This is a genomic window from Bacillus sp. MHSD_36 (genome assembly GCF_030757775.1).
Taxonomy (GTDB): Bacteria; Bacillota; Bacilli; order Bacillales; family Bacillaceae_G; genus Bacillus_A.
Map to the genome: position 1 here is coordinate 1324586 of NZ_JAVBIS010000001.1, position 57671 is coordinate 1382256.

Below are 57671 nucleotides of genomic sequence, written 5' to 3' on the forward strand. Positions count from 1 at the left end.
TCATTTCTACTAGCCTCTTCATGTACAACATTCCAACCAATAGGTACGTCAAGAAAGACAGGCCAGAGAGAATACTGGCCCTCCTCATTTTTTAATACTCTATATGTGTAATTATCATTTTCAAATGGATTCGTCATACTGTACTTACCCCTTTCTTATCCTGCAAATATTTCGCTAATACTTGTCCAATTTCTGTAAGTGGTCCTGGTTGACATAAATCTTTATGTCTACAATCAATATCGTATTGCACAATTTGCCCATCTAAATAATTTAGCCACGTATTTGGAGAAATAGGATCAAACCAGTCTGGTATAACAGTAGATCTAAAGAATAAAATATCTCCGTTATAAACTTTCGGTACATATTTCCCTAACAATCCTACCGAATTTACATATGTTTCTTTCAAATTCAAAATAGTCTCTTCTTCAAGACTTGCTAATGCACTTCCATCTTTACGAAGTATTTCTACTGCACTTTCCATCGTAAGTGGTTTACCATCCATGTTATCTGGATCGTATCCCCCTAAAGCAAGTAATGCGATTAATGCTTCTTCTTCAGTAGGTGCTTCCGTATTCGGTAAAAAGTGACCAGGATAAGAATCTAGCATAACGAGTAAGTCTACTTCTTCCCCTTCATTTTGCAGTTGCGCCGCCATTGCATGCACAACATTTCCTCCAAGTGACCAACCGAGTAAACGATATGGTCCGTGAGGCTGTACTTCACGAACGTGTTTTAAATAATCCGCTGCCATCTCCTCTAAACTTTTTGGAAGTTCTTCATTTTTAGCGATACCACGTGCTTGGACACCGTAGATTGGATAATTTGTTCCTAAAGATTTCATAAGTCCTGCATAGCACCAACTTAATCCACCTGCTGGGTGTACACAAAATAGTGGCAATTGGTCTCCGCTTGCTCGTAATGGAAGCAACACATCGAGTGCACTTTGTCCATTTCCCACTTCAAGTCTTTCAGCAAGACCTGCAACAGTAGGTGCTGCAAATAAAGTTCCGATATTTAATTCTACCCCAAGCGCTTCTTTAATACGGCTCATAAGCTGCACTGCAAGAAGTGAATGGCCACCTAGATCAAAGAATCCGTCATCAATTCCAATTTGAGGTACACTTAGTACTTCTGTAAACAAGTCACATAACATTTCTTCTTGCGGTGTTCTTGGTCCACGACTAGAAGATGATGCGATAAATTCTGGGGCTGGCAATGCCTTTCTATCTAATTTACCGTTTGGAGTTAAAGGCAACTCATTTACTACTACAAAAGCGTATGGAACCATGTAATCTGGTAAACTATCTCCAGCATACTTACGCATTTCATTCGTATCAATCATTTCATTATTTGATGCGACGATATAAGAAACCAATCGTTTATCTCCTGGTTGATCTTCCCGTACAATAACCGCTACTTGCTCAACTTTAGGGTGTTTCATTATTACCGCTTCTATTTCTCCTAATTCAATTCGGAATCCGCGAATTTTTATTTGGTGATCTGCGCGTCCTATATAATCTAGCGTCCCATCTTGACGCCAACGTGCTAAGTCTCCAGTACGATACATTCTTGTACCTGGCTTGCCAAATGGATCTGCAATAAAACGTTCTGCAGTTAAACCTGCTCTTCCTAAATATCCACGAGCAAGCCCTGCGCCTGCAACATACATTTCTCCAACTACTCCTGGTGGCACGGGTTGTAAATAGTTGTCTAACACATACACTTTAAGATCAGGTATACTACACCCAATTAAACTGTTTGCTCGTAAAGAGACGATAGTTTCGTCTAATTCAATATAACTAACATGTACTGTCGTCTCCGTAATACCGTACATATTAATAAGCTTTGGTGCATTATGAGAATGTCGACTATACCAATCTTCTAAGCGACTTAGCTCAAGTGCTTCTCCTCCAAAAACAACATATCGTAAAAATAATTTTTGGCCAATCTCTTCATTTTCACGATCTGCTTGCATCAATTGATAGAACGCTGATGGAGTTTGGTTTAAAACAGTTACCTTTTCTTTAACAAGAAGCTGTAAAAATTCTTTCGGTGAGCGACTCACACTATGTGGCACTACGACTAAACGTCCTCCATATAATAAAGGTCCCCAAATTTCCCAAACTGAGAAATCAAAAGCGTATGAATGGAACATCGTCCACACATCGTCTGCGTCAAATTGGAACCAATGATCAGTTGCTCCTAAAAGTCTTACCACGTTTTGATGAGGTATCATAACGCCTTTCGGTCTACCTGTTGAACCTGATGTATAAATAACGTAAGCAATATGTGAAGGAGTTAATGGTTTCAAGCGCTCCATTTCATCAATATTGTCTTCACTATATTTCTCAATTTCTTCTATTACTTTTACATCATCAACTAAAATTTTCAGTTCCTCATCACATTCAACTTCCACATCTAAATTTGTTAAAACACAGGATGGTTTCGCATCGTGGAGCATAAATGAAATACGATCAGACGGGTAATCTGGATCCAATGGAAGATAACCTGCTCCTGCTTTAAGAACCGCAAGTAAACTCACAACCATATTTAAAGATCTTGGCATTGCTAAAGCAACGAGTTGATCGGGACCAATTCCTTTTGCTATTAGCAAACGAGCTATTTTATTCGCTTTTTTATTTAACTCTTCATAAGTTAACTTTTCATCTTTAAAGACGACAGCAATAGAATTTGGATTTATATGAACTTGCTTTTCAAATAATTGCGACAATGTCATTTCTGGTACAATTTGAAAACCACCATTCCACTTTTCTAACACTGTATTTTTCTCTGGTAACGTTAATATTTCTAATCTACCAATTGATTGATCAGGATTCTCCGCTGCATCATCTAATAATAAAATATATCGTTCTATTAATTTTTGTACAGTTTCACGTTTATATAAATCAGTACTAAACTCTAACAATCCATGTAAGCCGTTTGGAGTACCATCAACTCCGTTACTCTCGCTAATTTCAAATGTTAAATCAAATTTCGCAGAGCCAACGCTTTGAATTTCAAGGCTCGCTTCTATATCCGGAGCATCAAAGGTTGCTTCTGGAGTATTTTGGAAAGCAAACATAACTTGAAACAGCGGATGACTATTTCGAGTACGTACTGGATTTAATACTTCAACAAGTCGTTCAAATGGTACATCTTGATTTTCATAAGCTACAAGATTTGTTTGCTTCACTCTATTTAATAATTCTTTAAAGCTTGGATCTCCTGATGTATTTGTACGTAACACTAATGTATTTACAAATAAACCGACTATGTCAGAGAGAGCATCATCATTTCTTCCAGCAATCGGACTACCGATTGGTATATCGGTACCTGCACCTAATCTTGTAAATAGCGCACTTAGTCCTGCTTGCAGTACCATAAACAAACTAACTCCATTTTTCCGTGCAAGCTCTACTAACCTACTATGCATACCTGCATCTATATGAAAATGAATTGTTTCTCCGCGGTAACTCGTTTCAACTGGACGCTGGTAATCTGTAGGTAACTCCATTTTGTCCGGTAAACCTTCTAGCTCCTTCTTCCAAAAATCTAATTGTGTTGAAATGAGACTTTCTGGTGTAGTTTCATCACCAAGTAATTGCTGTTGCCAAAGTGCATAATCTGCGTATTGAACTGGAAGTGTTTCCATCTGTACGCTGTCACCTTGACATCGTGCTTTATATGCCGTTGTAAAGTCTCTCGTTAACGGTTGTAATGACCAGCCATCCCCTACAATATGGTGCAATAAAATTAGCAATACATGTTCGTCTTCATTCACTGTAAATAGTTGCAAACGAACTGCTGGCTCAACATCAAGGTTGAAGCTATATCTTACCGCCTCTGCAAGCACACTTTCTAATTTCTCTTTACATATTTTTGTTTTAATCATTTCTAGATTTAAATCTTCCATATCTAAAATTTTCTGATAGGAACTACCTAATATGTTAGGGAAAATTGTTCTCAGTGTTTCATGTTTCTCGACTACATCATAAAAGGCACCTTGTAATGCGTCCTCATTCAACTTTCCAGACAAACGAATGACTAACGGGATATTATAAGTAGGGCTTGGACCTTCTAAACAATGTAAGAACCATAACCTACGCTGTGCAAATGAAAGCGGAACTTCACTTGGTCTACTTACTTTCTTAATAGCTGGTCTAGCATTTTTGGCTTGCCCCAATTGCTTCGCTAGTTCAGCAACAGTTGGCGATTCAAATAGTTTTCCAATTCCTAATTCAACACTTAACGTTTCACGAATTCTTGTCATTAAACGCGATGCAAGAAGCGAATGGCCACCCATTTCAAAGAAATTATCGTCTATGCTAATACGAGAAACACCAAGTACTTCTGCAAATAAATCACATAATATTTCTTCTTTCGGATTTCTAGCAACTCTCTCATTGTTCATTCCATTAAAATCAGGAGCAGGTAATTTCTTTCTATCAACCTTTCCATTTGGTGTTAATGGTAATTCTTCTAGCGACACAAATGCGGATGGCACCATGTAATTCGCTAAACTTTCTGAAATATAAGAACGAATTTCTGAAAGATGAATCGTTTCCTTCTCTTCGGCAACGATATACGCGATGATTCGTTTATCATTTGGACGGTCTTCTCGTACCATTACTACTGCTTGCTTAATATTTTCATGGCGTTGTAATGCCATTTCAATTTCAGCTAATTCAATTCGGAAACCACGGATTTTTATTTGATGATCTGCTCGGCTCACGTATTCTAGCACACCATCATTGCGCCATTTTACAAGATCGCCAGTACGGTACATGCGCTCTCCTCGCTCTCCATAAGGATTTGCAACAAACCGTTCAACCGTTAACTCTGGTTTTCCTAAATATCCACTTGCAAGTCCTGCACCTGCAATATATAATTCACCAATAACTCCAGGTGGAACTGGTTGTAACCCTTCATCTAGTACATACACGTCTGTACTCCAAATTGGCTTTCCGATAGGAGGTATACCACTTTCCCTTTCATCGATGTTCATAACAGTAGACCAAATAGTCGTTTCAGTTGGTCCATACAAGTTTGTAATAGTGCAACCTAATTCTTTTAATGTATTTGCTAAATTGGCTGGAAGAGCTTCGCCACCAATGAGCACATTCAGTCCTTGTAGCCTCTCTCGATATTCCGTTACTAACGCCTGCCAGAGCGTCGGTGTAGCTTGCATAATTGTCACTCTTTCTTCTTGTAACAATGCCGTTAACGCTGAAGGTTCTTGAATTACCTCTTTTTGAGCAATTGTTATACTTGCCCCACTAATAAGAGGTAAATAAATTTCAAGAGCTGAAATATCAAACGCAAATGTTGTAACTGCTAATAAATGATCGTTTTCATGTAATGAAAACATATCGTCCATAGCCAATAAAAAGTTACTTAAAGCTCTCATAGGAACAATTACACCTTTTGGATTTCCTGTTGATCCTGAAGTATAAATTGTATAAGCTGGGTTTAAAAGTGATTCATCATTTCTAAATGGTAGATTCATATGAGAATATGCTTTTAACGCTAGTTCTGTTTCTTCGCGATCTAATTCAATTTTTTTCATATCATTTTCTCTAACTAAAGCTGATGAAACAGATGAATGTGTGATGATACAAACTGGTTTTGCATCATTTACTATATAATCAATTCGCTCGGCTGGGTATTCCGGATCTATTGGTAAATATGCTGCACCAGCCTTTAAAACTGCTAGCATGCTAACTACCATTTCTATTGATCTTGGAAATACTAAAGCTACAAACTGATTTGGCCCTATTCCTTCTTCTACTAAATAGTGTGCTAGTTCATTCGCCCGTTCATTTAGCTCTTTATACGTAAGATTTATTCCGTTACAAGTAACTGCTATTTTATTTGGATTTTTTTGTACTTGTTTTTCAAATAATATAGGTAGAGAGATTATCTCTTCTGCTTCTTTAGTTTCATTCCATTCGAATAAAACTTTATGATTTTCTTCAGGAAGAGTAATGTTTATGCTTCCAATCGACGCATCTTTTTCATAATCATTTATCAGTAATTCTAATACATTCATAAATCTTTCTTTATGCAATGCTAGTTCCGCACCATTATATACTTCCGGATTCGCATCAAAATGAATCATTAGCTCAGTTTCATCGAAACGTTTATAAACATTTATCGATAAATCATCGACTGGTCCTGCTGATAAATTATGTATAATACCACGATTCCCAGCAAAGTTAAGCCCATAATCAAAAGGCATTACATTCACTAACGGCCCAAATAACCTTTGATTTTCACCTAGTAACTTTAAATCTCTCCTTAATTCTTCATGACGATACTTATGATGACGACGTACGTCTCGGATTTCTTTAGAAACTTGCTGCAATAATTTCGAAAGAGTTATATTTGGAGTTACAGTGAGACGAAGTGGCACTAAATTCATTACCATACCCGGTGTATAAATAGATGCTGAACCGAGACGCCCCATCATCGGTAAACCTAAAACAATATCATTTGTACCTGTTACTTTATGCATATAAATACTTGTTACAGCGACAATAAATTCCGGCCAATTTGTTAATGAAATATTCATATCTTCTAGTAAAGTTTTCGTGCTAGAACTGGATAAATAAGCTGTTTCTCGTAAAAATCCATTTGATGTTCTCGGCGCGCGTTCTGCTAAACTTACAACTTCTGGTTCATCTGCAAACTTCTCTAACCAAAAAGTACGATCTTCCTGAAATTGTTTAGACTCACGATACTCCATATCTTCTTGTACAATTTCCGCAAAAGAACCAAATGGCTTCTCTTTCTTATTTGTTTCTTCTATAAGTGTTGTATACTCTTTCGCTACCTTTTGGCTAAGAAGTGAAAATCCATAGCCATCCATCACAATGTGATGGATGCGCTGATACCAAAAGAACCGATTATTTTCAACTTGAATAAGTGCCTCAGTAAATAATGTATCTGTTTGCAAATCGACTGGCATAGATAAATCATTTTTCATCCATACTTTAGCAGCTTCTTCAGGATTTTTTTCTTTACGAACGTCAATGAAATGCATATGAAACTGTAATTCTTCAATAACTTGCCATGGACCAATTTCATCCTCTTCGAAACGAACATGAAGTGCTTCCGCTTCCATTACAACTTTACGTACAGCTAATTCAAAAATGTCTTGATGAATATTTCCGTTTATTTCTACATATTCCCCAGTATTATAAATTGGATTAAGCGGATCTAATTGTTGCGCAAACCACATACCAGACTGCGCAGATGATAATGAATGACGAATCTTTTGACTGTTAGGCATTCTTTACTACCCCTTTATTATGTAGTCTATTTGTTACAGCACCTGTGCTGTTTGTGAAGATAGTAAACTGTACCAACCCGCAACAGTTGGACGTTCTGCTAAATCTGCAAAAGTGATTTCTTTCCCTTCACGACGCCACTTTTCTACTAAACTCATAATTCTGACCGAATCAAGCCCTCTATTTAATAAGTCCTCATCAATATCAATACTCTCTACTGGCTCACGAAGTAGTTGTGCAACTAGTTCATGCACTTCCTGTATAGTGACCCCTTCACTCTCTTCACCTTTTACACTTTTTAAATTGTTTAACAGTAGGTTTGTTGATGTCGTTACTGCACATCTATTAGATGCATACTCCAATGCTTGTTTATGATGCTCTAGTGAAAAATCAGCAACTGCGTCTGCTACAAAGAACGGCTCTATACCATCCATAAATGCTTCACAAGCTGTTAAAAGGCAGCCAATATGCGCATAAATACCGCAAATAATGAGTTGATCTCTTCCTTGTTCATTTAAAATTTCTAATAGATTTGTCTTTTTAAATGCACTATATCTCCATTTTGTTAGGAATATATCATCCTCATCAGGAGTAAGTTCATCAACAATTTTCTTTTTATCTGGTCCAGCAGGAATACCGTCACCCCAAAAGTCTTGTAATAAACCTCGTTGTTCTAACGTTTGCCCACCAGGTTGCGCTGTATAAACAACTGGTATACCACGTTCCTTACATTTTTCTCTTATCATTTTAATATTTGAAATAAGTTCTACTTTTGGTGATTCTTTATCGCTATATGCATCAAGAAAATATTCTTGCATGTCATGAATTAAAAGTACTGCACGTTTCGGATCTGGTATCCAATTCACTTTATTTTTTGGTAGTTCTGATTCAATTGGCATTTTATATACTGAAATAGATGGGATAGCCATCTAATCACTTCCTTCCGGTTTTTATTATTGTTTTACTGTAATAAGTTTTTCAGCAATGACTTTACGTAGTTCTTTTTTACTGACTTTTCCGACTCCTGTTTGCGGGAATGATTCAATAAATTCAATTCGATCTGGAATTTTATAAGCAGCTATACCACGTTCTCTTAAAAACATTTTTAATTCACTTACTGCCGGAACTTGTCCGCGAGCTATAACAAAAGCACAGGTGCGTTCACCTAAATAATCGTCAGGCATAGATACAATTGCTACGTCATGGACCGCATCGTGTGCTAATAGATGATTTTCAACTTCTTCCGCAGCAACTTTCTCACCACCACGGTTAATTTGATCTTTATCTCTTCCTTCTACAAGGATGTATCCTTGTTCATTTACTTTTACAAGATCACCTGTGCGATAAAATCCATCCTTTGTAAATGATCGTGCATTATGCTCTTCGGCTTTATAGTAACCACGAATTGTATATGGACCTCGCGTTAATAAACTACCTACTTCGCCCGGTTTTACATCGTTGTCATTTTCATCAACAACTCGTACTTCATCGAGTGCAGACATTGGTCTACCTTGTGTATGAATAATAACTTCTTCAGGATCATCTAATCTTGTATAGTTCACTAATCCTTCCGCCATACCGAATACTTGCTGTAATGTACATCCAAATGTAGGGCGTATACGTTTTGCAACTTCGGCACTAAATTTCGCACCACCTACTTGAATTACTTCTAGACTCGATAAATCGTTATTACGTGAAGAGGCAGCATCAAGCCATATCATTGCTAATGGTGGAACGAGAGCAGTAATCGTAACTTTTTCTTTTTCAATAAGTGCAAATGCCTCATCTGGACTACCTCCAGTTGCCAGCACAACTTTTCCACCCGCATAAAAAGTTCCAAATGTTCCAGGAGAACTCATCGGGTAATTATGTGCTACCGGAAGAACTGCCATATAGACGCTCTCTGTATTCAAATTACAAATTTCAGCACTAACACGTAAACTATATATATAATCATCATGTGTTCGAGGAATTAATTTAGAAAGTCCCGTTGTCCCCCCTGATAATTGGAGAAACGCAACATCACTTGGCTGAACTTCTGGTAATGGAACGGGATCTATATATAAATCACTTATGTTCACAAATTCTTCTTCTTCTCCCACAACAATTACATGTTGTAAAGTTGGTACTTTCTCTTTCACTTCTCTTGCTAGTTTTCGATAATCAAAACCGAGAGCCTTATCTGAAATAACGTAAGCACTCGCCTCACCAAACTCACAAAAATAACTAATTTCACTGCTTCGATGTGAAGGTAATGCAAAAACAGGAAGTGCCCCAATTCGAAATAACGCAAAACATACTTCGAAAAACTCAATAACGTTAGGTAGCTGGATTACAACTCGATCCTCTTGCTTTATTCCTAAATTCAATAAACCTGAAGCTAAGCGATCTACTTTTTTATCAAGCTGATTATACGTAATATGCGTATTACCACTTACAACTGCAATTTGATCGCCATATTTTTCAGCCCGCTCTCTTAACATCCCACCAAATGTTTCACCAAGCCAACACCCTTCTTCTCGATAACGATCCGCAAATTCTTTTGGCCACTTTGTATAACCTGTTAACATTCTTTCTTCCCCCTATTTTTCATTCAGTTAATTTTCACTTAACCCTAGAGCCTTCAGCATTGTTTGGAACTTAGCTGATGTTTCTGCTAACTCATCTTCTGATTTTGATTCAGCAACAACTCCCGCTCCTGCAAATAATCGGAGTGTATTTTCTTGCACTTCAGCACAGCGTATTGTAACAATCCATTCACCATCTCCATTTAAGTCGCTCCATCCTAGCATGCCTGTAAAGAATTCACGGTCAAATGGCTCAATTTTTTGAATCGCCTCTCTCGCTTCTTCCATCGGCGTTCCGCAAACTGCTGGCGTAGGGTGAAGAGCAATTGCTAATTCCAAAGAAGTAGTATTTGGATTCTTTAGTTCACCTTTCACTTCAGTAGACAAATGCCACATCGCTTCACTATGAATAACAGATGGCTTTTCCGGAACATGTAATGTATGACAGTACGGACGAAGCGCTGCAGCAACTGCTTCTACTACTACCGCATGTTCATGTAAATCTTTTGGAGAAGAAAGCAATTCCTCTGCTCTTCTTTTATCTTCAACTTGATCCTCACTACGTGGTCTTGAACCAGCTAACGGATTAGAAATAACTTGCATACCATTACGTGAAACAAGTAATTCAGGGCTTGCTCCAATTAACGTCTTACTATTCTCGTTTTCATCTTTCGATAAGTTCACAGCAAATGTATAACCGTGCTTATTATGCTCTGCTAATTCTCGAAGAAGTTTTTTCTTATCAATCTTTTCAGAAGATTTAACATCTAACGATCTGGATAGAACGATTTTCTTTAAATCCCCGTCCTGTATTTTTTTGATCCCTTGCTTCACACCATTCATATACACTTCAGGTTCTGGTACAGGCGTCATTTCAATAGTTAAGTTCGCGTTTGTTTCAAGCTGATTTGTTGTATCCAATTGTAAACGATCAGAAATTCTGCTATATTCTGGGATGATAAGTTGAACTTCTTTTCTACAATCAAATGGCAAAGCACCTACAACGATAGGATTCGGATTTCCTGCTTGTTTTGCATTACGTAATTCTGCTTGCACAAACTCTGGAAAACTTTCAATTTCACGATGCTTTACTACAGTAGACTCTCCTTCTGTCAATATTGTTCGCGTTGGTGAAGCAAAAAAGAATGAAGATTCAGTCTTATAATTTTCTAGTAATTTTTCTGACAGTTCCTTTACAGCCGTAAATTCATTCATAGTATAGTAACCCCCTAAATTTTTTATTAAACTCCTAATGTAGCTCCGCCATCGACACATAAATTGTGCATTGTAATATGACTCGCTTTATCTGAAGCTAAAAACAATACCGCTTCAGCAATTTCTGAAGGCTTTGCAATTTTTTGTAACGGTATACCGAGTCTATATGTACTTTGAGTACCTGCTATTATATTTTTTGCTCCATTCTCATCAGTCCATAGTAACCTTTGCATTTCAGTTTCAGTTGAACCTGGAGAAACTAAGTTACAACGAATGCTGTACTCTGCAAGTTCTAATCCTAAACACTTCATAAACATCGTCGTTGCAGCTTTTGATGCAGCATACGCAGCCATCTCCATTCTCGGAGTATTTGCTGCATTTGAACCAACTGTAACAATTGCCCCTGACTTTCTTTGCATCATACGTTTACTTACTGCTCGGGACATATAGAAAACGCCTGTAGAATTTACAGAGAATGTTTTATCCCAATCTTCATCACTTAAAGAGTGAATCGCTCCCATACGTAAAACCCCTGCAACATTTACTAATATATCTATCGGTGCTATTTCATTTTCAATATCATTTACCATCTGTTCAACTGCTGTACTATCACTTACATCTAAGCAAAACGTTTTCATATGTGTTTCATTTAAGAGTTTGTTTAATCCCTCTTCATTTTGATCAACCGCAATAACTGTAGCTCCTCTTTCTAAAAACATTTTGGCAACAACACTACCTATACCTTGGGCTGCACCTGTTACTAAAACCGTTTTCCCATCAAATTCCCCTAAGTTCATTTCCTCTATCCTTTCATTTGAAATATAATCTAATCAAACAAATAATGATAATGATTATCATTATCGATGTAAAAAATAATACACTTACTAAACTAATTGGTCAAGTGTACTTTTCAACAAAATACTATTCATTGATAATGTTTTTCATTTAATATCATTACATCGAAATGATAATCTTTCTCAATAAACTTGTCAACCTATTTTTATTTTTCAGATAAAATATTTTAGTAATTTTCAATACAATTACATCTAAAAGTATTAATAAGTACTTACATTAATACTTTAATTCATACTCCTCTTTGTAAAAATTGAAGAAGATAAACTATAGATACGTTTATTTATAATGCTTTATGAAAAACTCAAGTATATACTTTCTCAATATTTTTCTGAAAATATATCTTGCAATTATCAATGTATGTCTTGTTAATAATTTAAGATTTAATATGTATTTCGAATATAATCCAAATAACAATTCCACTCCCTTTTTTGTCTCAAAAAAACCGAAAAAATTATATAACCCCCTTAAAATAATTCAAAAAAGCACCCTATTTAACAGGATGCTTTTTCGTAATCATAGTGTTATAGAAGATTTATATACTTATGCTACGCTGCGATATTCTTCTTGTTCTTTTTTCTGTTTAGGTGCTTGAATTAAAATTGCGATAATGAATGACACGACACATAATACCCCAATCACCATGAAGGTTGGTTTGAATCCACCTAGAAGTGCACCGATAAAGGAACCTGCAAGCGCTCCGAATCCAAATCCTTGATACACAATTCCGTAATTTTTACTATGGTTTTTCATACCGAAGAAATCACCGACAATAGCTGGGAAAATAGTAATATTTCCACCAAAGCAAAATGCTACACTTGCTACACATACGAAGTAAATACCGTAATTTAAATCTACAAAACTTAGAACTAATACTGAACTCGCCATAACAACAAAAGTACCGGTAACGATTTTCAAACGACCAATTTTATCTGATAAAGGCCCTAGAATAATACGACCTAAAGTGTTGAATATTGCAACCATAGCCACCGCATTAGCTGCTGTCGCTGCGCTAAGCCCTACAAGTTGAACACCAATGTCTTTTACCATACCAATTAAGTATAAGCCACTCATACATGATGTAAATAACATAATAAATAATAAGTATACTTGTTTTGTACGTAACATTTCTTTCGTTGTGTACTCATGAGTTTTTGTTTCATGAACTGCAACTTGATCAGCAGCTTGATGGATTAAACAAGCTCCAATGACAATCATAGCTGTAACAATTAAACCCCAGTATATAAATGCTTGGGATACACCAACTGATTCGATTAACTGTGCGTTAACGTATTTAAAGATTAAACTACCTGAACCATATGCAGAGACAGAAATTCCAGCAATTAAACCTTTACGCTCTGGAAACCACTTTATTAAATTGGATAATGAAGTGATATATGCTGTACCATCTGCATAACCTACAACAACTCCCGCTAGTACATAAAGCAAAATTAATGAGGAAGCTTGTGAACTAAGTACTAATCCTAGTCCTAATGCTAGTCCAGCTATTATAATAAGCTTACGAAGTCCCCATTTTTCTTGCAATTTACTTGCAAATAAAGTTGAAAATGCTAAGGAAAGACTAGTAATTGAGAAAGTTATAGCAACTGCGTTAAGGCTCCAACCGTATTTACTAACTAAAGGCTGATTGAATAAACTCCACGTATATATTGTTCCAAGCCCCATTTGTACGATGACTGTGCCAAGGACAACAAGCCATGGATTAACAGTTGATTTTTTCATACCTTTCCGCCTCCTCTTTCTATTTCAATGCTTTTCGCTAAATTTTGTTTTTTTATATTCATTTTGGTCACCTCTTTTGATTTAACACCTTCATTGTATAAGATGTTTCTATTTATGTAAGCACTTACAAGACAGAGCGTCAAAAACATGGAATCAGTTACAGAAAACGAAGAACGAAATACAAAAAATAGCTTTTTAAATACGTAATAATTATTTAAATTGTTTTGTATAAGTTCGATTTACATATGTTTTTGAATCCTTTTTTAAATAGTAAAACAATAAAACCGTCTCTTTAATATTAATTAAAGAGACGGTTTTATTAGATTAATTCATAGACCTGACTTTCTTTATACGTTTATAATTGTTTCTTCAAATGTAATAATTGGCTCTACAAATTCCATCATAATAAAAGCAGTTTAATACGTCTTGCTAAAACTTCTTTTCATTCTGCACACATAGACAACAAATATTTCTTTGATAAATAAAACTAAATATTCACTAATATCCCTTTACGTGGTTTAATATATATAATAAAAAATATTTCTGTCTTTAATGAGGAGGTACTATGAAAGCAAACGTAGGGGATACTATACTTTTTCAACGAAACAATTTAAAGATTACAGGATCTGTACTAAAGCTTTATACTGAATCGGTCTTAGTTGAAATTACAAATGTAAGCGGTGGTACTTTTGAATTTGAACGAACAATTGTAAATCATAAAAACTATAAAATATTAAATACGAATACATAAAGTGAAACTTTAATCAGTGGGGGTTTTGTTCATCCCCCACTGATTATTAGTTGAACCAATCGGACGTTTACGGACAGTTGATCTCCCACCTAACTTCTTTGCTCCAACTGAATTTTGAGGTGGGAGATCAACTGTCCGTTAACGCGGGATAAAGCAACACAAAATAGCCCCTGCTCACCAGCAGCGGCTATTTTATATGAAAATACTTCATTAATTTATATATCCTAAAACACTTACAATCTTACTCGCTTTTAAATTATTAATGTGATAATAAATTTCTAAACCTCTTCGCTCAGCTCGTAACACTTTGCCCTTCATTTTTGATAAATGTTGCGAAACAGTCGATTGTGGAATATTTAGTAATTCTGTTAATTGAGTTACATTACAAGTTTTTCTCGTACTTAATTCATTTACAATTTGTAAACGGATTGGGTGCGCCATAATTTTTAAAATATCTACATCTTCTTCTGAAACTAAACTTTTTCTCATTTCACTCGTATATGTTGTCATAAGACATTCCCCTTTTATATGAATTCCTTTTATTTTGATCTATTTCCAAAATTTTTAAAACTCTGACAGAAAACCTTTATATGAAAATAATAGAATTTTAAATTTTTGAAAACAGAACGTAATACAATTCACTTTATTTATTTGGTACATATACATAATACAATGTTAATATGTGCTCTATGTGAAGTTAGCATAAATTTATAATGAAGATTTTTCAAATCATTCACATGTAACTATACACCTCCTCATAACACTATCCAGTGATTTTAACATATTTTAGGCGTTTGTATATACTATCTACAAAATAAATATTGTTTAGGGGGGATTTCAAATGCCAACAGTGCTACAAGAAGAAGTTGAAGAAGCACGTGAAACGTATGTCAGTCGTATCATTTTGGTCAGTGGATCAGCTTTATTTTTAGTCGGTGGTGTTATATCCGCAATTTCGGCTTTTAAAGCTTATAATCGCCTGGAAAATACTCCACCTGCTACAGATAACTCGTAAATAAACTATCTAATTCTGAATAACAAACAAATGCCGTCTCTAAAAAGAGACGGCATTTGTTTTATCATAAGTTCTTTACTATGAAATCGCAAACAATACTTTGAATTACAACTGAACTTACTTCACCACAAACCTAGTCTGACTACACCCATCCTTCCGCTTCGTTACTTCTAATACAGCTGGCATTGCGTTTTTCAGTTCTTGGACGTGTGAAATGACACCGATAAATCGGCCTGATTTTTGTAAGTCAATTAAGGCGTCCACTGCTTTTGTTAATGACTCCTCATCTAACGAACCAAACCCTTCGTCGATAAACATCGTTTCGATCGAAATACCGCCTTCATACGCTTGAATGACGTCTGCCATTCCAAGCGCTAAACAAAGTGATGCATTAAATTTCTCACCGCCAGATAATGTTTTTACATCACGTGTTTGGCCGGTATATGCGTCGTATACATCTAAGCCTAATCCACTTTGGCGATTTCTCTTTTCAACTCGTTCACTTCGTTTTAAATAAAATTGTCCGTTTGATAATTTACGTAATCGTTCGTTTGCAATTTGAACAATTTGTTCTAAATACTCTATTAAGATGTAACGTTCAAATGATATACGGCTTTCGTTGTCACCTTTCATTACTTCATATAAATCAACAAGTTCTTGGAAAGCTTTTTCTTCCTCATGAATTTGCTCATCAATACGTTTAATATTTTCATGTAAATCAGAAATATATGTTACCGCATTTTGTGCACGTTGACGTTTTTCTTTAATGATATCAAGATTAATTTCTAGTTCTTGTATGTGTTCACCTAACGCTGTAATATCCATATACTCTTTATCTTTTAATTCAGCACGTAACTCTTCAATTTGTTTTGCAAGTACTTCAAGAGATGAATAATAGCTTTGAATTTCTTTTTGTAACATATCCAACTCGGCATCACTTAATTTGGCCTCTTTATACGTGGATTGATCTGTAAATCCGCTCTGCTCAAGCTCTTTCATAAAGCGCGCGAAGGTCTCTTCTTTCTTCAATTTTGCACTTTCAAATTGATTTGAAGCACCTTCTTGTTCTGCTTGAATACGTATATTTTCATTTTGCCAATGTTGATACGCTTCCTGCACTTTCTTCCATTCGTCCTCCATTAATTTGAGTTCATGCACAGCTTGGTCAAACTGGATTTTCCAGGCTTGTACTGTTTGTAAGCTTTCAGGAATATTTTTCTTATCATGTTCATATGACGTACGAAGCTGCATACATTCCATTTCTGTACGGTGCTGCTCTATTTCTATCTCACGCTTTTGCTTCTGAACTGCATCTACTTTTTCCTCTACACTTTTTAAATTCATAGCTGTTTGCTTACGCGTTTCTTCGCTTGCTTTTAACGTATTCACTTCAGTTGCTAATTGTTTTCCTTTTTGAACAAGCGCACTATATGTTTCAGCTAATTCTTCTGAGCGATAGCCTCGCTTCTTAACCTCTTCAATTACTTGCTCATATTGAAGATGATAGAAATTCCATTTCTCCTCTACTTGCACATGTAATTTTTCAGCGGTATTCTTCTTGTCTCTTAAATCATTTAACTCTTTTTCGTCAATCGCATCGCTTTGCTCTGTAGCTTTTTTCGGATGGTTCGTGCTGCCACATACTGGACAAGATTCACCATCATGTAAATGAAGAGCTAATATACCAGCTTGTTCACTTAACCAGCGACGTTCCATATTTTCATATGCGTTCACTGCCGATTGCATGTTATTATATGCTGCTTCTTTTTCTTTCTCGAATTTTTGTTTTTCTTGCCAAACATCATATGCTTGCTTTAAAACTTTTGCATCTTCTCGCATATTCGTTAGTTCTTCTACTTTAGCTACGTATTGTTCAAGTGCTCGTTCTAATTGCTGTAATTCATCAGACATTAGCTGTTTATGATTTGTATGCACTTCTAATTGTTGCTCTAAATTTTGCATACTTGCTTTTAATTTACCTACTTGAACTTCTGCATTTTGTAAATTCAATTGTTTCTCAGCTAATGATGCAATAATCGGTTGTAACTCTTCTAATCTTTGAACGAGTTTTTTTGCATTTTCTCTCTCAGGCTCTTTATTCTTTACCTCTTCATATTTCTCCTGAGCAAGTTCAAAGTTATTCGTTATATTTTCTTTTTTAGCGATTATTTGTTTTAACAAACTTTCAGCCTTCTGCTCATTTTGCATTGCTTCTTCGTACCACTGTTCAAATGGTAATAAGCGCTTCGCTTGTTCCGCACGTTTAAAAGATGTTTCTTTCATTTCAATCACTGTACGGTTTTCTTGTAAAGTATTATATTTCTCATTCTTTTGTTGTAAATCTATAAATTTCTCATTTACAGATTTCGCTGCATGAAAACGTATTTCAGCATCCTTTAATTGCTTCGTTTGAACATCTTGTTCTACTTGTAATTGATCCACCTCTGCCTTGTACGCAGCTGTCTCTTGTTCTAATGCCTCTACTACTTGATGCGTATTTACATGGTCTTGTTCCACTAATGTCTCTAATAAAAATCCATCACGAATTGGTAATTTAAAAACATTACGGAAATATAACTCTCTCTCTTTCTGTTTTTCTTGTAAGACATCTTTCCATTGTTTTCGTTTTTGATCAAGTAACTCACGCATTAACTTATAACGATCTGTTTTAAAAATACGACGCAAAATTTCTTCTTTGTTTTCTGTTTCAGATGTTAATAATTTTCGGAATTCCCCTTGTGGTAACATTACAATTTGGCTAAACTGATGTTTACTTAAACCAATTAAATCTTCCACTTTTTTATTTACATCCGTTACATGGAAACGATCAACAGCTGGAACCTGCTCATCATCAATCACTTCATATAATTCTACTGCATGTCCCGTAATCGTCTTGTTCCCTTGTTTTTTATGTCCAAGTTGGCGTTTTATTTCATAACGCTTCCCTTTTAGCTGAAAGGTTAGTTCTACACTTGTATACACGTTATCATCAGCAAATTGACTACGAAGCATGCTCGTATCACTACGTTCTTCTCCGCTTGCCTCACCATATAACACATAACAAATCGCATCAAAAATCGTTGTCTTTCCAGCTCCTGTATTCCCAGAAATGGCGAAAATACGATGATCTCCAAGATCGTTAAAATCGATTACTTCTTTCTGTTTATATGGGCCAAATGCCGTCATAATAAGCTGAATCGGTCTCATCCTCGTTCACCTTCCCGTTCTTGCACTGTTTGTAATACTTCTACAAATAGACGTTCTTTCTCTTCTGATAAATCTAAGCCTTTCATTTCTTTATAAAAAGCCTTTAATAGTGATAAATCATCCATTTTATGTCTTGAAACAGTTACTTCATTTGACTCTGTGAATTCTTGTCTTTGAATAAATCTTTCAACATGCATTGCATTTGGATATACAGAGCGTATTTTTTCCATTGGCTGCAAGACAGGATTTTCATCTAATAATTTTACAAACACGTAATCTTCACTTACTGGATGTTGTAATAATTCATCTATTTTCGCTTCTACTGTTCGCATTTTACGGCGTGGTGTAAGTAACCTTTTTTCAATTGTTACTTCACCTTGCTCGTCCAATTCCACAATATAATATCCTTTTTTATGTTTTTCTTCAGAAATAGAATATGCAAGTGGAGAACCTGAATATCGAATTGTCTCATTACGTACGAAATGCGCTTGATGTAAATGTCCAAGCGCTGTGTAATGAAACTTATCAAAATAATGACTATTTACGTATTCAGCACCACCAATTGAAAGTGGTCGTTCTGCATCACTTGTATTCTCCTCCGCTTCGCCCGCAGAAGTTACAAATGCATGACCAACAAAGACATGTCTAGCTTCTTTATCCATCGTTTCAGAAAGCTCATTCATAAAAATACGCATCGCATCATCATGATAACGTACGTCTTCATTTTTCAATACATGTCTCACTATACTTGGATCCGCATATGGAATGAGATGGAAGTGAACCTCGCCATATTCATCATTTAATATAATTGGCTCATATGGGAATTGAAATTGTCCCACAATAAATAATCCTTGTTTCTTCATTAAACTACTACCAAAATGAATACGATCTGGACTATCATGATTTCCTGCAACTGCAATAACTGGCGTTTGTAAATCAATCACTATTTTTTGTAAAACATCATTTAATAAGTCTACTGCTTCTGTAGGTGGAATTGCTCGGTCGTATAAATCACCTGCAATAATTACAGCATCTGGTTTTTCTTCCTCAACAGCTTGCACAAACTGATCTAAAACAATCTTTTGATCTTCAGTCATATACACGCCATGAACAAGCTTTCCTAAATGCCAATCCGCTGTATGAAATAACTTCATATTTTCCTGCTCCTTTTAATTTACTGAATTTAGTGATACGAGTTGATAGTTTAGTGTAGTTTTTCCGTTCTCCCACTCTAACTTTTGTATCATTGCACTACCAATTCTTTCTTCATTTGATTTATATAAAGGTAATATTTCTTGAACTGTAAATAAGTGATAACCATCCAATTTTAATTGAAATATGTTTTCTTCTATATGTAATCTTACTTCTTTTTCATTTGAAATAATTTTTGTGTGCATCTCAAATTTCATGATAGATACAACCCCTTTTTCTAATCTCTACATTATTAATAGTATATTGGCTATGCCAGATTGACAAGTAAATACACCGTAAAGTACATACTTTTCTATCGCTATATGTTTTCTATTTTTACATATATTACGGTATGTGAAATTTTATCATTTCCCAAAATAAAGATGTCTCATGTGACATCTTTATTTTTGTATAAAGTCTTTCATTACATAATATAAAACTGTAATGAAAACAATCGCTACAAAAAATGAAAATACTGCGACTATGTACCCATCTTTATTTAATAGAATACAAAAAGAAATAGATATGATAAAAATCGGAAATACAAGTCGTACTTTATCCTTCACTTCCTCTGTCGTATCTGTATGATGAAAATACTGAGTTATTCCTATCATTAAAGAAGACAAAATTATCACCGACAATAGTAAAGGTACTGGCATTCCGATTTCTCCTTTCTCTATTTCTAATGAAAAGCAACTTTTCTTTCATTATAATTACTTCAAATACTCTTTTTAAAGTAATTACGTACAATTTACACATATATAATAGCGTGTTTATCATGATAAATTCAAATAATTACAATTACAGTAATGTTGTAATATTCATTTTCAACCTCCAAAATCCTGCAAATATAACTCGTCAAAATATGCATTGTCGAAATTAACATGTACCGCCAACTTTAGACAAAATTTATAAAGGACATTTCAGTACATATAAAGAATTAAGAATAAGAAGATATGTAAGGGAGGATGAATTATGACTGAACACGTTTTATTTTCTGTTAGCGAAAACGGCGTTGCATCAATTACTTTAAACCGCCCAAAAGCACTTAATTCTTTATCTTATGACATGTTGCAACCAATTGGGCAAAAACTGAAAGAATGGGAACATGATGAGCGAATTGCGCTTATTGTATTAAAGGGAGCTGGCACAAAAGGTTTTTGTGCAGGCGGCGACATTAAAACCCTTTATGAAGCACGTTCAAATGAAGCTGCATTACAGCATGCGGAACGTTTCTTTGAAGAAGAGTATGAAATTGATACATATATTTATCAATATAAAAAACCGATCATCGCTTGTTTAGATGGAATTGTAATGGGTGGTGGTGTCGGTCTGACAAATGGTGCGAAATATCGAATTGTAACGGAGCGTACGAAATGGGCAATGCCAGAAATGAACATCGGATTCTTCCCAGACGTCGGTGCTGCTTATTTCTTAAATAAAGCTCCAGGGTTCGCTGGCCGATATGTTGCTTTAACAGCATCTATTTTAAAAGCTTCTGACGTATTATTTATAAACGCTGCTGATTACTTTATGACATCTGATTCATTACCAAATTTCCTTACTGAACTTGAAAGTGTAAATTGGCATAAAGAAGATGATGTACATACTAATTTAAAAGAAGTTATTCGTACATTTGCAACTGCTCCAAAATTAGAAAGCGAGCTTGCTCCTTCATTAGAAGAAATTAATTCCCATTTTGCATTCGATACAATTGAAGAAATTATCCATTCATTAGAAAAAGATCAAAGTTCCTTTGCTTTAAAAACGAAAGAAACGTTATTATCAAAATCGCCTGTTTCATTAAAAGTAACATTAAAGCAGTTTATTGATGGACAAGATAAATCCGTTGAAGAATGTTTCGCTACCGACCTTGTACTTGCTAAAAACTTCATGAGACATACAGATTTCTTCGAAGGAGTCCGCTCTGTTGTCGTTGATAAAGATCAAAACCCGAATTATAAATATAAGCAATTAAGTGATGTTTCAGAAGAGGATGTAAATCGATTTTTTAACCTACTTAACGCATAAGTGGTGGGTTACCCCTCACCAATCACCAGCTCATTCAGGATAGACCTGAGGCTATATAGCAGTGTAACTACACGCCTATATAGCCTTTTTCCTATTTAATAAATTTTAATAAAATTTAATTTTATTAAATCGAATTATGTGCTACACTATTTTTAATCAAATATTCTAAAAATAAAAAAGGAGGAGCGACTATGATTGAAAATTATTTTCTTTTCATCATTATGTCTATTTGTCTTATTATTTTACCCGGTCCTGATACTGCAATGGCTACAAAAAATACATTAGTTGCCGGTAAAGTGGGCGGAGTAAAAACAGTGTTTGGTACATGTGTTGCACTATTAATTCATACTTTAGCGGCAGTTATCGGACTTTCTGCACTTATTGTAAAGTCAGCTCTTTTATTTTCTATTTTCAAGTACGTTGGAGCTCTATATTTAATTTATATTGGTATTAAAGCCCTTTTAGCAGTAAGAAATAAAGAAGGCGTTGATACGAACGATATATCTTTGAATAATGAAGACGAACAAACTTCTTGTTTTCGTCAAGGGTTTCTTACGAATTTATTAAACCCTAAAGTTGCAGTCTTCTTTTTAACGTTTTTACCGCAGTTTTTAAATCCAAATCATAATACGTTTATCCAACTTCTCGTAATGGGCCTTACTTACCTCGTTTTAACAGTCATTTGGTTCGCTTTTTATATATTTTTAATTGATAAAATTAGTACTTTTATGAAAAAACCGAAGACGCAACGTTATATTCAAGGATTAACGGGACTCGTCTTAATTGGTTTTGGTATTAAACTTGCTTTTGAAAAAAGTAATTAACAAGATGAAAACCACCACTATTAATAGTGGTGGTTTTCATCTAATAACTCATTTGGCTGTTTATTTTATATTAAAACCAGCGCTCAGTTACAACTTTTTTACGTGTATAGAATTGAACGCCATCTGTACCATTTGTACCTAAATCACCAAAGAATGAAGCTTTATTTCCTGCAAATGCGAAGAATGCCATTGGTGCTGGAACGTTTACGTTTACACCGATCATACCAGCATCGATATTATCACGGAACGTTTGTGCATGTTTACCGTTTGACGTATAAATTACCGCACCATTTGCAAATTTAGATTGATTTGTTAATTTAATACCTTCTTCTAAATCTTTAACTCGTACAATACTTAATACTGGAGCAAAAATCTCATCTTGCCAAATTTTCATTTCTTGATTTACACCGTCAAAGATTGTCGCACCTACAAAGTAACCTTCTCCAACTTCTTCCTTAATTTTACGGCCATCTACTAATAAAGTAGCTCCATCTGCTACACCGCTATTAATATAGCCTAATACGCGTTCTTTATGAGATTCACGAATTAATGGTCCAACATAATTTTCTTCGTGGAAACCGTCTCCTACTTTTAACTTCTTCGTCTCTGCTACTAATACGTCGATGAATTCATCAGCAATTTCATCTACTACTGCTACTACTGAACAAGCCATGCAGCGCTCTCCACTACTTGCAAATGCAGAGCCGATTACACCTTGTACTGTTTTCTCAAGATTGCAATCTGGCATTACAATCGCATGGTTTTTCGCACCAGCTAACGCTTGTACACGTTTCCCGTGTTTCGTACCTGTTTCATAAACGTAACGAGCTACCGGCTCAGATCCAACGAACGAAACAGCTTGAATATCTTTATTTTCTAAAATGCTATTTACAACATCTTTTCCGCCTTGTACTAAATTTAATACTCCTTTTGGAAAACCAGCTTCATAGAATAACTCTACAAGTCGTTCTGCTAAAAGTGGCGTTCTTTCAGATGTTTTTAATACGAATGTATTACCGCAAGCAATTGCAAGTGGGAACATCCATAATGGAATCATCATTGGGAAGTTAAATGGCGTGATACCAGCAACAACTCCAATTGGATAGCGCCAAATCGATCCATCAATGCCGCTAGCAATATTCGGTAGAGCTTGTCCCATCATTAAATTTGGCGTAGATGTTGCAAGTTCTACTGCTTCAATACCACGTTGTACTTCTCCAGTTGCATCCGTTAATGTTTTACCATTTTCAAGCGTAATGATTTTTGCAAGCTCTTCTTTGTTTTCTTGTAAAAGCTGTAAATATTTATACAATTGTCTTGAACGATTCGGAACTGGTACTTTAGACCATGTTTCGTATGCTGCTTTTGCAGCTTCAACAGCTTTTTCAACATCTTCTTTCGGAGATAGCGGAACGTAAGCAATAATTTTTCCAGTCGCTGGATTTGGAACTGCTTCTATTTCTGTACCAGTAGATTCTACCCACTCACCATTAATATGATTTTTTACTCGTTTAATTTCAGTTGTAATCATTATATTCTCTCCTTTTTTATGATGTTTATAAGTCTATTATTTTTGATTAGAAATTAGTTGCTCACTAACTTTCTTATATAAAGCAGCCATATCGTTTTCACCATACCCTGCTTCACTTGCTTCTTCATATACGTTTAATAGCATTTCGCTTACTGGTAAGTGAAGTTCGCTTTCTTTCGCTAAATCTACTGCAAACCCCAAGTCTTTCTTTAATAAATTCACAGTAAAGCCTGGCTCATAGTTTTCTGATGCAATAAAACTTTTATAATTGCGCTCATAAATTCTACTTTGACCGTAACTTACATTTAAAATATCAAACATTTTATCTAAATCCATATTGTTCTTTTTCGCTAACGTTAAAGCTTCACTCACACCAGCTGTATAAAAACCAATTAATAGGTTATTAATTAATTTAACTGTTGTACCACTATCAATTTGCTCACTAACATGAAAAATGTTCGCACCTAGTACAGCCATAATAGATTCCGTTTTCTCATATACCTCTTTTGATCCACCAACCATAAACGTTAATGTACGGTTTTCAGCTCCAATTACCCCACCACTAACAGGTGCTGCTAAAAAGTCTACTTTCTTTTCCTTTGCAGCTTCCTCTAACTGTTTGTTTAATTGTGGAGATACAGTACTTGTATCAATTAATACTACATTCGAGTGACTATTTTCAAATAATCCTTCTTCCCCAAAATATACCGCCTCAACAGCGCGAGGTGAAGGTAAACTTGTAAAAATCACATCACATGTTTCTGCTAGTTTTGAAATTGGTAAGCCGATAATTCCACCTTCTTTTTCAAAAGAAGCTTCAGCATCTTTATTTAAATCCACACCATATACTGTGTAACTTGATTTAACTAAATTTTTAGACATCGGAAGACCCATGTTACCTAAACCGATAAAACCAATCTTTTTCATATCGCTTTCCTCCTATTTACACAATATACTTTCCGCGATTTATAATAGCTTTCGCAATTTCTCTCTTTTTTGTAAATACGTTCGTGTATAAAGGTACTAATAATTGACGAATTTCAGTTAAAATCACGTGTCTCTCTTGTTCTTCTGTAACAGCCGCTGAAAGGATAGAAATTGCTGCTTCTTCTACTTTGCGATAGCCTTCTTCACAAATAACGTCAGTTATCATTTGTTTCGTACGCTCTTTCTCTTCACCATTTTTACTAATTGCTTTACTCGTACGTAAAAATGCTGATTCCATGACGTACACGTCCGTTAACATATTTGATAATACACGTGAGTATTCTTGCTCTTGATCAATTTTTAACCCTGGAGTTTTAGAGAGCGTTTTCAAAGATTGTTTCAACAATTTTTTCGCTAATAAAATGTAACGATGGTTTCTTTCGACATTTTCTACATCAATCTCTACTTTAGTATCTTCAATTTGTTCCACTTGCTTCATTAACATTTTAGCAACTGTTAATCTATTAATTTCGTTCGTTCCTTCAAAAATACGACTAATTCTAGCATCACGATATAATCGTTCTACCTCGTACTCTTGCATATAACCGTAACCACCATGAATTTGTACAGCTTCATCTACGATATGACCAAGTGTTTCAGAAGCATTTACTTTATTAAGTGCACATTCAATTGCAAATTGAGACATTTTCTTCATAAGATCTTCATCACTCTCATGAATTGCTTCATCAATTACACCTGCAGTACGATAGGCTGCACTTTCTGCTCCATATGTAGCAATGATCATATTTGCAATTTTCTCTTGAATTATCGTAAAGTCTACTAATTCCGTTTGGAACTGTTTTCTCTCTTTTCCATATTGAACCGACAAACCAATTGCTTGTTTTGCTGTTCCAATATTTCCAAAAGCAAGCTTTAATCTAGCGAAGTTAAGAATATTAAGAGCTACGTGGTGCCCTTTCCCAACTTCCCCTAAAACATTTTCAGCAGGGATAACAACATCTTCTAAAATAAGGGTAGCCGTTGAAGAACCTTTAATCCCCATTTTCTTTTCTTCTAGACCAATAGATACACCTTCACATGTTCTTTCGACAATAAACGCTGTCATTCCTTTATTTGTTTTCGCAAAAACAACGTATACATCTGCCATATGAGCATTTGTAATCCATTGCTTCTCACCATTTAGCTTCCAAACAGTACCATCTTCATTTAATACTGCACTCGTTTTTGCACTTAAAGCATCAGAACCGGCATTTGGCTCAGTTAAAGCATAAGCCCCAATCCATTCTCCAGACGCAATTTTTGGCAAATATTTTTCTTTTTGTTCTTTCGTTCCGTAATATATGTAAGGCAATGTACCTACACCTGCGTGTATATTAAATGAAACGCTAAATGCACCAGCGTATCCCATTTTTTCTGCTACAAGCCCTGAAACTGCCTTCCCTAACTCAAATCCGCCATACTCTTCTGGGACTTCTATACTTAATAATCCAAGTTCTCCAGCTTTCTCAAATAGTTGACGAGATACTTTATAGTTATGTTGTTCAATATTCTCCATTTGTGGAACAATTTCTTGTTTAACGAATTGTTCTGTCGTTTTTGCGATTAAATCTTCATCTCCTGAAAAGTCTTCTGGCGTAAAGAAATTATGATTCACATCTTTATCAAGTGAAAAAAATTCATCCCACGGTAACTTCGTTTTCTCCATCTGAATCCCCCTATCATTTCGGCCTTATTTGCTACTGCTTATGCACGTCTACGATGAGTGGAATATCTTGTTTTTGAAAACAGAAGGCGATGAATTTTCACATCAAGCAGTTTATTTTGCCAAAGATGTACTCTCATCGCCTTAGTTGTTTTATCTCGCTTTAATGGGCAGTAAGACCCCCGCCTTAAAATTCAGCAAAAGCAAAGAAGTTAGGCGGGGGATCAACTGTCCATAAAAGTCCGATTGGTTCAACTAATAATCAGTGGGGGATGAAGAAAACCCTCACTGATTAAAGTTTCACTTTATCTATTGATCCTCTGATAATACTGTCTTTGCAATTCCAGTATCTAATTCTTCAAAATCATGGTATGAGATTGTTTCATATAACTCACTTCTCGTTTGCATATTTGAAAGTGCATCTTTTTGAGAACCTGTTTCTTTAATTAAAGTAAACACATTCTCATACGCTTTCGCTGCAACACGAAGTGAAGTTACAGGATAAATAACCATTTGGAAGCCCATATTCGCAAATTCCTCTGCACTATAATACGGCGTTTTCCCGAACTCAGTCATATTCGCAAGTAAAGGTGCATTTACTTTACTATTAAATAAACGGAACTCCTCTTCTGATTGAAGCGCTTCGGGGAATATTGCATCTGCACCTGCTTTTACATAAGCGTTCGCTCTTTCGATCGCTTCATCTAGGCCTTCTACACCGCGAGCATCTGTGCGTGCCACAATATATAAGCTTGGTGCAACTTCTTTAATCGCTTTAATCTTTTGAACTAATTCTTCTGTCGTAACGAGTTTTTTACCATTTAAATGTCCACATTTCTTTGGTAATTGTTGATCTTCAATTTGAACAGCCGCAACTTTCGCTTCTAGCATTTCTACCGCTGTTCTCGCTACGTTTAGGACACCGCCAAATCCTGTATCAATATCAACAAGAACTGGTAAGTCTGTAGCTCTTACTAGATCTCTTGCTCTCTCTGCTACTTCAGTAGAAGTCACGATTCCTAAATCAGGTAGCCCTTTACTTGCAGTATAAGCAGCTCCTGATAAATAAAGAGCTGAAAAACCTGTATTTCTCGCAACTAAAGCTGCCATTGCGTCATGAGCACCTGGAATTTGTAAAATTTCATTTGCTTCTACTAAAGCTCGGAAGCGATTCGCAAGCTCCTCTTGTGTTGACTGTTTATTCACAACCCAAGCCATTCTAAATTCCCCCTATTATTAAATTAAGAATAGATCTACAAATTCATTTACATTCATATTTTCTAGTTTTTCTTCATTTAAACAAGCTTCATGAATTTGCTCTTGTTGCTTACTAGAATAATGACCTGCCATATTTGCAGTGAATTTTTGAACAACTTTTGGAATTGCTTCGTCTCTACGGAAACGGTGACCAAGTGGATATTCACATTCCACGTTTTCTGTTACAGTGCCATCTTTAAAATGAACTTGAACAGCGTTGGCGATTGAGCGCTTGTTCGGGTCAAGATAATCTAAACTGTACTGTTTATTTTCAACAACAACCATCTTATTACGTAATTCATCTACACGTGGATCATTTGCTACTGCATCCTCATAATCGTCCGCAACGATATCGCCTTTTAATAAACCAATTGCCGTAATGTATTGTAAGCAATGATCACGATCAGCTGGGTTATTTAATGGACCTTCTTTATCAATAATACGAATTGCTGATTCATGCGTTGTAATTGTAATACGGTCAATTTCATCTAATCTTTCTTTAATTTCTGGATGCAATTTCACAGCACATTCTGCAGCTGTTTGTGCGTGGAATTCTGCTGGATATGAAACTTTAAATAATACATTTTCCATTACATAAGACTCTAGTGGTCTAGCTAATTTTAATTCTTGTTTATTGAATAATACATCTTGGAATCCCCAACCTGGTGCAGATAAAGCTGTTGGATAACCCATTTCACCTTTTAGAGCAGTCATCGCAAGATGAACACCGCGGCTTGTTGCATCACCTGCTGCCCATGATTTACGTGATCCTGTATTTGGAGCATGACGATATGTACGAAGACTAGAATTATCAATCCACGCATGTGATAACGCATTAAAGATTTCTTCACGTGTTCCGCCAAGCATTTTAGCAACTACAGCAGTTGTTGCCACTTTTACGTATAATACGTGGTCAAGACCGACGCGGTTTAAGCTGTTTTCTAAAGCAAGTACACCTTGAATTTCATGTGCTTTAATCATCATTTCTAATACTTCACGTACTTTTAACGGTTCTTTTCCTTCTGAAATACGAACACGGCTAATATAATCTGCCACAGCTAAAATTCCGCCTAGGTTATCAGATGGATGTCCCCACTCTGCTGCAAGCCAAGTATCGTTATAGTCTAACCAACGGATCATACAGCCGATATTAAATGCACCTTTCACTGGATCAAGTACATATGACGTACCTGGTACACGTGTACCATTTGGCACGATTGTTCCTGGTACAACTGGTCCTAGTAATTTCGTACACTCTGGATATTGCAATGCTAAAATTCCGCATCCAAGTGTATCAAGTAATACGTAACGAGCAGTACTGAATGCTTCTGCACTTGTTACCTCTTTATTTAATACATAATCCGTAATCTCTTCTAATAATGCATCTTTTTGTTTAATTTCATTTGTTTTAATCATGCTATCCTTCCCTTTCTGTCGAAAATTCGTTATTATTAATGATGGGTGTCTGTCAAACACCCATCTGGCGGGCGGCGCTAACAACTCCCCAGTTGTTCTTATTTACTAAGTACATGTCGCTCGCCAATATAATTTACACGTGGACGGAACAATCGATTGTTCATATGTTGTTCAATTACGTGCGCACATAGTCCCACTGTTCTAGAGCTAAAGAAGATTGGTGTATAAAGTTGAATTGGGATACCGAGCATCCAATATACTGGAGCAGCGTAATAATCAAGGTTCGGATAAATTCCTTTTTCCTTCTCCATAATTTTTTCTCCAGCTTCACACATTTCATATAGTGTATAATCACCTTTTACATCACATAACTGCTTTAAAGCTTCCTTCATCATGAGTGCTCTTGGATCCATCTTCTTCATATATACACGATGTCCAAAGCCCATAATCTTCTCTTTGTTGTATAGTTTCTTCTGTAACAACTCTTCGAACTTCTCAACATTACCAGCTTCTAAAAGCATGTACATAACTGCTTCGTTCGCACCGCCATGTAAGCTACCTTTTAAAGATGCAACCGCACCTGTTAAAGCACCATATAAATCGGATTGCGTAGAGGCAATAACGCGCGCTGTAAATGTAGAGTTTGGCATTTCATGTTCACTATATAAAACAAGGGAACGATCAAAGATCTTTTCCTCAAGTTCAGTTGGCTTTTTACCTGTTAACATATAGAAGAAATTTGCGCTATATGATAATTCTTGAAGAGGTTGAATTGGCTCTTCATTATTTAAAATGTGATAGCTATTCGCTACAATGTTAGGTACTTTACTCAATAATTTGTACCCGCGGCTTTTATTTACTTCTAGTGAGCGGTTTTCAATATCATTATCGTAACCAGCTAATGCGGATACACCTGTACGCAATCCATCCATAGGATGCGTTTCTTTCGGTAATGCCTTCAGCACGTTGAATACACCTTCTGGTACTGCATATTCTTCTTTTAATTTCTTTTCAAGTGTTGCTTTTTCATCCTCATTCGGTAGATGTTCTTCTAATAAAAGGTGCACAATGTCTAAATACTCTTTTGTTTTTGAGAGTTCGATTAAATCATACCCTTGAATTACAATTTCACCTTTCACTGTGTCAAGAAACGAGATTTTCGTCTCCGCTGCCACTATACCATCTAATCCCGGGGAAAATTTTTCTTTAGCTTTCATCATTATTTCCTCCAATCCTAATAGATCTTCGTGCACATAACTGTAAGCCTTTACAATACTGTGAAACTACATTTCTATTTCAATGTATCAGAGTTTTTAGAAGATTTCAATTTATTTTATAATGATAAGTTTCCTATACTTTTACCGATGTAACAATACAATTTTCCGAAAATAATTTTCATATTTTATAAGGAAAGGACAGACTTCTTTGCGTGTTTTATTAAAACAAAATATAAGAATGAGCGAGAAAATCCCGTAGAATATATCATTCACCCAATTTTTTTAAGAAAATAAAAAAAACGAGTTGTATACATATACAACTCGTTTCTACATGAAATTTATTTCACTATCCCATCAATATAATTCTTATATAAAACTTATTTACTTTTAAAAAAGTTATTATTTTACATGATTAAATTAAATTTCTTCCGTATCCTCATGGTAACATTCAACTAAATGATAGTTTTCAAAGTAACAAAGATTATCAAGGTGCATAAAAAATAGAGCGTCTTCTTTCTCAACTGACACGATTTTCCTATCTAATTTCTTAGAAACTATCCCTCAAGAATAGTCAGACTGAATTGAACTATTATCATGTTAAACCATTGTAAATCGTTATGTTCAATTGAAATCCCCCCTCTTTGTTATTCCCGTTTACGCAAATTCTTTTTTACCAAATCGCTGTTTTACAAAAATGACAAAAATAATGAAAGCAATTACCCCTGAAATTGCACTACCTGCAAATAAAATACGGTAACCAAACATTTGCGAAACAACTCCAAGTAAAATCGCACCAAGTCCAATCCCTAAATCAAATGCGGTAAAGAATGAAGCGTTAGCGACTCCTCTTTTACTCGGATGAACAATTGTAATCATCGCTGCTTGCAATGCCGGCTGTGCCGAACCGAATCCAACACCGTATAATGCAGCGGCGATAACTACCCCCATTAAACTATGTGAAATCGTTAATACAACTATTGCTATAATAGTAATGCATAGTGCCGGGATTATGATAAATACTTCCCCATACTTATCTAATAGTTTTCCTGAAACTGGTCTGATAATTGTTAAAGAAACTGCATATACAAGAAAGAATGTCCCAGAATTCACATCAATTGACGATGCAAATAGCGGTAAAAATGTCGTAATCCCTCCATATGCAAATGATAAAAAGAAAACAACAATCGTAATGGACAGAACGGACTTTTCAAACAACTGCATTTTCCCTTTTTCTTTTTGTGGTGTGAATGGTATTTTCGTGATGAACGATAATAACACTGCCACAAAGGATAAAAAGGTTGCTAACAAAAATAGGCCGTGAAATGAATAATGTTGTACAACCGATAATCCAATCATCGGGCCGATTGCCATTGCAATTGTCATAGCCATCCCGTACCATCCCATACCTTCACCACGGCGTGAATCTGGAATAATATCAGTTATCGCTGTTCCAACAGCTGTTGTAGAAACAGCCCATGTTACACCGTGAATCACACGTAAAGTAGCTAGAAGGACAATAGTCGACGCTAAATTATAAGAATACATCGTTAACCCAAAAAAGATGAGTCCGAAAATAATAAAAGTTTTTCTACCATATTGATCTAACATTCCTCCAATAATTGGTCGTATTACAACTGCTGCAATTGTAAACATCCCCATCATAAGTCCAACTTGTGATTCATCACCACCAATCTCTTTAATAAAGAGAGGGAGCGTTGGAACAAGTAAATAAAATCCTGTAAATAAAAATAACATTGCGAAAGTCATTTGAATAAATGATTTCGTCCATAATCGTTCCATTAAAATTCCTCCATAAACACGTATATTCTTGCAATTAACACCTCCATTTTACATTTTCTTAGTTCCTTTTCCCTCCGTAAATAGACGTATCTTTTTATAATAAATGGTCCACCATCAATTTAAATTAGTCTTACAACTTTATATGTATACATTAGCCTAAAGTCCCATCTATATGTACCTTTATACGCGTGAAAAGAATATACTACTTTATTATCACAACTTAGGAGTGATTATGTTATGTGGATCTCTTCAAGAGTAACAGCCGTCGTTCCTTCGACTCCTGGGATACACGTTCCAGCCATTCATACAGCTAGTTCTGATGTAGGAATTGAACTTCCTGCAACTTGGCAACAATATCAAATTCCAGGTCAAGTTACTCCCTCATTTTGGCATCATGGCACACATCCAAGTAGTACTATCTTTCAAAGCCATAGTTATCCTCCACTGCCTCAGGCTCAAGTTTTTTATCATTTTCCTTCTATTTATTTCCAAAATTTCTATGGTACTTTTAACATTTAAACGAAAAAAGCACCTAAGAATGTAATGTATACAAATCTTAAGTGCTTTTTAATATGTTTTATAAAATTTTCTTATTGCCCATTATTAGCAGGGGCCTCTCCTGCATTACCGCCAGTCTCTGGTTGTGTGGTCGCTGGAGGTGTTGTATTTCCTTGGCCTCCTCCATTATTTGCTGGAGGTGTCGTATTTCCTTGGCCTCCTCCATTATTTGCTGGAGGTGTCGTATTTCCTTGACCTCCTCCGTTATTTGCTGGAGGTGTCGTATTTCCTTGACCTCCTCCGTTATTTGCTGGAGGTGTCGTATTTCCTTGACCTCCTCCGTTATTTGCTGGAGGTGTCGTTCCTTGACCATTTCCATTATTTTGTTCATTTTGTTTCTTTTCTTCTTCTTGTTTCTTTTGATCTTCTAGTTTCTTTTGATCTTCTTGCTTCTTCAGTTCCTCTTGTTTCTTTTGTTCTTCTTGTTTTTTCAGTTCTTCCTGTTTCTTTAATTCTTCTTGCTTTTTCTCTTCTTCAGTTTTTTGCTGCTGATCTTGTTTTGGTTGTTCTGTCGTGTCCGGTACGCTCGTATTTGGAGAAGAATCACGTTTTTCACCTTTTATACGTAACTCACTGCCTTCTTGAATTACACTACTAGGCATTTTAAATCGTGATTTATCCGTAGCCATTTCACTCATCATTTCTTTAAAGATCAGTTGTGCAATTTTCGTATTTTTACTACTAATATACTCGTCTTTACCATCTTTCATATATCCAGTCCATACTGCCATCGTATATTGCGGCGTATAACCTGCAAACCAACTATCACGAGTTGCACTTTCCGGAATATTAAATTTCGCTAATTGTTTTGAATCATAGTTTGTTGTACCTGTTTTTCCAGCTACATCTAAAGAACTTATATTTGCCGCTGTACCAGTGCCTGATGTTACTACTGAGCGAAGCATATCAGTAATCATATATGCTGTAGAGTCAGCTATAACTTGTTTTGGTTTTTGCTCAAAACTTTGTGATTTTCCGTCTGGATAAACTACTTTCTTAACAAAATGCGGTTTTGCATACTTTCCACCATTTCCAAATGTCGCATAAGCACCCGCTATTTCAGTTGGTGATACTTCGTTTGTACCAATAGCTGTAGATTCTGCCGGCGCTTTATTAAATGTAATACCTAATTTCTCAGAGAATTCCTTTGATTTATTAAGTCCTACTTCTTTTGCAGTTTTAACTGCTGGAACGTTACGTGACATTTTTAACGCTTCACGCATAGTAATTGGACCTAAATGACTTCTGTCAGCATTTCGAAGTTCTTGTCCAGTTGAATATTTAAATGGAGAATCATCAATTTGATGATACGTAGCCCATTTTAAGTATTCAATTGCAGGACCGTAATCAAAGATTGGCTTCATAGTTGAACCAGCTGCACGATCTAATTCAATTGCCATATTATGCCCTTTAAATACTGCTTTATTTTCACCGCGTCCACTACCTATAGCACGAACCTCACCTGTTTTCGTATCCATAAATGTGAAAGCACCTTGGAATTTATCATTTGGATAATTAATGATATTTGTATTTAAAATGTTATCAGCTAATTTCTGTGCATCTTGATCCAAAGTTGTATAAATTTCTAAACCATCCGATCCAATATTAGCATCAGGCAATTCTTTTTCTACTTCTTTCACAACTGCATCCATAAATGCAGGGTATGGCATCGCTTGTAGCTCAGCTGCCCTCTTAATATTTTTATCCACGGGTACTTTCGATGCTTCTTCCATTTCTTCTTTTGTAATATAACCATGTCGATTCATTAATTTTAGTACAACATTTCTTCTTTCTGTTGCCCTTTGAACATTTTCTGGTTTCGATGGATCATAGTTATTTGGTGCTTTCGGTAACCCTGCAAGCATCGCAACTTCTGGTAATGTTAACTCTTTTAATTCTTTACCATAGTAATTTTGTGCTGCTGTTGCGATTCCATATGAACGATTTCCTAAATTAATTTTATTTAAATACATTTCTAAGATTTCATGTTTTGAATATTGTTGTTCTAGCTTATACGCTAAATATATTTCTTGAACTTTACGTTTTGATGTTTTTTCCATCGATAAGAAGTAGTTTTTAATAACCTGTTGTGTTATTGTACTTCCACCCTGTGAACCGTAATCTCCTTTAAGACTCACCAAAACAGCACGGGCAGTACCTTTGAAGTCTACTCCACTATGCTCATAAAAACGTGCATCTTCTGTTGCTAAAAATGCATTTTCTACTAATTTAGGAATTTGATCATACGTAACATTCGTCCGCTTTTCTTTCCCGTATTCATATACCAAATCGCCATTTTTATCATAAATTTTTGAGGATAACGGATTAACAAGTTTTGCTTTCTCAAGTTTTGGTGCATCCTTAATCATTACGAAGAAGGTAGCAACCCCCGCCACTAAACCAACAATACCAAGTAATAAACAAGTAATTAAAAACTTACGAAAGAACGATGTTTTCCCTTTTGGTTTTTGTGTTTTAGAAGCTGGCTGTTTTTTCTTTTTAACTTGTCGTCGCTCCTCTCGAGAACGATAATTTTCTGACATGTTACTTTCTCCTGCCTTTCAATTCTCCCGTTGATTTACTTAAAAATATTGAGGTCACTTTCTAAAATGAATTTAATTAAGAAAGTATATTGACCTGGAGCATTCAATATTTTCCTAATTCACAGATTATAAATTTTAGAATACTTCTTATACAAAGTATTTTCACTTCTATTTTTTCTAATAATGCTGCCCCTTTAAGCATAGAATGTAAAAAGTGAATTTTTAATACCTCGTATAAATAATATACCTTTTTTTCAAATGGTCAATATTTTCTTATTTATAAATCAAAGGTGAAATAAAAATAGCACAACGATATGTACTTCGTGTGAACTTCCTTATAATTACGTATAACGAACATTTAATATATTGCATATAAGTATAATACCTCTTTAATTATAAGGATTTCAACATCCCAATCCCAACATCTACAAGAAATTATAAAAAATGAAAAGCAAGGAGTTGCGTAATAATGGAGCTATCTCCCGTGATTTCAAAAAATATAGTTGCTGTTGGCTATAATCCACTTTCTATGATTTTACGTATTCAATTAAAAAATGGAATGTATGATTTCTTTAACGTGCCTGAAAACATTTACACCGGTTTATTAAACGCACACTCTAAAACGAATTATCACAATACTTATATTAAAAATTCTTTCCGCTATACTAAAATTTAAACTTAAACAAAATGAAAAAAGAAAGGAGGTAGTCCCCCTTTCTTTTTTCATTTCACGACCCAGCTATCTTCTATTTCTCTTATTTATGTCATCATATGCTTGAATTTGTTTTTTTAATCGCCGATCTGCTTTTTTATCGTGTACAACTAAAATCGCATGTATAACTCCTGGAACCCAAAATATTAATGTTAATATGAAATTAATTATTGCTTGAAATGGTTTTCCACAAAATAATACGGCTACAGGTGGAAGCAGAATTGCCAACAAATACATCATCGTTTGAAAACTCCTTGCTTTGTATTTTTTTATCTCTCTTCTCTTCGTACACTAATAGAACAAATTATTTTAATTTACTACTAATATCTTTTCTACTGCTATATATTCCATTCTAATGCAAAAAAACCTACCACTTCAACTTTTCTACTTATGTAAAATTGAAATTTTACATATCTCCTTTACATGAACAATTTTATATTATTATTTTTCTAACCTTTCTTCTTTCCCTATTATAGTTAATCCAATCGCAGAAATAGCAGTTCCTATCGCTTGTATCCAAACACCAATGAGTTCTATTATTCTCTCATTTTTCTTATCAACCGTACTGTCTTCCTTTACTATTTCGCTCTTTAATACATTGATAATACCTTGATACGCTTGGAGTCCAGCTCCTAAACTTTGCAGAGAATTACCTAATATTATAATTCTCTGGATTGCTTTCATCTCAAGTAAAGCTGCTTCCACTCCTAAAGAAGCTCCAATCGATTGTAAACTGTTCCCAACAATTATAAGATAATCATTCTCTTTCGATTGTACATTTATATTGAAATATGTTCCTATTACATTTGATATATTCCCTAATGCTAATAAATCAATGCCGATTTTATCAAGCATTTCACTTTTGTTCTTCCAACACATATTTTGAATTTCTCTTTCTCCTTCATCTTCGTTTTCATTACTTGCTATTATTTGCAATATATACCCGAGGGCTTGTAATGAGCTTCCTACAATTACAATCTTTGATTCAACTTTCTCTTCTCCGATAAATCCTCTTGTCGTCCCAATAGCCGCTGTAAGATTTCCTCCTACTTGAAACCATGCTCCTGTCACTTTTAAACCACTTGGATTCATTCTTATCACCTATTCAGAAATTTTCTGATGCTTTCGAAATACAGAAATGGTATCCTTTAACTCATATTTATTTTCTATATGTAATTTTGTGCATTCAATAATGTGTTAATCATACAAAAAAAGCACCTTAATGGTACTTTTTTAGACAAAGTGTGTATCACGAAAAATATGACGATTCAATATATATTTACGTACATTCAGGGCATGTCAATGAAGATCCATTTTTATCTATTGTTATATTTAATATATATTGAATCGCATGATGTGACCACATTTCAGGTGTGGGTGACTCGTTTACATACTGCGGTGCACACGAATACAGCATCGGGGTGCTAATACTTCCACCCGGATCTAAAGCAACAACAGCCATACCATAGGGCAATTCCAGTGCCAAAGATTTCGTAATGCCTTCAATCGCAAACTTTGAGGCACAATACGGTGCAAGCTCTGCCTCTCCCTCTCTCCCCCAACTAGAACTCATATTAATAATCATTCCTTCTTTCCTAGCTACCATTGCTGGGACAAATGCCCTTATTACATTTACTACACCGTTTACATTTATATTCATTACATTTTCGAATTCTTGAGCAGTTACTTTCCATAGTGGCGCATTTTTATTAACAATCGATGCATTATTTATTAACAAATCAGGCGCTCTATTTCTATGAAGTATATAATTTGCCCAACCACTTACTTGCTGAGAATCTGAAACATCAATTATTTGAAAATCATGTGTATTACCGTAATATTTTTTTAATTCTTCAATTTTATCTTTTGAACGTCCACAGCCATATATATTCCATCCCAATTCATGAAATCGATCAACCATTGCACGACCTAACCCTTGCGTCACCCCTGTAATAATTACACTTTTCCCAAAGTTTCTTTGTTTCAAGGCTCTCTCCTCCTTTACAACATTTTATTATCTTCTTTTACATTCAGCCATTTACTAAAGTATCAACTCCTTACATACTTTAGTAGGAGTTTTTATATAAAGAAAAAGAGTAACACTTGCAGTTACCCTTGTTTATATATCAAAAAAATCATTATTTATTTCGTTATTACTTTTAAATTTCAGCTTCTCTTTCCCGCACTTCCCACACCGATACACATAAACTACACCTAGCTTACCCCTTTTAAAATCTTCATTATCCTGTATCTTAATAAAACTATACTTATGTTTACAGTGAGATTCATCTAAAAAATTTTCAACCCATTTTTTCAACATAGAACTGTTCACCTCTATGAAAGAATCTTCATTTAGTCTGATTACATAATTTCACATAAATTCTCAATCTCATGTTGCAACTTTTTAAATTGCTCAAAATGCATAGTGATAGAGTGACTGTTACCATAATCAACACTATGCTTTACAAATAAAACACCAGTGTCATGAAAAATTGCTTCCAGTTCTTTTCTGATGGATACTTTCGTTATATGTGCTGTTTTAATAGCCGATAAAATTGCAATTTCATTAAATTTTAATTTTATTTCATTTGGACAAAATGCTTCTTCGACCAATATAACTTCATTGCTATAAATAAGTGCAACAAGATTACTTGATTTTGCATCTGTTAAATCTAATTTTTTTATAACATTATTCATTACATTTTGCCTCCTTTGTTTTCGTATATATTAATTATACAATCGCTATTTTTAATTACTCATCCTTACATTAATTTTAACATACTTTTATTATGGGATTAAGCTACACTTCAAATGATTTACTATTCCACAATTTTTGTTACATGAACCATTTAGACTATAGTATCATATAGTAGTGTTAACAAATGATTGTAAAGCGGGTGAAAACCATGCCCTCAGTTGTAGGGAATTTAGTTGTACAAAATAGTAACGGTTCATTTAACTTAGGTGATTTCTACAACGTTTCTCCGAAAGAAAATACGAAGGCTTATAATGGATCTGGTGCTTCAAACGTTGGTTTTGTTGTTAACACTTTTAATGGCGTGAGCGCGACTAATACGTTTGATTCTGACCTTGCAGATCAAAATCAAGTGGGTACAGCCTAATCCTATTTTCCATCGTTTTGTTTAGACATTTTAAACTTGTCTATACTATAATCAGGCTGTTACACAGCTATTGTTGATTTTTGGAGTACCCTATCTTTTTCTCCCTTTCCCTGGGGCTTAGCAGCTAGTATGAAGCTAGCTGCTTTTTCGTTTTATTATTTCTATCTCTCATCTAACAAAAATAAAAAAGCTAAAACTTAAATTTCAGCTTCCTTTACGTTATTTCAATAATATCCGAAGTATTTAATACATAAGTTCTATAAAAAGCGTCAGTACATATTACTATGCGCTTTAGCGGGTTTATATGCACAACTGTCATATAACTTGTAAGGATATATCCATCTTCAAAATATGTCACCAATATTTCTTTTTCAGACAAAAAGGATGTTAATAATGTATCAGAAATTCTTTCTTTAGCTTCGTTTGTTACGAGCGGTTTTTGTACTTTAAATTTTTCTCCAACAACCTCTCGCATACTTAACAACTGTTCAGACATTACTGTAAACGGAACCCATTCTCTTTCTACTTTCTGCACCTTTGCATCATTCATTTCTTTATCTCCTTGATCATTTATCCATTTTATTTCATACATATTGTTCTTCGACTATTCTTTCATAATTGCTTGGTCCATATTTACCCCGTATTAATAGACAGGTAAGTTCCTACCTTAATATTCGCTACAGGCGAGGAAAGTAAGTTGAAAATCAACTGCCCGTAAATAAAGTTTCACTTTATTTCTAAATCGTATACTATTTACACCACAAGAACATTCGTTCTAATTATACACGAACTTACGTTCTTTTGAGAAGAGATATAATTATATTTTTAATAAAATATAATTTAAATTACTTATTTTTTCTTCTTCAAATGAGCTTTTCACTTCTTAATTTAATAGGACGTTCACAAATCAACAAAAAGTTTTAATTTTCAATTTTATTAACCATCTATAAATGACAACATATATTATAAAGAACGAACTCACAAAATTTCTATGAAAAGAGAGCAATTTAAACACTCTCTTTTCTTACATACGGTATAAGACTATCTATAAATAATCCCCCCTAATTATTTCATATATTTTGGTTGTACTATTATATGTAACTCCCTCTCTGTTACTGCTTTTTTTGGGTTACGAAAATACTCTAATTCGTATTTTAATACTTCATACTCAATCATCCCGATCTTAATTCCTTTCGTTTCTTTTAAAATAGCTAATAAGTTACTTATATCTTCATCGTTCGATTCAAAAACTTTCCCTGCATCTTCTCTTTGAAAAATTACTTTCACATGTTCTCCTCCTACGTAATATATTTATCTATTCAATAATCCATTTAAAAATGTTCATTCTTCCTCTGAAAATTCCATACTAAGAAGAATATCCATTTTAATGGAATGCTCTGCTTTTTACTTCATGTAACATCAATATTAATGTATGTTTCATTCTGCAAACTATGTTTATCCACTTCAAAAAAGTAAAACTTAAATCAACTCAAGTTTTGTTCATTCCCGACTAATAATTGGCCTAAACCAATCGTACTACCCTGCAAATAGTGAGTAAAAAATAAGAAATTCACTTTATATTTAATGAAATTAAATAAATAAAACATTATAATATCAACATTTTTGGAAGTAATAATTATTCTACTTTAAAATAATTACATAAATTCCCATTGTAATTCTTAATATTTATATGTAATATTGTATTGTCTTACTATCTATTTATAACTCACACACTAATTAGAAAAGGGAACCTATATAGGTTCCCTTTTCTAATTACAGTCATTATTTTTTTTCTAGAAATTCAAATGTATTTTTAAATTCTTTGCCGTTCACCTTAATATCAGCATCTTTCAATAAATCATTGACTACTTGTTGTTTCCATTTCCCTGTCGTATCTTGTAGTCTTTGCTGTTCTAAATCTTTACGAATGCTATCTTTCACTTCATTAAATGGCTTCAATTCTTTTTTATCTGTCACTTTAATAATATGGTAACCGTGAGTTGTTTTTACCGGATCACTTACTTGTCCTGCATCTAATTTATATGCGGCTTCCTCAAATTCTTTCACTGTTTGCCCTGGAGCGAAACCAGTTATTTCTCCGCCTTGTTCTTTTGAACCAGTATCCTCTGAGTATTGCTTCGCTAAGGCCGCAAAATCTTCACCATTATTTACTTTCTCTTTCACTTCTTTAGCGGTTTTTTCATCTTTCACTAAAATGTGACTTACCTTTATCTCTGGTTTATAGTTATCTTTTACATCTTTTTCTGTAACAGTCGCTTTAATCGCTTTCTCAAATGCAATCTCTGGCTTCATTTTTTCTTTTAATTCATCTTCATTTTTCAAGCCAACTTGCTCTAAAGTCGATTTGAAGTTATCACCCATTTTATCTTTTGCTTCTTTAACTTGTTTGTTCGCTTCCTCATCTGAAACTTTATATTTATCTAGTAATGCCTTACTTAACACCATTTGGTATAAAGTACTTTCTCCATATTTTTGTCTTAATTCTTTACTTAAGTCTTTCTCTGTAACTTTTCCTACTTTTGATGTTACTATGTTGTCTGAGGAACCACATGCAGATAATGCCAATACTACACATGAAATAATTGTTCCTAAAAATAGCTTGTTCTTTTTCAATTCAAAATACCTCACTTTTATTATGATACAGGAACAACTATACAATGTTGATGTGTAAACAATGTGTTTTCTACATGTAATTCATTTCATTCACATAATTATGATATATAAAATCTACCGTATTCGATCCATCTTGAACTCTAGCAATAACTAAATCTAGCTGAGATGCTACAACATTCCAATTTATAGTTCCATTCCATTTTGAAATATCGATAATATAACCCAATACAATTCCTCCCCTTTTTATTATCATATTCAAAGCTTGTTTTATTGAAAGCCACCTATACTTAATACTAGCTACCTATAATATAAATAAAGGGAATCTATATTGTTTTTCAAAACATACAATCTTTTAATTAAGTTTCTACTAATTTTTCATAATCTGATTACACCATAAAACTTCATATCATTATCAACTCAACTAAAAATTTCATATTATATATTAATACGCTATTACAAACTAAACAAAAAACGCAGTATACTATACTGCGTCTTAGGAGCTGATTTCATGGAAAAAAAACCTCTCGTTTTCAAAGTTCCACCAAACTCAAAACTAAAAATTACATTTTTCGGTCCTTGTAACGAGGTCATTACAAATGTTTCTATAATTAATCAACTTTCCACACCTAGGTGTCAAACTATTACCCAATATCCCGACTATAAGAAATATGAAACTGAAGTGCAATCATTATCCAATTGTTAATCCATTCTCCCACAATTTGATTAGCTAAACAACTTTGGTAAAAGACTAAAGTTACTCATTTCATGATATTTCATTGATATTCTATTGATTTTTCACACGTTTTTATTAACAGAACATATATTATCGTATGGAGATTATCCACTCATAAAACCTATCTTTCTTTAGAGCGTACTGTTTATGTATGCTCTTTTTTATTTATCCCTCATCCTATGCATATAAAGTGAAACTTTAATCAGCCCTCATCAATCGGGCATTAACGGGCAGCCCGACCCCCACCTAACTTCTTTGCTTCCGCTGAATTTTGAGGTGGGGGTCTTACTGCCCGTTAATGCGGGATAAACCTGTTTATTTTTATATTTCATGGGCTATCTCCTCCTGCTTACTTATAAACAATTTAATCAATGTGAATTCAATATTACTCCATTATTTATTATACTTTTACCCCTCTTTTACATTAGTGTATTCATTCAAACTTTATATTCATCTAATATATTTCCTTTCTAAATTGACCATAGTTATATTAAAATCTTTATATACTCAAGGAGGTCAAACATGTTCAAGTTGCATCCAATACTACTCACCTTAGGATTTATTTTATTTTTATATAGTGTAATCGCCTTAATGTTATTCCTTTCTATTCAATAGCAATACCTTCACAAACTTTTGATAAATATGTAATTTCCATTTACGGGTAATAAGACTCCAAAAAAATTCGACACATGCGAGAAAGCTAGATAGGAGACAGGTTGCCCGTTGATATCCGATTGGTGAAGGCTAATTATTATTTTTGGATACCTGCCCCTACTGATTGAACTTTCAATTTATAGATTAAATACAGTTCCATATGGGATAGTAAGAAAAGAACTTCCATACGGTGTGATTTGATGCACTGGGTAAAAATACTCCACGGATGAATAATACGGCTGGATACCTTGTTGCTGCATTTGCATTTGTTGTTGCATTTGTAACGCTTGTTGAACAGCTTGAACTGTACTTTGTGCTCCGCTAAACGTGATTGATGTACCATACGCTGGTCGCATACCAGCTTGATTAGCAAAATACGAATAAAACATTATTTTCAACTCACTTCCATATAAGCTATTACAAACCATAGTATGATTCTTTTTTTAGGAAGTGCTGAAAACTAGTACATTAGCTTTTAGTAGGTTTCTCATTTCATTATTTCTTTTAATAGCTTCAATTTCATATTTTACTTACTCGTTTCAATTATTAAACGTGATTGAATTTTTAAAGCAGAATAAAAAAATAAAATTCTAAATGGAACTCCATTAGACCCTAACTTAATTAAACTTATAATTGCCATCAAATCTTTACAATACTACTAGTCTCATAAGAACACCTTCATTTTGTTTACATATACTTTTACAAAACATTCTTGGGTATTTCACATATAATTTATACTCATAAACACATTACATTTAGAAACAAATATTGATTATCACATGTACTTACTATTTAACTTTTTTAAAAGGAGGTAATTATGAAGAATAATCCCAACTCAAACGATCCGTGCGAAAAATTCCAATTTCCCTGTTTTATTTCTATATCACCTTGCAATCAAAGTAATTGTTGTACACCTGTTTTTTTCTCATTTTCTCAACAACAAGAATTATTGTCCCTAATTAACCAATTAAACCAAGCTATCCTTTCTTTCTTTACCACGCCAAATCCAACAACTATACAAATACTCCAATCTGCATTACAGGCATTAAATGATTTAATCATTACAGTGCAACCAAATACTCCAAATAGAAATTTAGTTATACGAACTATAACTCAATTAATCAATTCTTTGCCTACTGCATCTCTTACTCAAATCTCAGCATTATTTCAATTTTTATTCCAAAACTTATCGTCGCTCATTAGTTGTTCTAATATATCGGACCCATTGTTGCAACAAACATTCAACTTAATTTTGCAAGGAATATTGAATAGTTCCCTATTAAATATTACCGGAATACCCGGTCCTACTGGCGCGACTGGACCGAGAGGATTTCCAGGACCTAAAGGAGCGACTGGGCCTCAAGGTGTCCAAGGGCTTCAAGGGCCAGAGGGACCAGAAGGAGCGACTGGACCTCAAGGTGTCCAAGGGCTTCAAGGGCCAGAAGGACTTGCAGGAGCGACTGGGCCTCAAGGAGTGGAAGGGCTTCAAGGGCCAGAAGGACCACCAGGACCGACTGGGCCTCAAGGTGTCCAAGGGCTTCAAGGGCCACCTGGACCACCTGGACCCACTGGCTCTGGAACTGGAATGGGAGTTCCTGGACCACCAGGGCCGACTGGACCTCAGGGGGTACAAGGAATCCAAGGGCCGGAGGGACCAGAAGGACCGACTGGACCTCAAGGGGTGCAAGGGCTTCAAGGGCCAGAAGGACTCGAAGGGCCGACTGGACCTCAAGGGGTGCAAGGAATGCAAGGACCGGAAGGACTACCAGGGCCGACTGGACCTCAAGGGGTGCAAGGTATTCAAGGGCCAGAAGGACCACCAGGACCGACTGGCGATTGCGAATGTCCACCGGGGCCGACTGGACCGACTGGGCCAACCGGACCAACCGGACCAACCGCACCGACTGGACCTGCATGTAATTTCCTTGTTTATGTTACAAACGCAGGAGCCATAGATGACCCTACAAATGATACAGTTTCTGTTATTAACACCGGAACAAATACAGTGGTTGATACAATTACTGTAGGTAATGCACCTCTTGAAGTAACAGTTTCACCAAATGGCGCTCGTGCTTATGTTACTAATATTTTTTCTGATACCGTTTCTGTTATTAACACATCTACAAATTCCGTTATCGCTACTATTCCAGTTGGAATCAATCCGATTGGTGTCGCTGTTTCTCCAAATAACACAACTGTTTATGTTGGAAATCATGGTAATAATACAGTTTCTGTTATTAATGCTGCTACTAACACAGTTGTTGCTACCATTCCGGTTGGCAACGCTCCGCAAGGAATCACTGTTTCTCCAAATGGAGCCTTTGCATATGTCGCAAACGAATTAAGCGACAATATTTCTGTTATTAATACTACTACGAATACAGTTATCGCTACCATTCCGGTTGGCATTCGTCCTAGAATCATCGTCTTTACACTAGATGGTACTCGTGCGTATGTCACAAATCAAAACAGCAATACTGTTTCTGTTATTGACACCGCGACAAATACTGTTATTAATACAATTAGCGTAGGTTCTGAACCGGTTGGTATAGATATTACACCAGATGGTACTCGTATTTACGTTGTGAATAAAGTTAGTAATAATGTATCGGTAATAAGTGTAGCGACAAATACGGTAATCGATACAATTCCTGTTGCTTTATCCCCGGATCAAGTAACTATCATACCAGATGGCACTCTCGCCTACGTTACAAACCAAGGTAGCAATACTGTTTCTGTTATCAATACTGCTACAAATACAGTTATAGATACGGTTCCAGTAGGAGTTGCTCCAACTGGTATAGCAACCGGAACTATTTGTGAATAATCTAAAAAACAGGGGACCCAAAATATAATCTGTACCCTTTGTAAAGGACATTTTGAAAAAGTTAGGCAACATCAAGAAGATGATTTCTGTATCCAACAGGAGTCATCTTTTTTGAATTCCATTGGTATCTATAGTACGTCATATATTTCTTAATCTCTTGTTTCAACTCAACAAAGGACGTACAAGGTTTTACATGATATTCATCTTTCAGCGGGCGCTGCAAACTAGTTCAAAAGCTACTACTAAGCTTTCTATACTTTTCAAATCCTTCACCTTAATCCTCCATATCGTCTTTTTAACAATGGCCTTAAAAATAATATCGATCTAATCTATACTGTTCGCCTCAGTTCAATTTTCTTACATATTAAATTTAGTGTTTTATTCCACTGACTATAAATAATTACGCTTTATTTTAAATCAATAAGTAGTAGCGCTTGAAATAGCTGATACGGTAGATGGCACTCCAACTTTAAACGCAAACAAGTCAGATTAAAAAACATCTGACTTGTTTGCGTTTAATTTATCACTATGCTTCCTACCTGAATTAACACGTTAAATTTTATTTTACTCTAGCTGTACTCCTTCTCCTTTAAACTTATCAATTAATTCATGATATGTATTTATTTCTTGCTCACTTTTATCCCAATTCTCACCGTAAATATGATTAATTTCCCCCTGTGATATTTCTATAATTGAGATACTACCATCGTTTTTCATTAACACGTATACATTTGTTTCTTCTTTATATATTCTAACAAGATATTCACTTCTTAAATTCTGTATACTTTGTTGTCCCGCTTTTTCCATAACAGTAGGAACATAACTATCAGTTATAAATTGACGAAGCGATTTTTCACTAAAGTCACTTGTTTCTAATAAACCTAGTGTTGACGAAGTCATATAAATAAGATCTAGCTCCTCTTGTTTCTGTAACTTGTCCTTAGATATAATTAAACTATTTCGTTTTTCTTCATGATTATTCGGCACCACATTTTCATCCTGATATGGCTTATAACTCTGCGGCTGTTCTTCATGATTATTTGGTACATTATTTTTATATACTTTATGATAAGGGCTGTAAAAGTTTCCGACACGCAAAACGAGTAAAAGAGACAAAATAATTAACAAACAAATATACCAAATATTATATCTCGGATATTCAATATTTGAATACGACTGGATTTCTATACGCTCTTCTGGTAATAACTTATACTCTCTTTTTAAAATTTCTTGTTCTCTTGTATTTTGATTACTTCGTAGAGTATTTTTCTTATCGACCGCTTTTATTAATCCAACTTCCCTATGAATCTTCTCTTGAATTTTAGAAGAAATGAAATGCATCCCAAAAAATAAAATATAAATGGGACTCGCATACCAACCTATTAAATATATAGGTAATATCCCCCAAACAAATGAACTTAAAAAGTATAAAAAGTAATATAAGTTTTTATTCTTAAAATATACAAACGTAAATAATGAACAGAACTTTGAGACCGGCAATCCTATAACATGTGCAAACTTTGCGGTAAAATTACAAAATTTATTTTTTGTCCCAATCGTCTTTTTATAAATTGAATATGCATCCTTATTATATGGATCTAGCCGCATTGCAACTTCCGCAAACATCCTTGCTTTTTTAAAATTCCCCTGATACGTTGCTGCTGTTGCGAATAAAACAAGGTTGATTGTATTTTCCGAATTTAATTTTAAAGCCTGCCGTTCTGCCCTTAATGCCTCCTCTTGCTTTTTAGGATAAGATGTGTAAAGAATATACGCATACTTCCCTAAATAAATTTCATTTTCAGGTTCCAATGCTATCGCTTTCTCTAAATACACTAGCGAATTCTTAACGGGTTCAAAACATCTAACAGCTTCTCCCATAAAGAAATTGAACTTTCCATTTTCAGGATAGTTTTTTAATCCTATCTCTGCTAATTCCCTTACTTTTTTATAATTGTTTTGAGCGCAGAAAATATCTAATCCTACTGAGAGTACCTCTTCATTTAAATACTCTAATTGCAGTGCCTTTGCTATATACTTACTCGCATTTTCATTATCATTTAATCCATAAAAATAAACATAACTTAAACAAAGATTAGCGGAAGCAGCCTCTGGCTCTCCATTTATTAGCATTTCCGCTTCTTTCCTTGCCTGATCAACATCGCCACCTTTAAGTAAATGTTGGATTTTTCTAAGATTATCTTCCATTACTATACTCATCCCTACCCTTATTTACTATTTCTTCTTGTACATTTAGCTTTAAGACTTCCATATTTATCCGATTACACAAAATTAATATAGCAAATAAGAGCGTAGCAATTTGTCATATTTCGTCGATAAAATCAATTCTTGTTTGAATTAATCATCTTAATTTTTTATTAAACGATCATTTTCAATATTTCGTTTCCAAATTAAATGAAAACAGTTAAATAAAACCCTTTATATTATTGATGTTCGTAAAAATGCAGTCTATTATACCAACTCCCAATCATTCCTTTCAAAAATAAAAAGTAGCTGTCAGGCTACTTTGAATTCTTCTTATCCCCAAATGAAATGATATATATATTCCCCAGTTACACGTTCATTAATTCCAGCAACCCTAACGAACCTCATTAAATCCGCCCCTTGAAGAAAATATACGGAAATCGTAACCGGTACTTGTGACCACATGAATTGATAAAGTTCATTCACTCTCTGTTTCGTCGTAACGATTAAATCATTTTCAGGTCCATTATTCCATGCAGAGGTTTGAACTGAAGTGAAAGAAAGATCTTTCCCATTAACCACTATTCTTGCCACACTTTGAGTTATGTCCATTATAATCCCCTCCAATATTACAAAAATTGGACCTGTTTTTTATTCATGTTATTATAAATATTCATGACTGTAATAAATGTTTAAGACAAATCTCTATTTTTCACTTCTATTCAAATTAATTTATTTATTAAAGTAAAAAGCAAATGAATTACAGTATTAATCTCCCTCAACTTTCATGACATTTATACATTTTATACCTTTGTTCACTTTTAACAATCTGATATGCAAGATCACATATCTTATTATCTCAATATCAATTTATCAACTATATTTTAATGCGACTTCATTTTAATCAGTTGATAAATCAACGTTTGTAAATTAATTCATTATTTATAATTCCACCCTTTATTTTTAAAAACAATATCCGAATGATCATATTAGAATTTCTTGTTTTATACGCATCTATCTTTTTATGTATTTTATACGAAAAGAGTAAGGTAAGAGTTACTCTTTTCCATTTTAAGAAAGTTCCTGTTGGAAACACCAAGACTTTTTTCTTATACTTGCATTTTCGTTTATTTCCGCCTCATAACCATTGTATTATTTATCAAAAACACTATGTTCACGTAACACATATCTGTAAATCAATGAATATGCATGCGCTTTATAAAGAGAATAAAAAAGCACGTTATTCGTCATTTTAACGATAGCGCACTTCACTCATCTTCTTTATTTGCTTTCCTTAATTTTTCATTCTCTTCTTTCTGGGATTTCTCCACTGCTTTTAAAAACCATTCCAATGCTTTTTTCGTATTATTATCATTTAGTGGGTGTAGATCCATTCCAGTTTCCTCATCTTAGAAAGTATTCCATGAATACCAAGCTTAATAAGAAACACAAAATCCACGGCACGCACCGTGGCTGAATATATAAAATGAATTGGTATTTTCGTCATTCTTGCGGATCAGCTTTACAATAGCCATTGTGTATGAACATCGGTTTTTCTAGCATCTAGTACACCTCCTTAAAAATGCAGGATTTCCCTTTCCAATATCGAATTAGTAATGTTTGGAAAGGGGGTGTAACATGGCGGAAATTAAAGTGGGGCTTACACAATTTTTAGATTTCACACTGAAAAGTAGTGCAGCTAAAACAAATTTTGTGAAGAATCTAAAATCTCAACCTGAATATCACCCGGTTTTTGATTACTGGAAACAATTACGAGAAACTATTATTAAATTTCATAAAAACAAACTATCTTTTGAATGTTTTGAGACATTAGTACAAACTATTGACCAGAAGAAAAAACAAAACTACATTGATGTTATAAAACAGTACAAAAAATTTATTAAAAACAAAGACGTCGCTTGGTTTGATCCAGGTAAATCGCATTGGTTATCAGATAATTTAATCGTCCGCTCATCACCTGAACTAGGTTTGCTCATTAATGATGAGCCGCATCTTATTAAACTGTTTTTCAAAGGAAAGAAAGAGCGAATTGATAAATATAACATCAACTCCACACTGACATTATTAAATAAATCAACATTTTCAAATGAATATAACGATGTGAATTATACAGTCCTTAACATCCAAAAGAACAAATTGTATAAGAATAACTCTATTAATAATGATCATTTAATAGCTCTTGAATCAGAAGCCCACCAGCTTTCTTATTTATGGAATAAGGTGTAAAAGGATATAGTATCTATTTCAATACCTTGTTCATGCTTGATTTAGGCACAATTTTCCAAAATCCAATTCGTTTCTTTTAAGTGAAGCTCACCTTCTTGTTTCTCACAAACAATGCAAGGTGGGCGTTTTTATTTCTTTAACCATTTCAACACCCTAATTCCCCCTAACTTCTTAACCACTAAATAAGTCCTAAGGTGTTCTTACGACCCCTTTCGCTTTCCACATCATGTTTTTCTTTCCCTCTATACAGTGCTGTAATTTCCCCTCTTGTTAGTCACGCTTCTTTCACCCACATTACTTTATTTGGTTGTGATTATTACTAGGACTCAGATAACGGCGCCCTAATCTCTTCACTCACAATTTTACGAATAAGTTCTTATAACGACTCCTCTAAATTCATACATGCATCCCCTATATCATTTTTTGAATTTCCTACTTGTTATTTAATTCACTCATAAAATTTATAAAGTGAAACTTTAGTCAGTGGGGGTCTTACTGTCCATTAAAGCGGGATAAATAATGATCATCCACCGTTTACCTTCTCTAGGTGCCGGAAAGAGATTGCTTGTTTTATCCGACATTACAGACGCTTCATAAACATCTCATAAAAATATGTGAGGAAAAGAACGTTATAGCCATGGCTATCATGAATACGATTTGATTTACCCTACTTATAATAGTACCCTTACAATTCAGAAGTTTGACACAATCGTAGAAAAAGCTTATAAAGAAAAGTGAGGTTCCTAATATTCGCTTTTAGGATCTAAAGTGTACATCCGAAGACCACAAGTATACGTTTAGGATATAGCAGTGTAGGTATTCCACTGGACACTTACTTAGATGTTGTATTAAGAATTTGAGAAACTGCGGTGGATCAATTTGCAAACGAATGATTCGGAAAGAAAACTCTCATTAGAAGTTTTCGTTTCACAGCAAATACACCAACTAAACAACCAAAAATATTGATAGTGAAAAAGGAGAAACAAAACATGAAAGAAATCAAATCTGAACAAGAATTCAAAGACATCATCGCAAGTGAGGAGCCAGTAGTTGTTAAGTTCTTTACTACATGGTGCCCAGATTGCGTACGTATGGACAACTTTATCGGAGATGTAATGGAAGAGTTCAATAAGTTTGCATGGTATTCTATTAATAAAGATGAGTTCCCAAGTATCGCTGAAGAGTATCAAGTAATGGGTATTCCAAGTTTACTTGTATATCAAAATGGCGAGAAGTTAGGCCACTTACATAGTGCTAACGCAAAAACTGAAGAGCAAGTTACTGAGTTTTTAGAAGCATACTAAGTTGAAGACCCTCTGAAAAATATTTTCTAGAGGGTTTTTATTTTAGCCTATCTCCTCGATCCAAATCGCGCTCTTATCCGAACTTTGCACTTTACAACATATTTTTCCTTCACGAAACTTTGTTATCCCCTTCTTAAAAAGCTAAAAAACGTCAACAATGTTTGTATAGACCCACACGAGTTCCGTTTGGTACTCTATTTATAGAAAGAAATTCCTTGTAGAAAGGTGAGTGATTAAAATGGATACTCTTTCTCATAAAGAAGCTGATAAAGGTGCGATTGTCAGCATTATGGCCTACATATTTTTATCCTCTATGAAAATCATCATCAGTTATATTACCCTCTCTAGCGCATTACGTGCTGACGGTTTAAATAACTTAACGGATATCGGTGCTTCGTTAGCGATATTAATTGGTCTAAAAATCTCTCGTAAACCTCGTGATCCAGATCATCCTTATGGGCATTCACGCGCAGAGCAAATTGCATCACTTGTTGCTTCTTTTATTATGGCAACGGTCGGATTAGAGGTTGTTATTAGTGCCATTCAATCTTTTTTAAATCCGAAACAAGCTGCACCTAATGTACTTGCTGCATGGGTAGCCTTATTTTCTGCTGTCGTTATGTACTGTGTGTATTTATATACGAAAAAGGTTGCGGCGCGCACAAAAAGTAAATCATTAGAAGCCGCTGCAAAGGATAATTTATCAGATGCTCTCGTAAGTATTGGTACAGTAGTAGGTATTGTCGGTTCGCAGTTCCAAATGCCTATTTTAGACCCTATTGCTGCTTTAATTGTCGGTCTTATTATTTGTAAAACTGCATGGGAGATTTTCGTAGAATCTTCTCATATGTTAACAGATGGAATCGATCCAGATAAGATGGAAGAGTACGCTGATGCGATTGAACATATTGGTGGCGTGGAAAACATCGTGGATATTCGCGCTCGTATGTACGGAAATCAAACGTACGTTGATATTACAATCGAGGTAGATGCTCGTATGGATGTTGGCGAAAGTCATTGTATTACTGACAATATTGAGGCTATGCTCCGGAAAAAGTTTGGCATTTATCATGCACACATTCATGTTGAACCAATGGAAAAAGAACCTATTATGACATAGGTTCTTTTTTAATGAACGTTTTATGAAATATAACACATAAAACGAGCCAGCTACCGCCAGCTGCCCATCCTGCTAATATGTCAGATGGATAGTGAACGCCAAGATATATTCGGCTAACTGAAATAGATAATACAACAAAGCTCGCTATAAAAATAATCAACAATTTTTTATGCAATGTAATACGTTCTTCTGTAATTGTGACGTATGCAATAAATCCTAAAAAAGCAGTAGCATTCATCGTATGACCGCTCGGAAAACTATATCCAGTTGCCGTAACAAGTTGCGTTACATCCGGTCTTGCTCGTTCGTACCATAGTTTAAGCATACTATTTAAATAACGAGATCCATAATAATTAATTGTTAGAAGTAATGCACTAAGCAACTTTTTTCTAACGAGAAAATACATTACAAGAATGATGAGTAACGGAAAATATATTCTTTTGGAACCGATAAAAGACACCCAAGTAAAGTAGGCTGTCAAGTAGTCGTTTCGAAAACTTTGAATAAAATGTGCGACTATATTGTCAAATTTCTCAATACAAGTGGTATGATACGAAAGTGATAATACGACAAAACAAATGAGTAGCGTAAAACTTAACAAGTATAAATGTCGATATCGTTTCACATACATAACCTCACTATGCAAAAAAATGGAGCGGTTGTTTTAGTTTTCCTCTCCATTTCTTTTTTATGCATAGTTTATAAAAAAATATATTTGCTAATTTTTTAGTTTACTGAACCACCAATTATATGAACCTTCCCGTGTATCTCTTCTCCAACAATATACTCATCTTTTTCAAGAACTGTATCTACTTTTGCATTACCAATACCAACGCTTGCTAAAAACTTTTGAAACATGGATCCTCCATCCTTTCTAAAGCAAAAGCTACATCTTTTTTTAAATCTTGTACATTTTCATAGTACGGTGGTTTTATTTGTAACATGCGCATAAGCATTTCACGGTTATATTTTTCCAAAGTTAATTCGTCATACCATGGCTTTTCATGTTTTTCATTACATTCATAGCCTGCATATAATAAGAATAATGAGAAATGACCAAGCGCATAAAAATCGCTACGAAAGTGAACTTCTCGCATCAAAGCTTGTTCACCTTCATAAGTTGTAGCTCGTTCATCACCCTCACCTTTCAATTTCGCCAATCCAAAGTCAATAATACTAATTTCGTTTTCTTTCATTAATATGTTTGGAATGCGTAAATCTCGGTGAATAATACCTTTGCTATGAAACACCGATACAATTTCTAATATTTCGTATAAAATTTTTAAAACTTCACGTTCTGTATATACATGCCCATCTAAAAAAATATAATCTTCGAAATTTTTACCAGGCATATATTCCATTACAAAAAAGCTTTTTTTCTCCCATACGAATTGATCATATAAACTAGGAATTGCATGATGATTTAATGTTTGTAAAATCATTTTCTCTTGCTCAAATGATTTTCTCCCAGACTCATATCTTTGTTTACTTTGTCTTAATTGCTTTAAGACTTTATATCTATTTATTTGTAAGTCATTAACGATATATGTAACCCCATAACTGCCCATTCCAATTACTGATTCAATTTTATAGCGTTTTGCAACGATTGTATTCTTTCGCAGTGGTCTATCAAATAAAGCTAGTATACGACGCCATTTCATCAGCTACTTGAAAAGAAGCTACGGCTTTTACGTTTTCTTTTATAATGATGATGCCCATAATCAGATGAACGTCGTTTATAATCACTACTTGAATAAGAGCGACCTCTATGGCGATAATCACTACTAGAATACGAACGATATTTTTTCTTTCCTAATAAAGAATCAATAATTTTTTTGAACATCCCTTCACCTCTTGAGTAAAATTTTCTTTTCATTATACCAACTATTGCCGGCTAGATTTGTGACAAGTTTGTAAAGAGTAAAAAACGACGAGTTAAGCCCGTCGTTACTTTCACTCATCTTCTTCATCAAACACTTCATCAATCATGCATTTCTCCAATAAATACTCGAATGTAATATCTGCGAGATCTTCAATTTCTTCTCTTTTTGGGACGTATCCTCTTTCAATTAGTTGCTCATAAAAAAACTCCGCAATCTCTTCCGTATCAATTACGACTTCAATTTCCTTCATGAGCATCACTCCTTTATTTCTGTTTTATGAAAAAATCTCAAAAATATGTATATGAGATTAGAAAAATAGTTTTTCTTTTTTTATAGGTCATATCCTTTGGACGAGATGCATACGATGGTAGTACAAGCTATCAAAAAGGGGGATTTAATTATGGAATACCAATATGAGGTAGAACAAGAAGTAGGGCAAACAAAAGAAGAGTTCATGCATGAAGATCAATGGGCAGACTCTCTTATTAAATGGCTTTTTATTTTTTTAATAATTGTAGGCATACCTTATACTGCATATGTTGTTGTTCAATTTATTCTCTCTTTCTAGTTAACTATTTTTTCTCTGTCAATTTAACTAAATAATTATGAACAACATCCATAACAATTTTGTATTCTTCATCTTTAAATGTATCAAATAACAATTGATAATCGTTATAAATATCAAGTAATCCATCAATGATTTCTTGACGATTTGTCTTAACACTCACTTTTTTCGAGTTGTTAATTGACTTTAATTTTCCTAAATCTAATTTATTCATACCAGCTTTATCTTGTTTCATTTTCTTCAAAATTGCATTTGCCGTTTGAGCATTGGCAAGTAACGTTAAATCTGATTCATCTGCTTCTAACCATTCACCATCCGTAATTCGTGACAATTCGTATATTGTATCTTCCCATGCGTCATTTTTATATCTCCATACTTCTGTACGAAAACCAACAATTCGAAACACATCTTTATCGTATCCTGTTACTTGCACGAGATCACCAAATGTGAAATGATAATTTAATTCAATCCACTCAGTTTCACCTTTTTTCATATCTTGCTCAGAAACGTGCTGCAACGTTTGCTCTACGTAAAACCCATCGTGATTATTGACTTCGTATACGTAAACTCCATCTAAAACCTTCATATTTGTGATTTTACCAACGGTTCCATATAGCGTAATCACGACTATGTCCCCTACGTTATATTTAGGTTGCTTTTTCCTTGCCATCTATATCTCTCCTTTTTTTGACGTCGTGATTTTGATAACAGTATATGCAACCTACATAAAAACGCTTATCACAGAAGCGTATATTCATAAATTTTTTCAATAAAAAATATCACCATATAAAAATTTATTTACAACGTAAAAAAGCTAGCGAATAAACTAGCTTCATGTCAAAAAAAATTCATATAGTTTTTATCTCTCTTGTATGTATAAATCCCACGCTTCATCAAATATAGACATACTTTCTAGCATTCCACTTAACTCTAAGTACGAACTAATTTCATCGTAATCTTCAGATTGCTTCGGAAAGCTTAAATCATCATACATTGCCTCTGCTAAATTCGAAATTTCATTACTAAATAAAGCTGCGCGATGCTTCATCATATAGTGGTAAAATGTCTTTTTCAAAAATATTCCCTACCTTTCTAACTTGGGTACATTATACAAGGCAAAAAAGAAAAAAACCAGCATAAAAGCTGGTTAAAAGTCGAAATAATTTCTTTTTAATAGACGTGGTCTTCCCATTAATTCTTCATATGTTAGTTGTTTTGGTAAATCTTTCGTATAAATTAGAAATAATTGATCTTCTATTTCTTTCACTGTATGATCTGATTGATAGTCCATACCACATGAGGAACAAGAAATGCATGGTGTCTCTTGGATTTCAATGGCTTTCGTACCATCTGGTAATTCCCAATATACAGTATTTAAGCTTTCTTTTGCTTCTGTACTGTCACACCACATACAATTCATACTGCATCACCCTCAGTTTTTTTGTCGTTTTCTTCTAATTTAGCCATTTGTGCTTGATATTTTTTATCTTTCAATTGGTCGCGCTTATCACGTTTATCTTTTAACGATGCATGCGTGTCATTATCTTCATAGTCTTTACGACGGTTCATACGCTGTAAGTCGTCTGGAACAAGGTTAAATTTCTTATCGCTCATTAGACCTGCGATACCAACATCTGAACGTTTTTCTTCGTAATTCGGGTAGATTTCTTTAAAGTACCCTTCTGCTCTTCCTGGAATGTAGCTTTCTGGCTCTGGATACGTTGTAATAACCCCTTCAAAGTTACGCAGTACAACTTTATCTGCACTTTGCGAGATTAAATAGTTTGGCTGAAGCGCAATTTTACCGCCCCCTCCCGGTGCATCAACAACGAATGTTGGAACCGCATAACCAGACGTATGTCCGCGTAAACCTTCAATAATTTCAAGACCTTTAGATACTGGTGCACGGAAGTGACCAATACCTTCAGATAAGTCACATTGATAAATGTAGTATGGACGTACACGGATTTTTACTAAGTCATGCATCAGTTTTTTCATAATTGGCACG

At 34.6% G+C, this 57671-nt stretch carries 53 protein-coding genes and 3 pseudogenes (2 of these 56 running past the window's edge); 13 read left to right on the plus strand and 43 right to left on the minus strand.

The features are described 5' to 3' along the window. The 7 genes from Q9B79_RS07010 to Q9B79_RS07040 all read right to left on the minus strand — a co-directional run. Positions 1 to 137, minus strand: the 5' portion of a protein-coding gene (locus tag Q9B79_RS07010; RefSeq protein WP_306183157.1) for an MbtH family protein. It extends 88 nt beyond the left edge of the window; only the first 137 of its 225 coding nucleotides appear in the window; the start codon lies at positions 135 to 137; its stop codon lies off the left edge, out of view. Then, positions 134 to 7291 (minus strand): amino acid adenylation domain-containing protein, encoded by a 7158-nt coding sequence (locus Q9B79_RS07015; protein WP_306183158.1) that lies wholly within the window; start codon positions 7289 to 7291, stop codon positions 134 to 136. Before Q9B79_RS07015 ends, Q9B79_RS07010 begins: the two co-directional genes overlap by 4 nt. Positions 7292 to 7324: 33 nt before the next feature. Then, positions 7325 to 8218, minus strand: a complete 894-nt coding sequence (locus Q9B79_RS07020) for an isochorismatase family protein (protein ID WP_306183159.1) — start codon at positions 8216 to 8218, stop codon at positions 7325 to 7327. A gap of 24 nt (positions 8219 to 8242) precedes the next feature. Continuing rightward, positions 8243 to 9859, minus strand: a complete 1617-nt coding sequence (locus tag Q9B79_RS07025) for a (2,3-dihydroxybenzoyl)adenylate synthase (protein ID WP_306183160.1) — start codon at positions 9857 to 9859, stop codon at positions 8243 to 8245. Between the two features lie 27 nt (positions 9860 to 9886). Further along, the gene (dhbC, locus tag Q9B79_RS07030; RefSeq protein ID WP_306183161.1) at positions 9887 to 11071 is read right to left on the minus strand and encodes an isochorismate synthase DhbC; all 1185 of its coding nucleotides are present in this window, start codon (positions 11069 to 11071) and stop codon (positions 9887 to 9889) included. A gap of 26 nt (positions 11072 to 11097) precedes the next feature. Beyond that, on the minus strand, positions 11098 to 11868 hold the full coding sequence (dhbA, locus tag Q9B79_RS07035) for a 2,3-dihydro-2,3-dihydroxybenzoate dehydrogenase (protein ID WP_306183162.1): 771 nt from the start codon (positions 11866 to 11868) through the stop codon (positions 11098 to 11100). A 598-nt stretch (positions 11869 to 12466) separates the two neighbouring features. Continuing rightward, complete coding sequence (locus Q9B79_RS07040) at positions 12467 to 13666, minus strand: L-lactate MFS transporter (protein ID WP_306183163.1); 1200 nt, start codon at positions 13664 to 13666, stop codon at positions 12467 to 12469. A 565-nt stretch (positions 13667 to 14231) separates the two neighbouring features. Here Q9B79_RS07040 and Q9B79_RS07045 point away from each other — a divergent pair. Next, positions 14232 to 14417 carry a YkvS family protein gene (locus tag Q9B79_RS07045; protein WP_000646794.1) on the plus strand — a complete coding sequence of 62 codons (186 nt, stop codon included), beginning with the start codon at positions 14232 to 14234 and terminating at the stop codon, positions 14415 to 14417. Positions 14418 to 14627: 210 nt separating this feature from the next. On the opposite strand, the gene Q9B79_RS07050 is transcribed toward Q9B79_RS07045, so the two are convergent. Next, on the minus strand, positions 14628 to 14927 hold the full coding sequence (locus Q9B79_RS07050; protein WP_000214798.1) for an ArsR/SmtB family transcription factor: 300 nt from the start codon (positions 14925 to 14927) through the stop codon (positions 14628 to 14630). Between the two features lie 331 nt (positions 14928 to 15258). On the opposite strand from Q9B79_RS07050, the gene Q9B79_RS07055 reads away from it, so the two are divergent. Beyond that, complete coding sequence (locus tag Q9B79_RS07055; RefSeq protein ID WP_306183164.1) at positions 15259 to 15432, plus strand: hypothetical protein; 174 nt, start codon at positions 15259 to 15261, stop codon at positions 15430 to 15432. Positions 15433 to 15549: 117 nt separating this feature from the next. Here Q9B79_RS07055 and Q9B79_RS07060 read toward each other — a convergent pair whose 3' ends face one another. From Q9B79_RS07060 to Q9B79_RS07075, 4 genes are all read right to left on the minus strand, one after another. Next, positions 15550 to 18639 (minus strand): AAA family ATPase, encoded by a 3090-nt coding sequence (locus tag Q9B79_RS07060; RefSeq protein WP_306183165.1) that lies wholly within the window; start codon positions 18637 to 18639, stop codon positions 15550 to 15552. Beyond that, positions 18636 to 19793 carry an exonuclease SbcCD subunit D gene (locus Q9B79_RS07065; protein WP_306183166.1) on the minus strand — a complete coding sequence of 386 codons (1158 nt, stop codon included), beginning with the start codon at positions 19791 to 19793 and terminating at the stop codon, positions 18636 to 18638. Before Q9B79_RS07065 ends, Q9B79_RS07060 begins: the two co-directional genes overlap by 4 nt. A 15-nt stretch (positions 19794 to 19808) precedes the next feature. Then, a complete protein-coding gene (locus tag Q9B79_RS07070) occupies positions 19809 to 20048 on the minus strand; it encodes a DUF2584 domain-containing protein (protein ID WP_212956488.1) in 240 nt (79 codons plus the stop codon). Between the two features lie 183 nt (positions 20049 to 20231). Further along, positions 20232 to 20489, minus strand: a complete 258-nt coding sequence (locus Q9B79_RS07075; protein WP_001145040.1) for a hypothetical protein — start codon at positions 20487 to 20489, stop codon at positions 20232 to 20234. Between the two features lie 316 nt (positions 20490 to 20805). On the opposite strand from Q9B79_RS07075, the gene Q9B79_RS07080 reads away from it, so the two are divergent. Then, positions 20806 to 21861 (plus strand): enoyl-CoA hydratase/isomerase family protein, encoded by a 1056-nt coding sequence (locus Q9B79_RS07080; RefSeq protein WP_306183167.1) that lies wholly within the window; start codon positions 20806 to 20808, stop codon positions 21859 to 21861. Positions 21862 to 22052: 191 nt separating this feature from the next. Beyond that, positions 22053 to 22685, plus strand: coding sequence for a LysE family translocator (locus Q9B79_RS07085; RefSeq protein WP_306183168.1), 633 nt, complete (start codon positions 22053 to 22055; stop codon positions 22683 to 22685). Positions 22686 to 22755: 70 nt separating this feature from the next. Here the strand turns inward: Q9B79_RS07085 and Q9B79_RS07090 are convergent, their stop codons facing one another. The 7 genes from Q9B79_RS07090 to Q9B79_RS07120 form a co-directional block, all read right to left on the minus strand. After that, positions 22756 to 24216 (minus strand): CoA-acylating methylmalonate-semialdehyde dehydrogenase, encoded by a 1461-nt coding sequence (locus Q9B79_RS07090; RefSeq protein ID WP_306183169.1) that lies wholly within the window; start codon positions 24214 to 24216, stop codon positions 22756 to 22758. Between the two features lie 36 nt (positions 24217 to 24252). After that, entirely contained in the window at positions 24253 to 25143 is an 891-nt protein-coding gene (locus Q9B79_RS07095; protein ID WP_306183170.1) for an NAD(P)-dependent oxidoreductase, read from the minus strand. Between the two features lie 16 nt (positions 25144 to 25159). Next, positions 25160 to 26869 (minus strand): acyl-CoA dehydrogenase family protein, encoded by a 1710-nt coding sequence (locus Q9B79_RS07100; RefSeq protein WP_306183171.1) that lies wholly within the window; start codon positions 26867 to 26869, stop codon positions 25160 to 25162. A 306-nt stretch (positions 26870 to 27175) separates the two neighbouring features. After that, positions 27176 to 28084 (minus strand): methylisocitrate lyase, encoded by a 909-nt coding sequence (gene prpB, locus Q9B79_RS07105; RefSeq protein ID WP_306183172.1) that lies wholly within the window; start codon positions 28082 to 28084, stop codon positions 27176 to 27178. 18 nt (positions 28085 to 28102) lie between these two features. Continuing rightward, on the minus strand, positions 28103 to 29539 hold the full coding sequence (prpD, locus tag Q9B79_RS07110; RefSeq protein ID WP_000598132.1) for a 2-methylcitrate dehydratase: 1437 nt from the start codon (positions 29537 to 29539) through the stop codon (positions 28103 to 28105). Positions 29540 to 29637: 98 nt separating this feature from the next. Then, positions 29638 to 30759: a citrate synthase gene (mmgD, locus tag Q9B79_RS07115; RefSeq protein WP_306183173.1), complete on the minus strand. Its 1122-nt coding sequence runs from the start codon at positions 30757 to 30759 to the stop codon at positions 29638 to 29640. A 651-nt stretch (positions 30760 to 31410) separates the two neighbouring features. Next, on the minus strand, positions 31411 to 32556 hold the full coding sequence (locus tag Q9B79_RS07120; protein WP_306183174.1) for an MFS transporter: 1146 nt from the start codon (positions 32554 to 32556) through the stop codon (positions 31411 to 31413). 237 nt (positions 32557 to 32793) lie between these two features. Between Q9B79_RS07120 and Q9B79_RS07125 the strand changes: the two genes are divergently transcribed. Beyond that, positions 32794 to 33075, plus strand: coding sequence for a hypothetical protein (locus tag Q9B79_RS07125; RefSeq protein ID WP_306183175.1), 282 nt, complete (start codon positions 32794 to 32796; stop codon positions 33073 to 33075). A 71-nt stretch (positions 33076 to 33146) separates the two neighbouring features. Here the strand turns inward: Q9B79_RS07125 and Q9B79_RS07130 are convergent, their stop codons facing one another. Next, on the minus strand, positions 33147 to 35657 hold the full coding sequence (locus Q9B79_RS07130) for a PBP1A family penicillin-binding protein (protein WP_306183176.1): 2511 nt from the start codon (positions 35655 to 35657) through the stop codon (positions 33147 to 33149). Positions 35658 to 36126: 469 nt separating this feature from the next. Between Q9B79_RS07130 and Q9B79_RS07135 the strand changes: the two genes are divergently transcribed. Beyond that, positions 36127 to 36333, plus strand: coding sequence for a KTSC domain-containing protein (locus Q9B79_RS07135; protein ID WP_306183177.1), 207 nt, complete (start codon positions 36127 to 36129; stop codon positions 36331 to 36333). A gap of 63 nt (positions 36334 to 36396) precedes the next feature. On the opposite strand, the gene Q9B79_RS07140 is transcribed toward Q9B79_RS07135, so the two are convergent. The 5 genes from Q9B79_RS07140 to Q9B79_RS07160 form a co-directional block, all read right to left on the minus strand. Then, positions 36397 to 36609: a YqaE/Pmp3 family membrane protein gene (locus Q9B79_RS07140; protein ID WP_306183178.1), complete on the minus strand. Its 213-nt coding sequence runs from the start codon at positions 36607 to 36609 to the stop codon at positions 36397 to 36399. 201 nt (positions 36610 to 36810) lie between these two features. Beyond that, positions 36811 to 37461 carry a DUF6944 family repetitive protein gene (locus Q9B79_RS07145; RefSeq protein ID WP_306183179.1) on the minus strand — a complete coding sequence of 217 codons (651 nt, stop codon included), beginning with the start codon at positions 37459 to 37461 and terminating at the stop codon, positions 36811 to 36813. A 187-nt stretch (positions 37462 to 37648) separates the two neighbouring features. After that, positions 37649 to 38356: an SDR family oxidoreductase gene (locus tag Q9B79_RS07150; protein ID WP_306183180.1), complete on the minus strand. Its 708-nt coding sequence runs from the start codon at positions 38354 to 38356 to the stop codon at positions 37649 to 37651. A gap of 132 nt (positions 38357 to 38488) precedes the next feature. After that, on the minus strand, positions 38489 to 38689 hold the full coding sequence (locus Q9B79_RS07155; RefSeq protein ID WP_306183181.1) for a hypothetical protein: 201 nt from the start codon (positions 38687 to 38689) through the stop codon (positions 38489 to 38491). A gap of 41 nt (positions 38690 to 38730) precedes the next feature. Continuing rightward, positions 38731 to 39066, minus strand: a complete 336-nt coding sequence (locus Q9B79_RS07160; protein WP_306183182.1) for a hypothetical protein — start codon at positions 39064 to 39066, stop codon at positions 38731 to 38733. 209 nt (positions 39067 to 39275) lie between these two features. Between Q9B79_RS07160 and gerPF the strand changes: the two genes are divergently transcribed. Beyond that, a complete protein-coding gene (gene gerPF / locus Q9B79_RS07165; RefSeq protein ID WP_001141565.1) occupies positions 39276 to 39491 on the plus strand; it encodes a spore germination protein GerPF in 216 nt (71 codons plus the stop codon). 214 nt (positions 39492 to 39705) lie between these two features. On the opposite strand, the gene Q9B79_RS07170 is transcribed toward gerPF, so the two are convergent. From Q9B79_RS07170 to Q9B79_RS07185, 4 genes and pseudogenes are all read right to left on the minus strand, one after another. Further along, positions 39706 to 40041: a YolD-like family protein gene (locus tag Q9B79_RS07170; RefSeq protein ID WP_098670614.1), complete on the minus strand. Its 336-nt coding sequence runs from the start codon at positions 40039 to 40041 to the stop codon at positions 39706 to 39708. Between the two features lie 515 nt (positions 40042 to 40556). Further along, positions 40557 to 40778, minus strand: a complete 222-nt coding sequence (locus tag Q9B79_RS07175) for a hypothetical protein (protein WP_306183183.1) — start codon at positions 40776 to 40778, stop codon at positions 40557 to 40559. 495 nt (positions 40779 to 41273) lie between these two features. After that, complete coding sequence (locus Q9B79_RS07180; protein ID WP_306183184.1) at positions 41274 to 42125, minus strand: peptidylprolyl isomerase PrsA; 852 nt, start codon at positions 42123 to 42125, stop codon at positions 41274 to 41276. A gap of 82 nt (positions 42126 to 42207) precedes the next feature. Then, a pseudogene (locus tag Q9B79_RS07185) lies at positions 42208 to 42351 on the minus strand (N-acetylmuramoyl-L-alanine amidase); the annotation flags it as partial. 282 nt (positions 42352 to 42633) lie between these two features. Between Q9B79_RS07185 and Q9B79_RS07190 the strand changes: the two are divergent. Then, the gene (locus Q9B79_RS07190) at positions 42634 to 42828 is read left to right on the plus strand and encodes a hypothetical protein (RefSeq protein WP_306183185.1); all 195 of its coding nucleotides are present in this window, start codon (positions 42634 to 42636) and stop codon (positions 42826 to 42828) included. 821 nt (positions 42829 to 43649) lie between these two features. Here the strand turns inward: Q9B79_RS07190 and Q9B79_RS07195 are convergent. After that, a complete protein-coding gene (locus Q9B79_RS07195; protein WP_098670606.1) occupies positions 43650 to 43901 on the minus strand; it encodes a DUF3947 family protein in 252 nt (83 codons plus the stop codon). Positions 43902 to 44329: 428 nt separating this feature from the next. Here Q9B79_RS07195 and Q9B79_RS07200 point away from each other — a divergent pair, with 428 nt between their 5' ends. Continuing rightward, positions 44330 to 46339 (plus strand): YVTN family beta-propeller repeat protein, encoded by a 2010-nt coding sequence (locus tag Q9B79_RS07200; protein ID WP_306183186.1) that lies wholly within the window; start codon positions 44330 to 44332, stop codon positions 46337 to 46339. Between the two features lie 61 nt (positions 46340 to 46400). On the opposite strand, the pseudogene Q9B79_RS07205 reads toward Q9B79_RS07200, so the two are convergent. The 4 genes and pseudogenes from Q9B79_RS07205 to Q9B79_RS07220 all read right to left on the minus strand — a co-directional run. After that, a pseudogene (locus Q9B79_RS07205) lies at positions 46401 to 46550 on the minus strand (IS3 family transposase); the annotation flags it as partial. Positions 46551 to 46903: 353 nt separating this feature from the next. Further along, entirely contained in the window at positions 46904 to 48547 is a 1644-nt protein-coding gene (locus Q9B79_RS07210) for a tetratricopeptide repeat protein (RefSeq protein WP_306183187.1), read from the minus strand. 330 nt (positions 48548 to 48877) lie between these two features. Beyond that, positions 48878 to 49156 (minus strand): hypothetical protein, encoded by a 279-nt coding sequence (locus tag Q9B79_RS07215; RefSeq protein WP_306183188.1) that lies wholly within the window; start codon positions 49154 to 49156, stop codon positions 48878 to 48880. A 656-nt stretch (positions 49157 to 49812) separates the two neighbouring features. After that, positions 49813 to 49938, minus strand: coding sequence for a hypothetical protein (locus Q9B79_RS07220; protein ID WP_306183189.1), 126 nt, complete (start codon positions 49936 to 49938; stop codon positions 49813 to 49815). A gap of 244 nt (positions 49939 to 50182) precedes the next feature. Here Q9B79_RS07220 and Q9B79_RS07225 point away from each other — a divergent pair, with 244 nt between their 5' ends. The 3 genes from Q9B79_RS07225 to Q9B79_RS07240 all read left to right on the plus strand — a co-directional run bounded on the left by Q9B79_RS07225 (position 50183) and on the right by Q9B79_RS07240 (position 53215). Next, the gene (locus tag Q9B79_RS07225) at positions 50183 to 50791 is read left to right on the plus strand and encodes a hypothetical protein (RefSeq protein WP_306183190.1); all 609 of its coding nucleotides are present in this window, start codon (positions 50183 to 50185) and stop codon (positions 50789 to 50791) included. A gap of 989 nt (positions 50792 to 51780) precedes the next feature. Then, positions 51781 to 52095, plus strand: coding sequence for a thioredoxin family protein (locus Q9B79_RS07235; RefSeq protein ID WP_042875016.1), 315 nt, complete (start codon positions 51781 to 51783; stop codon positions 52093 to 52095). A gap of 238 nt (positions 52096 to 52333) precedes the next feature. Continuing rightward, positions 52334 to 53215 (plus strand): cation diffusion facilitator family transporter, encoded by an 882-nt coding sequence (locus Q9B79_RS07240; RefSeq protein ID WP_306183191.1) that lies wholly within the window; start codon positions 52334 to 52336, stop codon positions 53213 to 53215. Here the strand turns inward: Q9B79_RS07240 and Q9B79_RS07245 are convergent. The 5 genes and pseudogenes from Q9B79_RS07245 to Q9B79_RS07265 form a co-directional block, all read right to left on the minus strand. After that, complete coding sequence (locus Q9B79_RS07245) at positions 53205 to 53840, minus strand: phosphatase PAP2 family protein (protein ID WP_157829932.1); 636 nt, start codon at positions 53838 to 53840, stop codon at positions 53205 to 53207. The genes Q9B79_RS07240 and Q9B79_RS07245 overlap by 11 nt on opposite strands. 104 nt (positions 53841 to 53944) lie before the next feature. Further along, a pseudogene (locus Q9B79_RS07250) lies at positions 53945 to 54073 on the minus strand (sporulation protein); the annotation flags it as partial. Beyond that, complete coding sequence (locus Q9B79_RS07255; RefSeq protein ID WP_306183192.1) at positions 54055 to 54876, minus strand: serine/threonine protein kinase; 822 nt, start codon at positions 54874 to 54876, stop codon at positions 54055 to 54057. The gene Q9B79_RS07255 and the pseudogene Q9B79_RS07250, both read right to left, overlap by 19 nt. After that, on the minus strand, positions 54876 to 55058 hold the full coding sequence (locus tag Q9B79_RS07260) for a hypothetical protein (RefSeq protein ID WP_071745888.1): 183 nt from the start codon (positions 55056 to 55058) through the stop codon (positions 54876 to 54878). Before Q9B79_RS07260 ends, Q9B79_RS07255 begins: the two co-directional genes overlap by 1 nt. A gap of 110 nt (positions 55059 to 55168) precedes the next feature. Beyond that, positions 55169 to 55348, minus strand: a complete 180-nt coding sequence (locus tag Q9B79_RS07265) for a YozD family protein (protein WP_000658451.1) — start codon at positions 55346 to 55348, stop codon at positions 55169 to 55171. Positions 55349 to 55498: 150 nt separating this feature from the next. Between Q9B79_RS07265 and Q9B79_RS07270 the strand changes: the two genes are divergently transcribed. Continuing rightward, a complete protein-coding gene (locus Q9B79_RS07270) occupies positions 55499 to 55666 on the plus strand; it encodes a DUF3930 family protein (protein ID WP_000456535.1) in 168 nt (55 codons plus the stop codon). A gap of 4 nt (positions 55667 to 55670) precedes the next feature. On the opposite strand, the gene Q9B79_RS07275 is transcribed toward Q9B79_RS07270, so the two are convergent. From Q9B79_RS07275 to kamA, 4 genes are all read right to left on the minus strand, one after another. After that, entirely contained in the window at positions 55671 to 56333 is a 663-nt protein-coding gene (locus Q9B79_RS07275; protein WP_000101495.1) for a hypothetical protein, read from the minus strand. Between the two features lie 189 nt (positions 56334 to 56522). Further along, on the minus strand, positions 56523 to 56738 hold the full coding sequence (locus Q9B79_RS07280; protein WP_000750725.1) for a YozE family protein: 216 nt from the start codon (positions 56736 to 56738) through the stop codon (positions 56523 to 56525). Between the two features lie 72 nt (positions 56739 to 56810). After that, positions 56811 to 57083, minus strand: coding sequence for a YokU family protein (locus Q9B79_RS07285; RefSeq protein WP_000995763.1), 273 nt, complete (start codon positions 57081 to 57083; stop codon positions 56811 to 56813). After that, positions 57080 to 57671, minus strand: partial view of a lysine 2,3-aminomutase gene (gene kamA, locus Q9B79_RS07290; protein ID WP_306183193.1) — the 3' portion only. Its footprint extends 830 nt past the window's final position; only the last 592 of its 1422 coding nucleotides appear in the window; the start codon falls outside the window, past its right edge — the gene reads right to left on this strand; its stop codon occupies positions 57080 to 57082. Before kamA ends, Q9B79_RS07285 begins: the two co-directional genes overlap by 4 nt.

Coding starts and splice junctions, on each gene's coding strand:
- Q9B79_RS07015 (WP_306183158.1), bottom strand. CDS start 7,291: ATGCCTAACAGTCAAAAGATTCGTCATTCATTATCATCTGCGCAGTCT.
- Q9B79_RS07020 (WP_306183159.1), bottom strand. CDS start 8,218: ATGGCTATCCCATCTATTTCAGTATATAAAATGCCAATTGAATCAGAA.
- Q9B79_RS07025 (WP_306183160.1), bottom strand. CDS start 9,859: ATGTTAACAGGTTATACAAAGTGGCCAAAAGAATTTGCGGATCGTTAT.
- dhbC (WP_306183161.1), bottom strand. CDS start 11,071: ATGAATGAATTTACGGCTGTAAAGGAACTGTCAGAAAAATTACTAGAA.
- dhbA (WP_306183162.1), bottom strand. CDS start 11,868: ATGAACTTAGGGGAATTTGATGGGAAAACGGTTTTAGTAACAGGTGCA.
- Q9B79_RS07040 (WP_306183163.1), bottom strand. CDS start 13,666: ATGAAAAAATCAACTGTTAATCCATGGCTTGTTGTCCTTGGCACAGTC.
- Q9B79_RS07045 (WP_000646794.1), top strand. CDS start 14,232: ATGAAAGCAAACGTAGGGGATACTATACTTTTTCAACGAAACAATTTA.
- Q9B79_RS07050 (WP_000214798.1), bottom strand. CDS start 14,927: ATGACAACATATACGAGTGAAATGAGAAAAAGTTTAGTTTCAGAAGAA.
- Q9B79_RS07055 (WP_306183164.1), top strand. CDS start 15,259: ATGCCAACAGTGCTACAAGAAGAAGTTGAAGAAGCACGTGAAACGTAT.
- Q9B79_RS07060 (WP_306183165.1), bottom strand. CDS start 18,639: ATGAGACCGATTCAGCTTATTATGACGGCATTTGGCCCATATAAACAG.
- Q9B79_RS07065 (WP_306183166.1), bottom strand. CDS start 19,793: ATGAAGTTATTTCATACAGCGGATTGGCATTTAGGAAAGCTTGTTCAT.
- Q9B79_RS07070 (WP_212956488.1), bottom strand. CDS start 20,048: ATGAAATTTGAGATGCACACAAAAATTATTTCAAATGAAAAAGAAGTA.
- Q9B79_RS07075 (WP_001145040.1), bottom strand. CDS start 20,489: ATGCCAGTACCTTTACTATTGTCGGTGATAATTTTGTCTTCTTTAATG.
- Q9B79_RS07080 (WP_306183167.1), top strand. CDS start 20,806: ATGACTGAACACGTTTTATTTTCTGTTAGCGAAAACGGCGTTGCATCA.
- Q9B79_RS07085 (WP_306183168.1), top strand. CDS start 22,053: ATGATTGAAAATTATTTTCTTTTCATCATTATGTCTATTTGTCTTATT.
- Q9B79_RS07090 (WP_306183169.1), bottom strand. CDS start 24,216: ATGATTACAACTGAAATTAAACGAGTAAAAAATCATATTAATGGTGAG.
- Q9B79_RS07095 (WP_306183170.1), bottom strand. CDS start 25,143: ATGAAAAAGATTGGTTTTATCGGTTTAGGTAACATGGGTCTTCCGATG.
- Q9B79_RS07100 (WP_306183171.1), bottom strand. CDS start 26,869: ATGGAGAAAACGAAGTTACCGTGGGATGAATTTTTTTCACTTGATAAA.
- prpB (WP_306183172.1), bottom strand. CDS start 28,084: ATGGCTTGGGTTGTGAATAAACAGTCAACACAAGAGGAGCTTGCGAAT.
- prpD (WP_000598132.1), bottom strand. CDS start 29,539: ATGATTAAAACAAATGAAATTAAACAAAAAGATGCATTATTAGAAGAG.
- mmgD (WP_306183173.1), bottom strand. CDS start 30,759: ATGATGAAAGCTAAAGAAAAATTTTCCCCGGGATTAGATGGTATAGTG.
- Q9B79_RS07120 (WP_306183174.1), bottom strand. CDS start 32,556: ATGGAACGATTATGGACGAAATCATTTATTCAAATGACTTTCGCAATG.
- Q9B79_RS07125 (WP_306183175.1), top strand. CDS start 32,794: ATGTGGATCTCTTCAAGAGTAACAGCCGTCGTTCCTTCGACTCCTGGG.
- Q9B79_RS07130 (WP_306183176.1), bottom strand. CDS start 35,657: ATGTCAGAAAATTATCGTTCTCGAGAGGAGCGACGACAAGTTAAAAAG.
- Q9B79_RS07135 (WP_306183177.1), top strand. CDS start 36,127: ATGGAGCTATCTCCCGTGATTTCAAAAAATATAGTTGCTGTTGGCTAT.
- Q9B79_RS07140 (WP_306183178.1), bottom strand. CDS start 36,609: ATGATGTATTTGTTGGCAATTCTGCTTCCACCTGTAGCCGTATTATTT.
- Q9B79_RS07145 (WP_306183179.1), bottom strand. CDS start 37,461: ATGAATCCAAGTGGTTTAAAAGTGACAGGAGCATGGTTTCAAGTAGGA.
- Q9B79_RS07155 (WP_306183181.1), bottom strand. CDS start 38,689: ATGTTGAAAAAATGGGTTGAAAATTTTTTAGATGAATCTCACTGTAAA.
- Q9B79_RS07160 (WP_306183182.1), bottom strand. CDS start 39,066: ATGAATAATGTTATAAAAAAATTAGATTTAACAGATGCAAAATCAAGT.
- gerPF (WP_001141565.1), top strand. CDS start 39,276: ATGCCCTCAGTTGTAGGGAATTTAGTTGTACAAAATAGTAACGGTTCA.
- Q9B79_RS07170 (WP_098670614.1), bottom strand. CDS start 40,041: ATGAATGATGCAAAGGTGCAGAAAGTAGAAAGAGAATGGGTTCCGTTT.
- Q9B79_RS07190 (WP_306183185.1), top strand. CDS start 42,634: ATGGAAAAAAAACCTCTCGTTTTCAAAGTTCCACCAAACTCAAAACTA.
- Q9B79_RS07195 (WP_098670606.1), bottom strand. CDS start 43,901: ATGTTTTATTCGTATTTTGCTAATCAAGCTGGTATGCGACCAGCGTAT.
- Q9B79_RS07200 (WP_306183186.1), top strand. CDS start 44,330: ATGAAGAATAATCCCAACTCAAACGATCCGTGCGAAAAATTCCAATTT.
- Q9B79_RS07210 (WP_306183187.1), bottom strand. CDS start 48,547: ATGGAAGATAATCTTAGAAAAATCCAACATTTACTTAAAGGTGGCGAT.
- Q9B79_RS07215 (WP_306183188.1), bottom strand. CDS start 49,156: ATGGACATAACTCAAAGTGTGGCAAGAATAGTGGTTAATGGGAAAGAT.
- Q9B79_RS07220 (WP_306183189.1), bottom strand. CDS start 49,938: ATGGATCTACACCCACTAAATGATAATAATACGAAAAAAGCATTGGAA.
- Q9B79_RS07225 (WP_306183190.1), top strand. CDS start 50,183: ATGGCGGAAATTAAAGTGGGGCTTACACAATTTTTAGATTTCACACTG.
- Q9B79_RS07235 (WP_042875016.1), top strand. CDS start 51,781: ATGAAAGAAATCAAATCTGAACAAGAATTCAAAGACATCATCGCAAGT.
- Q9B79_RS07240 (WP_306183191.1), top strand. CDS start 52,334: ATGGATACTCTTTCTCATAAAGAAGCTGATAAAGGTGCGATTGTCAGC.
- Q9B79_RS07255 (WP_306183192.1), bottom strand. CDS start 54,876: ATGAAATGGCGTCGTATACTAGCTTTATTTGATAGACCACTGCGAAAG.
- Q9B79_RS07260 (WP_071745888.1), bottom strand. CDS start 55,058: ATGTTCAAAAAAATTATTGATTCTTTATTAGGAAAGAAAAAATATCGT.
- Q9B79_RS07265 (WP_000658451.1), bottom strand. CDS start 55,348: ATGAAGGAAATTGAAGTCGTAATTGATACGGAAGAGATTGCGGAGTTT.
- Q9B79_RS07270 (WP_000456535.1), top strand. CDS start 55,499: ATGGAATACCAATATGAGGTAGAACAAGAAGTAGGGCAAACAAAAGAA.
- Q9B79_RS07275 (WP_000101495.1), bottom strand. CDS start 56,333: ATGGCAAGGAAAAAGCAACCTAAATATAACGTAGGGGACATAGTCGTG.
- Q9B79_RS07285 (WP_000995763.1), bottom strand. CDS start 57,083: ATGAATTGTATGTGGTGTGACAGTACAGAAGCAAAAGAAAGCTTAAAT.